This is a genomic window from Cyclobacterium qasimii M12-11B (genome assembly GCF_000427295.1).
Lineage (GTDB): Bacteria > Bacteroidota > Bacteroidia > Cytophagales > Cyclobacteriaceae > Cyclobacterium > Cyclobacterium qasimii.
On sequence record NZ_ATNM01000116.1, the window covers coordinates 1 to 57,671 of the forward strand.

Sequence of the window (57,671 nt, forward strand, 5' to 3'; positions counted from 1 at the left end):
ATCCTATAAATAGTAAGAACTGAATTATGAAAGGCGTTTTCATGATGGTTGTATTTTGAGTGGTTGTTTTGCTTTCAATCTATTGATACATAGTTGAATGAAGCTTACTAAATATAGCCCTAAATGCTGGATTTTCCTTTTTTTGGGAAAATAGGGCTGATTGTCCCCATTGTATCGCTTTATTTTTCAAAAAAAAATAGGTAAAAAATTATCAATTCCAGTTAATTAATAATTCCCTTTAGGTATAGTTTTTTTACTCTTTTCCAAAATGTTTTTGAGAAGGCTTTACTTTTCTGAGGAAAAAATCAAATAGGATTCGGCCAGGTACAATCAAATCACCATTACTGGAGACATTGAGATTGAAATAGATTATTTTTTGCACTTTACAATACAAATTGAAAATTTATTTATTGGTCAATTTTTTAGGTTTGAAACCTAATTCCTTGTCGCAGTATTTATTTTTAGAAACTTTTAAGGGTTAATGCAAAGTAGACCCTTTCTGGAGTTTGGGCAAAAACATGGATTTGATATGGATCAAATTTTCGCAATTCGGTTTCAAAATTTACCCAGGTAGACACATAAATTAGGAGTCAAGAGAAATAAGTGATGACAATTACCTTATTTTTGAACTAAAAAAGCGGGTATTGAAATCATTTTGATTTCAATACCCGCTATAATTCCTGAAATTATTTACTTCGTTATTCTACAATAGTTTGTAAAGGTGGAACATTTGCTTCAGCACCTTGATAGCCTTTATTCTGGTTGATTTTACCTTGTGTATTTGCCGTAATGACACTTTGTGGTATCGCCCAATAGATATTGTAAGATTGTATTTTTGGGGATTGGCCTCTCCACCAGGTGCCTTCCGGGGTTTGATAGATGTCATTGTAAGCCATCACTCGGTCATACCACCAGCTTTTAGTGCTTAAATTGTCCAAAGAATACCCATTTAGGTTATTGGAAGCCATAATATTGGAAACCCTAACCATTTCAGAGTGTCTGGTTTCTTCTGTATACAATTCTCTGGCACGCTCATCAAATATAAAATCTATGTTCACATCGGCAGCAGTGATAAGTGGAGCCATAGCTCTGGCTCTTACTATGTTTAAATCATTTGCAGCATCTGTGAACTGATTTTTCCAATAGTAGGCTTCAGCTCTTAGCAGGTGAATACCTGCAAGACGATAGACATATGCATCCCCATTGCCACCTCCCCAAGTACTTTCTTCTTGATTGGAAGCATTGTAAGTTAAATATTGAGGCCAAGAAAACCATCGTATTGTGGTATCACTAGTATTTGGCCATAATTGACGTATTGGTTCGTTAAGATTAGGTGAGCCGGGACGATTGTAACGTATTTCAGACATTTCTACCCAGTTGATGTCCGCTCTTCTTAAGTCGGGAGTATTATCCCAGGTATAATTATTGTCTTCCCATAAATTAAATTGATAAAAATTGGAAGCAGTAATTATTCCCTGACCTCTCATTAGTGTGTCCATTAAGTCAGAAGGGTAAACAATACCTCTGGTACCTGATTCATCAGGTACATCCCAGTAGTGTGGCATGAAATTACCTGCCAGACTCTGATTAATACGAGCACCATCCGGAGCTTCCCATCGATCTACCAATCCTAGGATTGTTTCAGTATTTTGAGAAAGGTTAATGTTTTCATGTCTATGGAGATCCCAGATTACATTTCTGAAGGAATCATCTGCCATGCTTCCAAAACGATCTTCCATCAACGCATAGGGTCCATTGATTACATCTGTTGCTGAAGCTATTGCTTTGTCAAATTCAGAATTTGCCAAATAAATTTTAGTCAATAGGTAATTCCCCGCCCCTTTGGTAGGGACCCTCGGAGCCGCCGTTTGGGGCATGTGGGCCACTGCCCATTCCATGTCTTCCTGAATTTTTTCTAAAATGGCCCATCTAGAATGGGTGTTAAAATCCAGCTTGGCACCAGTGAGTTCAACACCTATAAAAGGCACATCTCCATAAGAATGTACGAGCCTGTAGTACCAATACGCCCTGTGCCAATAGGCCTCTGCTAACAATCTGTTCCTTACAGATTCGTCCTCCCAGCTTACTTCATCTATTCTGGAAATTAATACGTTGGCATTTTTGAGAAAGCCATAGACTTGATTGAACATTATCCCATAGGGAACACGGTCTGATGATGTAGGTGTGTTGATACTAAAATCTGGCACATAGCCAGCAATTCCCAAATCACTTGGTGCAAATTCTGCTGTAGAATAGTTAAAAAAGCCGTAGTATTCGCTTTTCAAACTTCTCCGCATTGTGACCAAAAGGGATTCAAAACCTTCCTCATTCACATATACATTTTCTGGAGCGAAAAAGGAGAGCGGTTCAGGCTCCAGCCATTTTTCGTCACATGAAAACAACATCGAAAAAAAGGATATCATGAATATAAATCCGATGCTTTTATTGTAGGCAATATTTTCCATAGCTAGTCGCATTGATAGTAGAGGTTATAATGATACATTTAAACCAAGAGAAATAGTCCTTGGCATCGGTGTCATGTTAGATTCAGGATCCCAACCTGGCCACTTGTCAAAGCTGTACAGATTTCTAACAGCAGCAAATACCCTTAAGGAGTTAAACTGCAACCTTTCCATCATTGGAGCAGGTAAATTGTAGGATAGGGATAAATCTTGAATCCTTACGTAAGAGGCAGGTTTGTAAATGGACAAGCCTCCGCCATATGCTGAATGTATTGGCCTTAACCTGGCATACTCATTGTTTCTGTTCTCTGGTGTCCAATAGGGCATAGGACCTCCATCGTAATTCCTTCTGTCATGAGAAAGGGTTCCCTGTAGTGCTTGGTTAAAAGGGAGTATGTGCCCAAGGCTAGCTCTTATAAATATAGATGCCGTAAAAGCCTTGTAACTAAACTCATTTCTAAATCCTAGATTATAACGGGGACTTGTGTAGCCAATAAATTGCTTGTCTACCAAATCTGAATAGACGCCATCACTGTTTACATCTTCACCTTTAAAATCTCCGGGTGATAAGTTATATTCACTAGCAGCATCAGCTTCTTCCATCTGCCAAACACCCAAGACATTGTAATTCCAAACTACATCTACAGCCTGTCCTGGAAACCATCCATTGGAAAAATCGGGCAATTCACCAGACCGGCTTTCTCCCAACAAGGTGTAGTCACCAAGGTCTCCAAAAAGAGACTTTATTTTGTTTCTATTAAAGGAAAATACAAAATCGCTGGTCCAAAGAAAATCTGATTTAGTAATATTAACCGTTCTCATAGATAACTCAAGTCCTTTATTTTCTAATTCACCTAAGTTTGCAGTAATACTATTGAATCCAGTTATTTGAGGAAGTTGTCTGTTCATTAGTAAATCCACAGTGGTACCTATATAATAATCAGCACTGATATCCACCCTGTTTTCAAATAATCCAAAGTCCAATCCGAAATTTAGAGATTGGGTCTTTTCCCAGGTCAGGTTTGGATTGGCCAAAGTTGAATTTTGAACACCAACGACTACGTTGGATCCATCATAATCCAATACTGAACTTAGCTGAGCAAGTGCTGAATAAGCACCAATATCACGGTTCCCATTCAAACCATAAGAAAGTCGGAATTTCAATCGATTAACTAACCAGTTTTCATCATAAAACCCTTCGTCAGAAATCTTCCAGGCAAAAGCAGCTGCAGGAAAAGTAGCTCTAGGATATGCTTGTCCAAAAGCAGAATACCCATCTCTACGAACAGAGGCTGTCAGGAGGTATTTGTCTTTAAAGGTATAATTTATTCTACCCATTAAAGCATCACCTGTTTGTCTGAGATCGTTGTTGTACAAGGAGGGGTTGTTACCAAATTGTAAACCATGGTACCCTAAATTCGAATTTGGAGAAAAATTTTGGTTGGACTGTTCCTCTGTCCAGCTTCTATAGCTCTCTGAATTGTATAAAAAGGTGGCATTGATATCATGCTGTCCAATGGTTTTGTTCCATGTAAGAAGGTTGTCAAGTAACCATTCAGTTGTTTTACTGGAATACCTGGTAGCCCGACCACCCGGATAGGTTTGAGAACCTGTAATGGTTTCTTCACCCCAGAAATTTTGATCTGACGTAAAGGAATACCTAGGTTGGAAAGATATCTTATAATTAATGCCGAACGGGAGCTTAACATTTCCATAGATACTTGTAAAGAAAGAATTGACTTTTTTGTTCCTACTTTGTCCATAATAATTCATCATCGGGTTATAAGCAGATGGATCATCATGTGGCCTAAGATTGATCGAGCCGTCTTCATTAAAGGGTTCTCCAAAAGGGCTAGCGATGTACATTAAACCTAGATTTGCTGGCACTGAACTTTCATCTCTTTCACTGTATTGCGAGTTGGCTCCAAATGAAAGGTATTCGTTGATTTTAAAGTCAACATTTAGTCTGGACCTAATATTGGTATGACTGTCTCCAGTAATGATCCCATCACTGTCGGTATATCCTACTGACCAGTAGTATTTGATGTCCTCGGTACCACCACGGATACTAAGGTCATAAATTTGCTTTACACCTTGAGATATGGCCATGTCATAATAATCCACAGTATGCCCTGCTAGTGCATTTTTTTGCTCAGTAGGGTACATGTTTAAGCGCTGAAGGAATTCAGTGTACGGATCAGCGTTAGCGTTGCTATTGTAGTTCAACCAATCATTTACACTAACATTATCCGGCAAATTGTTAGGGTCAGTATAAAAGTTTTCAGGAATTGATGGGTTATTTATTGCCCCTTCTCTGAAATAATCTGCTCTGAACTGTAAGTATTGATCTGAATTAAGTGGCTTACGGTCTTTGGTAGGGCTTGACACTCCTACCTGTGCAGAGAAATTAATGGTGGGTTTACCGCTTATACCTTTTTTGGTAGTGATCAGAATTACGCCATTGGCAGCTCTGGCCCCATAAACGGCTGAGGAACTAGCATCTTTTAATACATCGATAGACTCTACGTCAGTAGGGCTTATTTCAGCAATACTTCCGTTATAAATTACTCCATCCAATACGATCATCGGAGAAGTGCCAGCACTTAGAGAGGTAGGACCACGAACTTCAAAACTACTTCCACCAGCTGCTGAGGGCCTTTGGTTGGCACTTAAACCAGCTATTGTTCCTGTGAGCATATCAGATATCTGGCTCATGGGTTGGTTTTTAAAGGTTTCAGCATCTATGCGGGAAACAGATCCTGTCAGGTCACTTTTCTTGGCCGTACCGTATCCTATTACGACTACTTCATCCAAATCAGCAGCATTGGCAACTAAGCCAATGTTAATCTCACTTCGATTCTCAAGTGGAACCTCTTGGGTAAGGTAACCTATAAACGAAAAGATCAATTGGGCATCTGAGTTAGGAATAGTCAAGCTAAACTGACCGTCAATATCACTTACGGTTCCCTGAGATGTTCCTTTGATAAGGATATTTACACCAGGTAGTGTTTCATTGGTGGAAGCATCTTTCACTACTCCTGATACAATTTGAGAGGCCTGAAAACCATGTCCCTGGAATGAAATAAGGGTGGTTATTAGGAACAAGAACAATAGACAAATTGGGGGATTTATACCCCGATATTTAAAAGGAGGAATCAAAAATAATGCCTTTGACAAGACATAATTATTTAAATAATATTGTTTTTTCATGAATAAAGAATGTAGTGGAATATTAAGATGATTTAGAAATGTAATTTATTGGTTATAATATATTTATGTAATTAATTGTAATAACATAAACCTATTCATTCAATTAAAATAGTTGAATTTAAAGTGAAATTATTTTGTAAATCAATTATTATATAGGGAATAATTTTAATGTTCACGTTACCTAAAGATTATTTAAATTTTGCGAATATTTAAAATTATATCAATTTTATATTGGTATATTAATAATAAGGGGGGTATATCAGTTATGAATGGTAATTACTCTCCTGTCACAGCTAGCTAATAAATAGCGCAGATCTGTTTATATGCGCCAAATAAGGGAATTGACCATTTAATAAAATAAATAGAAAGATTGAATTAGCCTTTAAAGGTTTATTGTTTTGTAATAAATAAAGAGGGGTTTGTTAGTAAGGAAAGAGCGGATTTGGCTTACTGTTTTTCAAATTTGCCTAAAATCCTATGACTTCGATTATTCATGGTTTATATTGTAATCTATTAATTCCAATTCGGTAAAAAGAGTTAATGACATACGCCTGAATCTGAAACTTCAATTAATCCCCAATTAGCTGACTAATTTATATGAAAAGAAGAAAAGCCATCAAATCAATCGCCTTAGGAACAGTAGGTTCATCTTTCGTTCTTACTGAAAATTGGGCTGGAACAAGGCCTATAATATCCTTTAAAAAGGGAAGTCCGCTTAAAAGCAATTGGCAAAATTGGCCTGACATGGCTTGGGTAGGTCCTGAATACTGGGGGAACCGACTTCAGGATTGGGAATTGAAAAATGGCAAAGCCGTTTGTAACCTAAGTGCTAAAAACAGAACCCTCCATAGCCTTACCCATCAATTTAGCCCGGCAGCTGATTCTTTTAAAAGTGAAGTAAAGGTAAGCTGGCTAAAGGAAGATAAAATTGGTGATTCAGCGTCGTATGTAGGGATAAGGTTAGGAGCCAGAGGGAAATTTGAAGATTACCGCTCTGCGGCAGTTTTTGGTAAAGGGCTGGATGCTGGTATCAATGGTGAGGGTTATTTATTCATTGGTGAGCAGGTGGGGACGGAGAAATTGCCCTTGGACAAAGAAATTAATCTAGTGGTGAAAGGAGAGAAAGGTGCTTTAACAATAGAAGCTTTTGTCCCTACAAGTAAGGAACTGCTAGGAGTTTTAAAGATTGAAAATTACAGCGGAAACCTTGGTGGGAATATTGCATTGGTTTCCCATTTTCCTGAAGAGGCACTTTTCGAAGCCTCCGTAGCTTTTTCGGATTGGGCTGTAACAGGGGAGAAGGTATTAGCAGCAGAAAACCAATCCTTTGGCCCCATCTGTTTTGCACATTATACCTTGCATGACGGCGTTTTGAAACTAGGTGCACAATTGGCCCCTATAGAGAAGATAGAAAAAAATACAATCAGTCTTCAGGTAAAGAAAGGCAATGAATGGACTACTTTACAAGAAGCCAAAATAGATGCTTTGGGCAGGGTAGCTCATTTTCGCATTGAGAATTGGTCCGAAGAAAGAGCAGTCCCTTACAGGGTAAAAGTGGATTTACCATTAAGAAATGGGGTCAAAAGTTTTCACTACGACGGCACAATCGCTGAGGAGCCAAAAGACAAAGACCAGGTAAAACTGGCGGTCTTTAGTTGCAATGCAGATTACGGGTTCCCTGACAATGAGGTAAGTTTAAATTCCTTGAAACATGCTCCTGATCTAGCTGTGTTTTTAGGTGATCAATTTTATGAAAGTACGGGTGGTTTTGGAATTCAAACTTCTCCATTGGAGAAATCAAGTCTTGACTACCTTCGCAAATGGTACATGTTTGGCTGGTCATATGGCGAAATTTTCAGACACATTCCTTCAGCCTTTATCCCGGATGACCATGATGTCTATCATGGGAATGTGTGGGGAGAAGCAGGGAAAGTTGCCCCAACGGATGAAGGATGGACCTATGTGGCCCAGGATCAGGGTGGCTATAAAATGCCAGCTGAATGGGTAAATATGGTGCAATTGACACAGACAGGCCACCTTCCGGATGCCTATGATCCAAGACCTGTAAAGCAGGGGATTGGCGTTTATTATACAGATTGGGTGTATGGAGGAATAAGTTTTGCCATACTTGAAGACAGAAAGTTTAAATCTGCACCAAAAAATGTATTGCCTGAAGAAGCTAAGGTTACCAATGGCTTTATTCAAAACCGGGAGTTTGATATCAAAGAATATTATGACATTGAGGCAAACCTGCTTGGAGAGCGGCAGCTGAAATTCTTAAATCAATGGTCAACAGACTGGAGCAAGGGGGCAGAAATGAAAGCAGTTTTGTCGCAGACAAATTTTTGTACGGTTGCCACCCTTCCTGAAGGAAGTATTATCGATAGTATCGTCCCCAAATTACCCATTCCTGAATTGGGTGAATATGTATCTGGTGATGCACCTACTTCCGATATGGACTCCAATGGATGGCCACAAAAAGGAAGAGATGAAGCGCTTAGAATAATAAGAAAAGCCTTTGCATTGCACATTGCCGGCGACCAACATTTGGCAACAGTCGTGCAATACGGTGTGGATGAATTTAAGGATGCTGGCTATGCTTTTGCTGGTCCGGCATTGAACAATCTATTCCCAAGACGTTGGTGGCCTACCTTACCTTCAGACCATAAACCTCTACCCGGTAAGCCAAAATATACGGGAGATTTTAATGATGGATTTGGCAATAAGGTGACCGTTCATGCGGTGGCTAATCCCCGTAAAACGGGGGTTAAACCAGCATTGGTTCATGACCGGGCAACGGGTTATGGAATAGTGACCTTTGATAAAAAAGGAAAGAAAATGACCATGGAATGTTGGCCAAGATATGTGGATCCAAAAGCCAATCCAAATGGACAGTATGAAGGTTGGCCTATAACGGTTTCCCAAAAGGAAAATTATGCAAGAAACGCTACAGGTACCCTTCCTCCTTTGGATTTGAGCAATTGTAATAAACCTATAGTCGCTGTGATTAATGAGCAATCAGGAGAATTGGTGTATTCTCTCAGAGTTAATGAAAAGATTTTCCGACCTGAAGTTTTCCAGGAGGGTAGCTACCTCGTAAAAATTACAGATGACAAAACAGGCAATTACATGGTTTATAACCATTTGACAACTTCTTCTGATCAATTGGCCTTGCTTAAGGTAGATCTAGAATCAACAAAAGCGTAAAACAGTTAGTTTTGAATGGGTAATACCCTGTTCAAGCCTATAAATATAGATTACCTCAAGCTTATCAATGTAAAATGAAAAAGAGTTTATTATTTTCAATACCTGTACTAATGTTCTTAGTGGCTGCCTGCCAACAAGAAAAACAGGAAGTGGTTCCGCCCAATATTATTTATATTCTAGCTGACGATTTAGGCTATGGAGATTTAGGTTGTTATGGGCAGGAAAAAATTGAAACACCACATATTGATGCTTTGGCAGCATCTGGGATGATGTTCACCCAGCATTATTCAGGAGCGCCAGTTTGTGCACCAGCAAGGGCGGTATTGCTCACGGGACAGCATTCAGGGCATTCTCAGGTAAGGGGCAATGATGAGTGGGCTAGTAGAGGTGATGTTTGGGATTATTATGCCATGTTAGCAGACTCTACCTTGGAAGGGCAAAGGCCTATTGCCACTGGTACGGTTACGATTGGATCCATGCTGCAGGGAGCTGGTTACACTACAGCAGTGGTTGGAAAATGGGGATTAGGCGCCCCACATACAGAAGGTGTTCCCAACCAACAAGGCTTTGATTATTTCTTTGGTTATAACTGTCAAAGGCAAGCCCACACCCTGTATCCTGTTCACCTTTGGGAAAATGACCACAGGGTTTACTTTAATAATGATACCATTGCTCCTAATAAAAAACTCGCCGAAGGAGCTGATCCTTATGAATTAGAAAGTTACAGTGACTATTTTCTTACCGATTATGCGCCTGAGGTAATGTTCGATAGGATTACCAATTTTGTGGACGAGCAAAGCAGCGAAAAGCCTTTTTTCTTGTATTGGGCAACACCTATTCCTCATGTGCCACTTCAGGCCCCTGAAAAATGGATAGATCATTATGTGGAGAAATTTGGAGATGAAGAGCCCTATTTGGGGGAACGCTCTTATTTTCCTTCCCGTAATCCAAGAGCGACTTATGCTGCCATGGTCAGTTATATGGACGAACAAGTTGGTGAGCTTGTTGCGCAATTAAAAAGGAAAGGCCTATACGAAAACACTTTGATCATTTTCACTTCCGACAATGGCCCTACTTTCAATGGAGGTACAGATTCCCCTTGGTTCAATAGTGGAGGAAAATTTAGAGAAGAAATGGGGTATGGCAAAGGCTTTCTTTACGAAGGCGGTATTCGGGTACCCATGATAGCCTCCTGGCCAGGCAAGATCAAACAGGGTTCAGTAAGTGACCATGCATCTGTTTTTTATGATGTAATGCCCACTTTGGCTGAAGTAGCCGGGAAATCATTAGAAACTGCCACAGATGGAACCAGCTTTTATCCTACACTATTAGGGCATGGACAAGCTCATCCTGAGTTTCTTTACTGGGAATTTCCTTCCTACGGCGGGCAGATTGCAGTTAGAATGGGAGACTGGAAAGCGTTAAAACTGGATGTTCAAAAGGGTGGGTCTTCCTGGTTATTGTTTGACTTGAAAAGTGATCCTTTGGAAATGCATGATGTGGCCGAGGAAAACCCAGAGGTATTAAAGAAGGTAAATGAAATTGTAGCAAGAGAACACACAACTTCACCCAATGAAAGGTGGAGGTTTGAAGAATTGGATGGGGTTTAATTTCAATAAGGCATTCACCATCTTTTTGAACTGATTATAATAGAAAACCATTATCGACTTTATTCTAACATTGTTGGAAGGGAGAGGTAATGGTTTTTTTTAGATTGAACCCGCTGTAAGTGAATAAAAACCCATATTCAAAGGTTTTTATTTATAGCTGCAGTAGATATGTTGGCAATCTGCTTGATAACCATTAAATTAGAAATGTAATTAATGTAAACCCGGTAGGATTGAAAAATACAGCTGTTTTTTCGTCAATATTTATGGTGCTGTTCATAGTCGGAATGGCTTTGAACAGTTGTTCCAACGAGAATGTCATAAGGGAAGCCTCAATTCCTGATCAGGTAAGTTATAATTTCCATATCAGGCCCATTTTATCTGACAATTGCTTTGCCTGCCATGGCCCCGACGCCAATAAAAGAGAAGCCGGACTAAGACTGGATACTGAAGCTGGTGCTTATGCTGCGTTGAAGGAAAACCCTGATCAACATGCCATTGTCCCGGGAAATCCCAATAAGTCTCAAGTGATAAAAAGGATTTTTTCAGAGGATGCCTCCGAGAAAATGCCTCCCCCGGAATCCAATTTGACAATTACCGATTATGAAAGGAATCTGATTAAGAAATGGGTTGACCAAGGAGGGGTTTACGAAAAACATTGGGCTTTTGAGCCTCCGACAAAGAAAACCATTCCAATACCAGACAGCGATGAATGGAGCCATAACCCGATTGATGGTTTTGTTTTTGCTAAAATGGAGGACAAAGGTTTGTCTCCTAGTCAAAAAGCTGAGGAGGGGTATCTTCTAAAGCGTTTGAGTTTGGACCTTACCGGTCTTCCGCCAACCTCTGAAGAAGTAATGCTATTTGGCTCAGGTGAAAAGTCCTGGGAGGAAATGATTGATCTTTATCTTGACAAACCAGCCTACGGTGAAAAACTAGCCCTGTTATGGTTGGATATTTCCAGGTATGCAGATTCTTTTGGCTACCAGAACGACAATATTCGAACCCAATGGCCTTACCGTGATTGGGTCATTCATGCTTTTAATCAGAATTTCCCGTATGATAAGTTTTTAACCTGGCAGTTTGCTGGTGACTTACTTCCTGATCCTAATAGGGAACAAATCCTGGCTACAGCTTTCAACAGAAACCACAAGGTTACTGAAGAGGAGGGAGTCATTCATGAAGAGTACAGGATGGAATATGTTTTGGACAAAACCAATACCTTTAGCAAGGTGATCCTTGGGATGACCATGGAATGTGCCCAATGTCATGACCACAAATACGACCCGATTTCTCAAAAAGATTATTACAACCTGTATGCATTTTTCAACAATACTCCTGAAAAAGGTTTTGAAGGGGGCGCAGGATCTGCTGTGCGGGCCAAGACACCACTTATGTGGATTGATACAGATGATACAGAAGGGATTTTAGACTTCGTTAACCACTCAGACACCAGTAAGGTGGCCGTTTCCATCATGCAGGATTTCCAAGACTCTATTCGTCCTACTTTTATTTTGGATAGAGGCTTGTATGATGCGCCAAAAGGGGAACCGCTTACCGCCAATACACCAGCTATTATCAAGCCTTTTTCTAGTGAACTACAAAAGAATAGGTTAGGCCTGGTGGAATGGGCATTTGCTGATGACCACCCCTTAACTTCAAGGGTTTTTGTCAATCTAATATGGCAGGAAATATTTGGAACAGGTTTGGTGCCTTCATCTGGGGACTTTGGCATGCAAGGAAAATTACCTACCCATCCAAAGCTTTTAGATTGGCTGGCGGTTGAGTTTAGGGAAAGCGGTTGGGACATCAAGAACCTTATAAAAATGATTGTAAGCTCTGCTACCTATCAGCAATCTTCTGCTGTTACCAAAGCTGGTTTAGCGCTTGATCCAGACAATACCTACCTTTCCCGTTACCCACGGTTAAGGTTGCATGCTGAGTTGATTAGGGACATGGTACTGTCTAGTAGTGGTTTGCTAATTTCTGAAATAGGAGGTCCAAGTGTGAAACCCTATCAGCCTGAAGGTTTGTGGGAAGCCTCCAGTTCGGGGAGGGGTGAGCTCAATATTTATCGACAGGATAAGGGAGACAAACTCTATAGAAGAGGGATTTATACTTTTATAAAACTCACTTTGCCTCCTCCTTCTTTATTGCTTTTTGATGGAAGCAACCGAGACATTTGTCAGGTAAACAGAAACAGAACCAATACGCCTTTACAGGCTTTGGCCATGCTCAATGACCCTTTGGTGCTTGAGGCGTCCAGGGTACTTGCGGAGAAATTAGTGGTTGAATATGGGGATGAGAAAGCAGCAATAGATGAAGCTTTCATTCGGATTCTTGGGCGTCTTCCTAAGGATGACGAAGAAAAGGTGTTGGAAGAATTTTATGCGGAGGAGTTGGAAAGGTTTAAAATGGAACCAGTCACTGCTACAAGTACATTGTTGGTTGGAGAATCCCCAACTTCCGAGAAAGAAGCCATCAGGACAGCGGCTTTAATGCAAGTCATTGTAGCCCTTTATAATTTGGAGGAAACCATCACTAAAACCTAATCCGTTCTATCCCCTAAAATCCTAAATCCAATCAGGTGCTTCAGGAGGAATTTTTACTAAATCCGTTTCCATTACCTGAAATGCAGAATAATCCGAATTAAACCCCTAATAACCCTGATTATTAATGATTTAATACCTAACTGATGAAACAAGAAGATAATCTTTAGAATAGGTTTCTTCTTGTTTTATTTTGAGGCTATATTCTATTTTTTAAATTGATTTAGCATATAATATTTTAATAATGAAGAAGGACGGTAATTCCTCGAGAAGGAAGTTTATACTGAATGCTGTGGCCATTGCCCTGGCTCAACCTCTTCTATTTAATTTACCTGGCTTTGCCAAAACAAATAGGAAGAAATATAGGCATGCATAGGTATAGCCGGGACGGGTGGACATGATCTTGCCAGGTTTATTGTGCATGCCTGAAACCGTGATTTTAGGCACTGTAGCCATTCGGGAACCAGGCACTCATTTGGAATGGGATGCTGAAAAAATGCGTTTTAAAAATGCTGTACTTGTCCAGAAAGTACAGGAAGGGCTGGAAAGTATTAAACCCAATTTTATTGATATTCACCCTTAATTCATATTTCTGATATAGCATAATATAGTCCAAATATCAGTTTTCTAGTAAAAGCAATCTTAAGATAAGTAGTAAACATGCTATTTCGGGCTTGCTTTATTTGTTCGGCCTATTTGGTAATTAATTTGGCTATTTTCTAATTCGGGTTACAGGCAATATCACTTTATGTATTTTTCTATTCAGGGTGGGCACAGGCCTATCAAATACCTGATTTTTCCCCCTGTTTTATTTCAGCAGCTCATCTTTAAGCTCTTTTTGTAAGGATATTTAAAGAATTATGAAATTCTTATGTTTAATATAATTTTAGTTATACTACCACCCATCTTAATTGGTATAGGTTTAACACATTAAAAATCTTTTTTTACAACAAATAAATATTTATGTTGTGTTATTATTCAATTTAATATTTGAATAGAATAGGTTGTGGCGAAAGGATTTATAGATGAACTACTGATCAAATTTCAATCATCCCGGCAGAATAAAATGAATAAATCTTTTATCTGATCGACAATTTTGTACTTGTCACTTGTGGAAAAAATTGAATCAATCGATTTCCTTTTAGGTGAAATTCGACAAGATTGATTGGTGAATTAAAAGTGATTTTATCTCGTAATCTATCGCTTTTTAAAGCAATTTATTCTTAATATCAACAATTTAATAAACCCAAATAATTATGAATAAACCTATACTTTACCTTTTTCACAAGGTATCGAAAACGCTCTTCCTCGGAAGTATTCTACAGTGTTTGATTTGGATGCCTATATTGGCAGAAGGAAACAGAAAAGTCACAATTCCTGATTTGGCCCTTGAGGCAATTACGCTCCCTTCATTTAAAGGAATAGAATTACAACAAGTTTCGGGAACTGTTACAGATAATAATGGCGACCCTGTCCCTGGTGCAACCGTGGTAATAGAAGGATCAACCAACGGAACAGTTTCAGATATTGATGGTAAATTTAGCCTTGAGGTACCTGATGGAGCCGTACTTTTGATTTCTTTTATTGGTTATGAGACCCAAAGGATCACCCCAGGAAATCAAAGTAATCTTTCCATTATTTTAATAGAGGATGCTACCTCATTGGATGAAGTGGTTGTCGTGGGTTATGGTGTTCAACAGAAAGTTAACCTCACTGGAGCCATTTCCACAGTTGATTTTGATGATGAATTGTCTAATCGCCCATTAACCAATGCTTCACAAGCCTTAGGAGGTACAGCTTCAGGTGTTTGGGTAAGTCAAAATTCAGGTAAACCAGGCAGTGATGGTGCACAGATTAGAGTACGAGGATGGGGGACACTAAACAATTCCAACCCCCTAATTATTATTGATGGGGTAGAGGGTTCCTTTAGCCAGCTGAATCCCAATGATATTGAAAACATCTCTGTATTGAAAGATGCTGCAAGTGCTGCCATATATGGATCAAAAGCTGCCAATGGAGTGGTTTTGGTAACCACAAGAATGGGGAAAAAGAATGAAGCGATGCAAGTGAATGTAAATTCCTATTTCGGGATTCAATCACTTGGTCGAAGGTATGATGTGATCAACAACAGTGCTGAACACATGGAACTAACCAATACGGCTTTGTTGAATGAGGGGTCTACGCCACTTTTTTCAGAAACCCTTATTTCCGAATTCAGAAATGGAACTGATCCCTACAAATACCCGAACACGGATTGGTTTAAGGTGTTGTTTAATACAGCCAATATTCAGGAACACAATGTTTCCATAAGAGGTGGTTCGGAACAGTCTTCCTCCTTCATTTCCTTCAATTACCTCAATCAGGAAGGAATGGTGCCAAACACAAGTTCAGAAAGGTATGGACTAAGGGCAAATATTTCTTCCAATGTCAAAGATTGGTTGACTGTAAGTGGGAGGTTTAATTATATCCGTAAGGACTCGGATGAGCCATATGCAGATGTGACTTATGGCTCTTTAGGTAGGGTTTTTGAAATGCTTGGAGGTTCTGCACCTTATATAGCTCCTTATACACGGGATGGGCGGTTTGGTTCTGTTCAAGCGATTAGTGAAGATGGCAACCTTCTGTTTGACAATAGAAATGCACTTATTGACGCCGCCAATGGGTTGACAAATACGGAAGAGAATATTTTAACAATGAATTTAAGTGCAGACATTAAATTAACCGATTACCTATCCTTTAAAACCACCGTTTCTTCTAACGGGAATTGGAACTTGATAGACCGGTATAATACCAGTGTTTTTGGGTACACGGATACAGGGATTGAAACCACCACAAGGAATTACAACAGAGAAGGCTTAGAAATCAATAGAACACAAATTTCAAGCATGCAGAACAACCTCTTCTCCACAATAAATTTCAAGAAAGATTACAATGAAATACATAGTATTTCGGCCATTGGAGGATTACAACTAGAGACCTTCAAGGTTCAAAACATGTTTTCCAGAAGATCTGCCCCTCCTAAAGAAGGGCTAACTCAGGTGGATGCAGGGACGTCAGGAATCCAAGGCGAAGGCAACATGAATGGGTTTCGCATTTTCTCTTATTTTGGAAGGGCAAATTACACCTTGATGAGCAAATATTTGTTTGAAGCCAATGTCAGGGCGGATGCTTCCTCAAGGTTTAACAAAGCCAATCGTTGGGGCGTTTTTCCAGGCTTCTCGGCAGGTTGGCGTTTGTCGGAAGAAGATTTTATCAAAAATGTTTCAGCGATATCTAACCTGAAAATCAGAGCTTCCTGGGGTCAGTTAGGAAACCAGAATATTTCGGGATATTGGCCTTATTTAACCGTCATCGGTCAAAATAACAACCTTAGTTACAGTTATAATGGTAGTTTTTCTCCTGGAGCAGCAGTAACTGCTTTGGTGGATCAGAACATTACCTGGGAAACGTCTTCCTCGCTCGATTTAGGTTTAGAGCTAGGGGTGTTAGACGACAGGATTACTCTGGAAGCTGACTATTTTCAAAAAACCACAAAGGATATTTTGGTGCAGTTACCTATTCCTTCAGTAATGGGTGGAATATCCTCCCCATACGAGAACGTAGGTGAAATGATCAATAATGGAGTTGAATTTATACTTAATTACAATAACCTGAAATTTGACAAGGATCAATTGGGCTTCAATATGGGGCTGAACATGACCTATATCCATAATGAAGTCACCAAATTCAGAGGAGGAGATTCTCCCGATCAATTGTACCTGCTGAGGGAAGGGTATTCCTTTAGAACCTTGTATGGTTATAATGCCATAGGCATTTATCAATCGGATGATGAAGCAAAGGAACACATGCACTCCAATCCATTTACACCAACTGCTGGAAATTTAAAATTTGAAGATTTAAATAACGATGGAAGGTTGAATTTTGAGGATAAAATGGGACTGGGAAATACGCTTCCGAAGTATACTTTCGGAATATCGTCGGGTTTTAAATACAAAGGTTTTGACTTAAATCTCTTGTTTCAGGGAATATTGGGTGTAAACATGTATACCCAAAACAATTTTACTGACCTGGACTGGGAAAACAGGATGATATCTACTCGGTGGAGAGATGCCTGGTCACCTGACAATCCAGATGCAGCAAACCCAAGTTTAAAGTTTAACAATCCATGGGATGGATCCCAATCTTCTTATTGGGTAAATGAAGTGGATTTCATAAAATTAAAAAATGTTCAGTTGGGTTATTCTTTCCCTACCTCTGTTGCAGAAAAATTGGGCTTGCAGAAAATTTACCTTTATGTAAATGGGCAAAATGTTTTTTCAATTGCTAGCAATGGCTATGAAGGATACGATCCGGAAAGAAATACTTTCGATGCTGGTTACCAGTTGTATCCTACCCCTAGAATTTTTTCAGCAGGTATCAATTTAAATTTCTAAGCACATGAAGACCAATAAATATATTCTATACCTACTATCAATGGTGTTGTTGTTTCCACTGTCAAGTTGTAATGACGATTTCCTTGAGTTTTATCCTGAAGATAAGATCACTTCTGCCAACTTTCCCCAAAATGAGGAAGACATAGAGTTGCTACTCAATGGGGTTTATGCGCTATTGCGCGAAAACTCAATTTACAATGAAGGCCTTTTTGGCTTTGGTGTGCTGGATGGAGCTACTCCAAATGCTTTCAACTGGGGCAATACCCCCATTGCCAGAGCTGGAAGTGGACAATTAAACTCCAGTGATGGAAGCATAGTGAATTTCAGATGGACAAGGTCCTACGGGATTATTTTCAGGGCCAATTATCTCTTACAAGCTTTGGATCAGATAGATCTGACTGAGGGAGAAAAAGCCATTTACCGGGCTGAGGCGAGATTCCTTAGGGGGCTGGCTTATTCAATACTTGCAGAAGGTTTTGGAGGTGTCCCTATAATATTAGATGCCATTTCCACTGAAGAGGCAAGGTCTATTTCCAGAGCAAGTCAGGAAGAAACCTGGAATCAGGTGATGGCTGATTATAATATGGCGATTGACAACCTTCAGGAAGAAGCGCCCGAATTAGGAAGGGCAACAAAAGGTGCTGCTTTGGCCATGAAAATGAGGGCTTTATTGTACCAAGGGGAATATGAGCAGGTACTGTCAGTAATTGATGAAATTGACGCACTAAATAAATACAATCTTTTCCCGAGTTATGAAGGTTTGTTTAAGCTTGAAAATGAAAACAATGCGGAGGTGATTTTTGATGTGCAATACATTTCAGGGGAGAACTCCCAAGGCTCATTGCATGACCAATACTGTGGAACAGGAACAGGAAGCTGGACCAGGGGAAGCAGGTATGTACCTACCGATGATTTGGTAAACGCTTATGAAACCGTTGATGGTGCTGAAATCGATCCAAATAACCCTTACGAAAATCGGGACCCCAGACTTGAGTTTACTGTGGTAGTGCCAGGGGCCTATATATTGGGATACAGGTTCCCTAATTATACCTATCCTGGAGGAGCATTCAATCACCCTGGAAATAGGTTAAAGCACTTGAGCGCGAGAAAATACCGTATAGAACCGGAAGCAGATTTACCTCCTTCCGGCCAATCTGGTCTGAACAATATCATCATCAGGTATGCGGATGTGCTTTTGTCAAAAGCAGAGGCGATCATAGAAACCAATGGAGATATAGATGAGGCCATTAACCTTATCAATAGAATTCGTACGGAAAGGGAAGATGTAAAGATTACCTCTTTGCCTATGGGGCTTTCTCAAGGGGAAGCACGAGCCAAATTACGGCATGAAAGAAGGATTGAGTTCGCCTTAGAAGGATTGTATTGGGCAGATATAAAAAGGTGGGAAATTGGTGAGGATATTTATCCAATAGAAGTAAAAGACCACAATGGGGACGTGATAGAAACCAAATTCCCGAATGGATACCTCGATTTTTACCGTTTGCTTCCTATCCCTGATAGTGAAATATCTTTGAATGGAAATTTAACGCAAAACCCAGGTTGGTAAATTGAGTCTTTCCACCAGACCATGAGACCTTAAACTTCATGGTCTGGCGGAAAATAAAAACTTGAACAGAAAGTTAACAACAAGTAAATGGATGTTATAAAAAGTGCTGCCTGGATATTTGTACTCACGGTAATTTTAAGCAGTTGCAGTACCTCAGGTACCAAAGAAGAAGCGCCACCTAATTTTATAATCATTTTGGCTGATGATTTGGGCTATGGAGGTCTAGCTTCCTATGGTGATACCAGCCTTCGTACACCAAACATTGACTACTTGGCAGCAGAAGGCATTCGATTTACCGATTTTCATTCCAATGCGCCGGTCTGTTCTCCTACTCGGGCAGCATTGTTAACTGGAAATTACCAGCAAAGGTCAGGTATGGAAGGCGTTATTTACGTACGTGGAGAAACCCGAGAGGTAGGCCTTGACAGCAGCCAGGTATCGATAGCAAAGCTATTGAAAACTGCAGGCTATGCTACTGGAATCATGGGTAAATGGCACCTGGGTTATCAACCGGAATTTAATCCTGTTCATCATGGCTTCGATACTTTTTATGGGTATTTGAGCGGCAATGTAGATTATCATTCTCATTATGACAACGCTGGTATTTATGACTGGTGGCATAACTTAGATTCAATATATGAAGAGGGCTATGCAACTGATTTGATAAGTGCACATGCAGTAGATTTTATTGCTGAAAATAAGGAAAAACCTTTCTTTTTGTATGTTTCTCATGAAGCGCCACATGTACCTTTTCAAGGGAGAAATGACCCTGCCTATAGATTTCCTGGAGAGAAATTTAGCTACCATGGACCTGTGGAGGATACCCTAAAAGTATACAATGAAATGGTGGAAGTGATGGATGAAGGAGTTGGAGAAATTTTAAAAGCTTTACGGGAAAATGGTCTCGAGGAGAATACCTTGATTTTGTTTATTTCAGACAATGGGGCAGAGATCTTTGGAAACAATGGTAAGCTGAGTGGCCATAAAGGAAACCTATTGGAAGGAGGACATCGCGTTCCGGGTATTGCCTATTGGAAAGGAAAAATAATGCCAAGGGAATCCTCTGCCACTGTCCTTAGTATGGATGTATTGCCGACACTGCTTGCAATGAGCCAGGGTTCTTATCCAGAAAATTTGCAATTTGATGGGGTTGATTTGTCGAAGCACCTCTTGCAGAACGAATTGATTCAAGACAGAAGGCTATTCTGGAGGTACAGAAACCAAAAAGTAGCCCGACATAAGGAATGGAAGTTATTGCTATCGGACAAGGACACCCTGTTGGTAAATCTAGATAAGGATGCATTGGAATTACATGACCTGTCTGGAGAAAGACCAGAAATTGTAAAAGATCTTCTAGAAAAACTGGATGCCTGGGAAAAAGGGGTAGGGCCTGTAAAAGCCATGAAAACGATATAAGGAATTAATTGGACCAATTGAAAAATGCACATGATTTTACGAAAATATATAGGCTTACTAATGATTGTTCTCCTTCCCTTTGGAGGAGTATTAGCCCAAAACAAGCAATTGCCAAATATAGTCCTGCTTTTAGCAGATGATCTGGGGTACCGTGACCTGAGTTGCTATGGAAGTACGCAGGTAAATACACCAAATCTGGACAAATTGGCGGCCAAAGGCATGCGGTTTACAGACTTTTATGCAGGATCTGCGGTTTGTTCGCCCTCAAGGGCCGCTTTAATGACCGGCCGGTCTTCAGTTAGGGCAGGGATTTACAGCTGGATTCATACTTCGCATAAAATGCATTTGGCAAAAACAGAATTTACCACGGCTGAATTATTGAAACAGGCAGGTTATGCCACGGCCCATATTGGCAAATGGCATTTAGGTTATGACCTTGAAGAGGGTTCAGGACCGGGTCCAAATCCAGGAGACCAGGGTTTTGACCATTGGATAGCTACAGGAAATAACGCCATCCCTTCCCATCATAATCCAGACAACTTTGTACGCAATGGACTGGCCTTAGGTGAGGTAGAAGGTTATTCATCGCATATTTTGGCGGATGAAGCCATAGGCTGGCTTGATAGGAGACCAAAGAACCAGCCCTTTTTTATTAACCTGTGGTTTCATGAACCACACCAGAAAGTAGCAGCACCTGAAGCATTATTAAACAAACATAGGAACACGGATTTGCCAGCTTATTATGGGGCTATTGAAAATATGGATGCCGCAATAGGTAAGGTTCTGGCTGCTTTAGAAAGCCAAGGACTTACCAAGGAAACTCTAATTGTATTTATGTCTGACAATGGAAGCTACAGGGGGAACAATGGCAGTAACGGTGAGTTGACCCAAGGCAAAACCACCCTTTGGGAAGGTGGTATCCGGGTTCCTGGGATTTTTAGCTGGCCAGGAGTGATAGCTGAGGGCTCCATTGAAAACAGGCCAGCCGGAGTGGTTGATATTTTTCCAACAATAAAAGCAATAGTTGAGGAAAAAACTGATCCCAAAATCGTAATAGATGGTTCCAGTTTATTGCCAATTTTTACTGCTCAAGAATTTGAACGTGAAAAACCATTGTACTGGTTTTATCCGCCATCCCGGCCCGTTGCCGCTATTAGGAAAGACCAGTGGAATTTGATTGCTGACCCGGAATTGGCTATCCCTAGAGGGAATATGTTTAAAGAAGAATACATAGGGCTGATCAAGGAGACAAAATTGCAAAACTTCCGGTTGTTTAATCTGCGAAATGACCCAAAACAAACAAAGGATGTTTCTGCTGAAAATCCTGAAGTGTTTGAAAACATGAAAAGAGAAATGATCCAATTGCACGAGGAAATTGTAGCAGAGGCCATCGATTGGAGGGATTTTTCCTGGGAAAATAATTAAAACACGAATTCAATTAGACTGACAATGAAACTATTTAACTGGAGAAATTTATGCTTAATATTCCTTTTTCTAATAAGTGCAATAGCGCATGCACAAACCAAGGATAAATCTGAGAAACCCAATATTCTGATCATCTTTACAGATGATCAGGGATACCATGATGTGTCCTATTATGGAACAAAAGATATCCAAACTCCTCATATAGACGCCATCCGAAAGGACGGTATGCAGCTGGATTATTTCTACGCCAACTCTCCTGTTTGTGCACCCACCAGGGCTTCATTGATGTCAGGCCGATATCCTGATCACGTTGGTGTCCCCGGCTTGGTAAGGTCAAACCCCGCAAACAACTGGGGTTATTTGAATCCCAAAACAATTCTATTGCCTGCAATGCTTAAAAAAGGGGGATACCATACCGCTCACATTGGGAAATGGAACCTTGGTCTAGAACATCCTAACCTTCCCAATGACCATGGATTCGATTACTTTCATGGTTGGTTGGAAGACATGATGGACGATTACCTCACCCATAGAAGACATGGGAAAAACTACATGCGTTTGAACGAGGAAATCATAGATCCAGCAGGTCATGCTACAGATCTTTTTACTGAATGGTCAGTGAATTATATTAAAGACAGGGGGGAAAAAGAAGACCCATTTTTCTTGTATTTAGCCTACAATGCTCCTCACTTTCCAGTTCAACCTCCAAAGGAATGGCTTGATAAGGTGAATAAAAGAGAGCCTGGTTTACCTGAGAAACGTGCCAATTTGATTGCGTTCATTGAGCACCTGGATGATGGCATAGGGCAGGTGATAAGTGCACTTAAAGAATCTGGGCAATATGAAAACACACTTATCATTTTCACCAGTGACAATGGTGGACACCTACCTGATATGGCCAATAATGGTCCATTGCGTGATGGGAAGCAAAGCATGTATGAAGGGGGATTGAGAGTGCCCACGGCGATATCATGGCCTGCCAGAATTAAAGCAGGAAGCAGCTCAGACCAGGTAAACCTATCCATGGATATATTACCTACCCTCACCGAAATTGCGGGTGTTTCTGTAGAACATAAAATCAATGGAAGAAGCTTTTTGCCTACACTTCTAGGCGAAACCATGGAAGAGGATGCCCGACCTTTGTATTTTGTCCGTAGAGAAGGTGGAAGCAGATATGGAGGAAAGGCCTATCATGCACTTAGGTTGGGGGATTGGAAATTACTGCAAAATAGCCCTTTTCAACCCATGGAACTGTATAACTTAAAAGAAGACCCGTCAGAAAAAGACAATATTATCGCAGAAAATCAGGAAGTTTTTCAAAAATTAAATGCTTATTTAATGTCTCATATTCAGGAAGGGGGCAGAGTACCTTGGCAGCAACCTGAATAGCATTATAAATTTTAATACATCTCAGAAAAGATAAAAATATGAAACTGTTAAATCCCAAAATAGTCTTAGGCTTAATAATCAGTTGCTTAATGAGCTCAATTTCGCTATCTGAGGCCAGGCAAAAAAACGATCAGCCAAACATTATTGTGATATTTGCAGATGATTTGGGCTATGGAGACTTAGGGGTTTTTGGTCACCCATCGATTAAAACCCCTAATCTGGACAGGATGGCTTTTGAAGGGCAAAAGTGGACCAATTTTTATGTAGCCGCTCCAGTTTGTACCCCTAGTAGAGCCGGGATTCTTACTGGCAGATTGCCAATTCGGTCTGGAATGAGCAGTGACAAAAGAAGAGTGCTTTTCCCTGATTCTAATGGAGGACTACCTCAATCTGAAATTACCATTGCCAAAGCATTAAAAGGAAATGGTTACCAAACGGCAGCCATAGGAAAGTGGCATTTGGGGCATAAATCCCCCTTCTTGCCTACAGACCATGGTTTTGACAGTTATTTTGGGATTCCTTATTCCAATGATATGGATAAGGTGGAGAAAACAGATCATTTTACGCTGACTGAGAATGAGAGGTATCAAGGGTACAATGTACCGCTAATGAGAGATGAGGAAATAGTAGAACGCCCAACAGATCAGCGTACTTTAACAAAGAGATATACAGAGGAAGCTGTGGCCAAAATCAAAGATTTTAAAAAGGACCCATTTTTCATTTATTTGGCACATAATCTGCCACACATTCCATTGTTTAGGTCTGCAGCATTTAAAGATCAGTCTTTAGGAGGTATTTATGGGGATGTTATAGAGGAAATTGATTGGTCGGTTGGCCAAATTCTAGCCACCCTGAAAGAAGAAGGTATTGCCGACAATACCTTGGTGGTTTTTACTTCTGACAATGGGCCATGGCATATTTTTAAAACCCATGGGGGTTCGGCTGGATTACTTAGAGGAGCCAAAGGAGGAACTTTTGAAGGTGGAATGAGAGAGCCAACTGTGTTTTGGTGGCCAGCACAAATCAAACCAGGTGTGGTCATGGATATGGCAACAACCATGGATTTATTGCCAACTTTTTGTGCTATTTCAGGAACAGATTTACCTGATGATAGGGTGTATGATGGTTTTGATATTTCAGGCCTTCTTAAAGGTTCAGGCAAAAGTGAGCGAGAGACTGTTTTTTATTACCGTGGTCAAAGGGTATTTGCTGTGAGAAAAGGGGATTATAAGGCCCATTTTATCACCCAACTTGAATATGGGAATCCAACCGCACACCCAGTGACCCTTCCTGCCGTAACTGTAGAGAATGAAGCTACTGTTTTGGAAACACCTCTATTGTACAATGTAAATGTTGATCCAGGAGAGCGATTCAACATTGCTGAAGACCATCCGGAGGTTATTGCTGAAATTAGAAAGGTACTGGCTGAACACCAGGCTGGAATTGTTCCTGTGGAAAATCAGCTGGAAAAGTATTGATAATAGGAGCTTGTCATTGATATAAACCTAAAAATAAATGAGAATTTACAATGCCTTTTGTTTTCTCTTCATTGCACTCATCACAAATCCGGTGTATGCGAGCCTGCAGCAAACAAAGAAAGACCAGCCCAATGTTATCCTAATAATTACTGATGACCAAGGTTACGGTGATTTTGGATTTACGGGTAACCCGCATGTTAAAACACCTGTGATAGATAATCTGGCACAGGAAAGTGTTAGGTTAAATAATTTTTACGTTTCCCCAGTATGTGCACCTACCAGGTCCAGTTTAATGACAGGCAGGTATTCCTTGCGAACAGGTGTAAGGGACACCTATAATGGTGGTGCTACCATGGCTACCGAAGAAATTACCTTGGCTGAAATGCTTAAGGATGCGGGTTATGAAACCGGAGCATTTGGGAAATGGCATTTGGGAGACAATTATCCATTCCGTCCAGGGGATCAGGGTTTTGATGAATCGTTGATTCACCTTGCAGGAGGGATGGGGCAGCCTGGAGACTTCACGACTTATTTTCAGAAAGACCGCAGTTATTTTGACCCTACGCTTTGGTACAATGGCAAACAGAAGTCATTTCTAGGGTATTGTTCAGATATCTTTACCAATGAGGCCATTCGCTTTGTTGAAAGTCAAAGTCCGGATAAGCCATTTTTCATGTATTTGGCTTTCAATGCGCCTCATACCCCATTACAGGTGCCTGATGAATATTATCAAAAATACAAGGACATTGATCCTTCTTCAGGCTTTGGAGGCAATGGAATGCCAATGCCTGAAATGAGCGAAAAAGACAAGGAAGATGCGAGGAAAGTCTACGCGATGGTTTCCAATATTGATGACAATATTGGGAAACTTATGCAAAAGTTAGATGATTTAAACATCTCCGAGAATACCATTGTCATTTTCATGACAGACAATGGACCACAGCAGTTCAGGTATGTTGCTGGCATGAGAGGCAAGAAGGGGAATGTTTACCGTGGAGGAGTGCGGGTTCCATTTCTTATCAAATATCCAAAGGGCCTAAAACCAAATCAAGAGGTAAATGCTACTCTGGCGCATATTGATGTATTGCCAACTTTGGCGGAGTTATGCCAGGCAAAAGTGCCAACTGATAGGGAAATAGATGGACTAAGTTTTGCTGGATTATTAGAAGAGAAAGATGAAAATGAAGCGGCATTTGAAGAAAGGCCTTTGTTTTTTACTGGACCAGAAAGTTGCCGGAATTGTATGAGAACATCGCCATTCAAAAAGGCCCGTATAAATTGGTAGGGAATACAGGCTATGATGCAGTACCAAAAGACTTCGAGTTGTTCCATTTGGGAAATGATCCCTATGAATTGGACAATATCGTTGCAAACCATCCGGAAAAGGCGAATGAACTAAAAAGATCCATGGATCAACTGGTAGATGAGTTAACCGGATCTCCAAACCTGATGGAAGACCATATGCCAATAATAGGAACGAAGCATGAGAACCCACTAATATTGAATCGCAATGACGCATCGGGACAAAGAGGCATCTGGACACAAGAAGAGATTTATGGGTATTGGAATGTTGAAATACTTGAAGGGAATTACAATATCAGGTATAAATTTATTGAACCGCTGAAAAAAGCAGGCAAGGTAATGTTGGAAACCAAAGCACAAATTATCCAATCCCAAATGAAGCAAATGCCAACAGATGTGATTGACTTGAAAAATGTTCATTTGAAGCATTACAAAGGCAGTGTAACCCCTCATTTTATGAGTGGAGGTAAAAGCATTTTCCCTTTATGGGTAGAATTTGAGCGGATTGATTAAAAAAGTAACGGATTTGCTTTAATCCCGAAATATGTAATAGTCATTCTATTGCATATTCTATCTAACTCATATAATTATAGGTTTTAATTAACCCCTTAATATGATTTTAAGGCATAAGTTATTGATTACCCTTATCCCTTCCTGTTCATTTTTGGCTTGATCCAAAAACGAACCAAAAAGATCAAGGCTGTATGTAAATCTTAACGTAAAATGAATACTCAATGGCTAAACAAAAAAAACTCCGCCGGAATGGCGTCAAACAGTTTTTTTGTTCTTAACGCCATTGAGCCTCCATTTTACTAATTTCCATAAGGCCGGAATAAAAAATGGCATAAATCCAAGTTAGTAGCCCTACGTCACTTTTTGGCAAGGTCTTAGAATTCCATCTAACTCTTTAAAGACTTAGGGTAGTCCTAGTAAAATTGGGTCATCGAGCCAATTTATTAGCCTTGAAGGGGCGAAATATAACAGCCACGGGTATATAGCTCCTGGTTCAATAAATGCACATTAAATGATTTTGGTGGTATAGTTGCCTTTTTTCTGCAACAATACTGACAAAATCTTTTTCCTTAAATCAAAAAAGGTCAGCATTTTAACGCTGACCTTTTTTGTATTTTATTTTATGTATTTCTAAGCATTGGCACTTTGAGGAGCCCAATGGGAACAAAGCATCCCTGGCGCAGCCTTTTGAGGATTGGCACAATCATCTGTTTCATACCTTAAGCAAGAGTCACAGTTTCTGTTGTCTTTTAATGCTGCTTTCATTTCGAAGGTATCACATGTGTAGCTGTTATTGACTTTAACGCCATGGACTTTGCATACACCACTGGAATCTAAATTTTCACAGTTATTACAGTTACTCGCTAATCTGATAGACATAATTCTTTTGGTTTAAGATTCAATATAAAATTAGGGTCAAGGCCGATTAGAAGCAATATAAATAACTGTAAATCAAGTATTTGTATTTAGATTGTTTAAAAATAGATTGCTAAATTGTTGATTTTCAGTTAGGCCAGAATAGCTTTTTAGGTATTAGCCTTGCCAATTAAGAAGGTTTAATGAATGACCTCAATTTACAATAATTCATCCCTTAGTTGAGAGATGCGTTTAATAATTACCCCTATGAAAAATTTCACAATGGTTTTTTAATGGCATAAGGGGCTTTTGTTCCTTCCTAAAAAAATCTATTCATCATTAATAATTCCTTGATCTGATGATTTTTAAATAATATTTTATTAATATTATTTTAACAAATAAAATTATGAGTTTGTTACTTTTACACAAAGGTTATTCGATTGTTTTTTTGGAATACTACTGTAAGGTTTTATTTTCTTTTAAAAAACAGAATTTGAGGCGATTTAAGGGCGAATATTTTAATTCAGCGCTTTTGTTGTTGAAAAAATGGAGATAATTTCTTTTCCAGAGACTTTAATTGGGCGCTTGAAAGTGAGAACCCGTTAAAATTTTCTTTGTCTCTGAGGATAGAAAATAGTTCTATTAGTGGATTACCAGTAAACATATAAAACTGTAATATAAAACTGATTATATCTTAAAATGAAATGCATTTGATTATGAATCTTAACATATAAGTGCAGTTTATTTCTTTTTATTCAATGCTTAATCCATACCCTATGAAAAAAACTATTCCAAAAAGGAATAGCCACCAAGGTCTTTGGCTGGTTGTTCAACTATTTGTATTTATGTTATTGGTACAGCCACTGCTGGCTTTACCTACGGTTCCGGAAAATTTCCGGATGGCAGCTATCAAAGGATCTGTTGTGGATGAAACCGGAGAGCCTTTACCAGGTGCCACCATCACCATTGAAGGGACCTCACAGGGGACTGTTTCAGATATTGATGGAAATTTCACCATTGAAGTACCTGAAAATGGTGCTTTAGTTGTTTCCTTTATTGGTTACCAAACCCAAGTCGTTTCCATTGGAAATGAAAGTGTCCTAAATATCCAAATGATTCAGGAAGAGTCTTCTTTGAATGAAGTATTGGTGGTGGGTTATGGTACCCAAGAAAAACGGGATGTTACGGGAGCTGTTTCTTCAATAAAAGGAGATAACCTCCAGAATCTTCCTGTATCGGGTGCTGCACAGGCGCTTCAAGGGAGAGCTGCGGGTGTTAACGTGGTAAGAAACGGTGGGGCTCCTGGAAATCAGGGATCCATTAGAATTAGAGGTACGGGAACCCTCAATAATGCTGATCCATTAATTATTATTGATGGTGTGCCTGGAGGAAGTTTAAATGATGTAAACCCTAATAATATTGAATCGGTAGAAATATTGAAAGACGCATCTGCCTCTGCCATTTATGGAACCAGAGCGGCAAATGGCGTGGTAATCGTAACCACTAAAAGAGGAGATTTTAACCAACCGTTAAAGGTGGAGTTGAATGGTTACCTTGGCGTCTCCAATGCCATTAAGACAATAGACGTGTTAGATGCCCCAACATTAGCTACCCTCAAAAGAGAAAGGTATACCAATGATGGACTGGCTATCAATTCAATTTGGGAAGATCCAAGCTATCAAACACAAATGACGAACTGGCAGGAAGAGCTTTTGGGACAAGGAACTACTCAGAACGTGGACCTTACACTTAGCGGAGGGAATAACAATTCCTCTTTTATGATTGCCGGTGGATATTTTAAAGAAGAAGGGATGATTACCAATTCTGACTTCAGACGTTTAAGTTTTAGGATTAATTCAGACCATAAGTTAAGTGATAAATTTAAAATTGGCCAGAATTTACAGCTTGTATCCATTAATCAAAGGAGCCCAAATACACTTTCTGCACAAACAGGAGTGTTATGGAGTGCCATCCGTTTTCACCCAGGTCTGCCGGTAATGTACCCTGATGGTTCTTACAGTTCCTCTCAGGTTTCAGGAGAATTCGGAGATATTAACAATCCAATTTTTACCCAGGATACTCAGGACAATAACAGTACAACGCATAAAATCTTAGGAAATTTAAATGCAGAATATGAAGTACTGGAAGGACTGAAATTTCGTGTAAATTTTGGTTTGGATGGATACATTAGTGATGGTTATAATTTCAATATTATTGTGAACGATCAGATTCGGACCTCATCGATGAATTCCTTGTCAAGAAGCTACAATGAATATTATTCTGTTTTGGCTGAATACTTCCTTTCTTATGACAAAGTTTTCAATGAACTTCATAAGGTCAATTTTGTAGGTGGTTATACCACTCAGACTTTCAATTCAGATTATTTTAGTGCCAGTAAGCGTGATTTTTTGGATGAGTCTTTTGATCAAAGGTTCCTGAGTGTGGGACAAACCTTGAATGGTATTGACGGTGGAAAATCTTACGATGCTTTGGCTTCCTATTTTGGTAGGGCCACTTACAATTATGATGAACGCTATTTGGTAACAGCCACTTTTAGAAGTGATGGATCCTCTAAATTTGCTCCAGGAAATCGCTGGGGATATTTCCCTGCATTTTCTCTTGGATGGAGAATCTCAGAGGAGGACTTCTTTCAAAATGTTGGCTTTATTTCCAATATGAAACTTACGGGAGGTTGGGGAAGTCTTGGAAATCAAAATGTGAATGGTTTACAATACCTGGCACTCATTAGTTCAGGAAGAAGGTATTCATTTGGCGGCAATCAAACGGTGGGAGCGGCTCAGACAAGGGTGCCAAATCTTGGGATTACCTGGGAAACAGCCCAAATGACAAATATAGGATTGGATTTAGGCTTTTTAGACAATCGTTTGCTAGCCAATTTCAATTACTTTATAAAGGACACCAAAGACATGCTTATAGCTCCTCCCACCATTGGATCCATAGGTACTGCACAGATACCCAACCAAAATCTTGGTGAATTAAGAAATAAGGGACTTGAAGTAGAGGTTTTATTTAGAGAAAGCCAAGGGAAACTTACCTATACGGTGAGTGGAAATGCTTCCTTTATCCAAAATGAAGTCACCAAATTGGTAGATGGTAATTTTATAGGTTCAAGGTTATATGGCAGGTCCAGTCAGGAATTGTCTAGAACCTATCAGGGGGCGCCCATTGCCAGCTTTTATGGATGGAGAGCAGATGGTTTGTACCAAACTGCAGAAGAAATTCAAAACGATTCCAACATTGCCAATGATCCAAGAAAGACATCAGGTTTAATTCAGCCCGGAGATGTTAAATTTCTGGATTTAAACGATGATGGTTTAATAGATGAGGAAGATAGAGAAATCATAGGTAATCCACATCCAAAGGTTGTCTACGGCTTAAACACTCAATTGGGATATGGGAATTTTGATTTTAGCCTGTTCTTTTTGGGGAATGCGGGATTTGACATTTACAATGCCGATAGAATGCAAGGCATAGATCCCACTTATCCATTTAACATGTATGCGGAAACCATCAACCGATGGAATGGTGAAGGGACGAGCAATGAAATCCCAAGAATGACTACTAAAAGAGATAACCTTAACCATAGAACTTCTGACTTGTTTTTGGAAAAGGGAGATTTCCTAAGACTTAAAAATGTAGTATTGGGTTACACTTTACCTGCAGCTCTTACCAGCAGATTGGGTGTTTCAAAAGCAAGGTTTTACGTGACCGGACAAAATGTATTTGTCCTTACGGGTTATTCGGGAATGGATCCTGAACTTGGATATACAGACGGGAACCTACAGTTAAATGTAGATTATGCACAATATCCTCAATCCAGAAGCTGGACCATTGGTACAACAATAACTTTCTAATTAAGCGTATGAAAAATTCAATTCAACTTCTTTTGTTGTTAGTAATAATTACTGCAGCATGTGATGATAATATACTGGAGACTACTCCTTATGGACAATCCACCTCTTCGCAATTTTGGAGAAATGGGGAAGATGCAGTTGCAGCAGCAAATGCCATGTATGAGCCGCTTACCGTAGAAGATTTTTACGGGCATGCGGAACATACCTTTGATATCCCCTCTGATGATCAATTCAGAGCAGGAGATCATGCCGAAGACCAGGCCATTGAGTCTTTTACTTTTGATGCGGGCAACCCACAATTGTTCTATAGCTGGAGGCACAAATATGAGGTGATTTCAAGGGCCAATGCTGTTTTGATCAATGTACCTGATATCACAATGGACCAAACCCTCAAGGATAGAACTTTGGGTGAGGCCTATTTTCTTAGAGGTTTTATGTACTGGAGATTTGCAGTTATCTATGGTGCTGTACCTTTAATACTTGAAGAGGATGTCTTGGCGAGTAATTACAACAAAGCCAGGGCCTCTTTGGAAGAAACCTACGCACAGATTGAGTCGGACCTTTTGAAGGCGGCTGAACTTCTTCCGGTTTCCCATGGTGCAGATGATTTGGGAAGGCCACATAAAGGTGCGGCCAATGGACTTTTGGCCAAGATGTACCTTTACAAAGAAGAATTTGATAAAACAATTACTTATGGTCAAATGGTTTTAGACGGCCCTTACCCCTTGGCGGATAATTTTCAAGATAATTTTCAGGTTGAAACGCAAAATAATCCTGAAGTATTGTTTTCTATTCAAAGCCTACAAGGCTGGCGGGACAATACCCATATTATATATACTACGCCAAGATCTTGGGGCGGGTGGGACTTCCATGAACCGGTTCAGGACCTGATAGAGGAATTTGAAGAAGGTGATCCAAGACTTGATTACACCGTTTACAAGCCAGGGGATATGGTGGACCTTGGTGGAGACAATGGCATCACGGAATATACCGCAGATCTTTCTTCTACAGGCTATCATTTCAGAAAATACTCCTCATGGAACCCTACAGGAGGACTGAATATGAGTCATAACAATCCAATAATACGGACAGCAGATGTTTTACTATTGGTGGCTGAAGCCAAAGTTAGGTCAGGTCAAAATGGAGATGCTGAAATCAATGAAGTACGTCAGAGAGCTGGTAGAAGCCTTTTGTCCAATGCAACAATGGAAGAAATTATTCATGAGCGAAGAGTAGAACTGGCAGGAGAAAACCAAAGACATCAAGATCTTATCCGTTGGGACAAAGCCAATTTGGTAGACATTGTGGCTTTGTATAAAAAAGATTTAGGTCCATTGAAGCCGCCAAGAAATTTTGTACGGCCAAAACACTATCTTTTTGCAATTCCTCAAAGAGAAATTGACTTAAGTAATGGTGTGTTGACTCAAAATCCTGAATATTAATGTTAAAATCAAGATTGATCTTTGGATTTATTCTTTGTTTATTTTTTTCCTGTAAATCAGGAAACGAGCAAAAAATCATTGGTGAATGGAAATTAGATTCTGCCTATTACCATTACAACCAATTTGATTTTTCTAGTGAGGGATGGCATCAAGAAGAAATCTATAAGTTTTTACCCTCTGGTGAGGCAATCACCAGTGCGGTAAACGCTTCAGTAAGTAATAAATATTCAATTAAAGACAATCGCCTCAATTATTTTGACGCGAATGGTGGGCTGGTTAATGTCTATGAAATCTTATCGATTAATGCTGAAAATATGGTGTTAAGAATGGAGAAAAAGCCTCTTTTTAAAGGGGCAAACCAAAATCGTTTTGAAATCAGGTACTTTTCCAAGGTAAATTAAACCCAGATTATGTCTTTTGCATTATCCAGGTTTAGCCGATTTTATATGGATGGCTATCCAGACATTTCTCATGAATTATTTTCACCAGGTAAAGCATGGCTAATGCTCTTTTAAAATTATAAATGGTGCTCCTTAATTGGAGTGCCATTTATATCATAATAGACTACTTTTTCAAGATCCTTCTCAGGGAAAATAAGATTGGAATGTTGACTAAGGTAGCCTGAACCATTGTAAAATTCCTTTACTCTTGATTTGCCATTCTTAAAATGCATTTTGGCATAGACCGCTCCAGTAACATCTGGGAGAGGGGCACTTCCAAACGGGTAGCCAGGGATTTTCACCCATTGAGCGGGTTGATTGTTCTTAGCCACCAAATACATTAACTCCTTTTCTGAGCCAATGTAAATGGGTACAATGCCTCTTACATCCCCACTCAGCCAAGGCAGGTCCTTCTTTATGTGAATTTTTTCATCAGCGGAATATTCCAACCTTAATCCGTAAGACGCATCATAATGCCCTGTGATGACCTCAGATGAGTGAAAATTGCCTACCAATAAAATTTCCATTAAACCATTTCCATCAAAATCGCCTGTTTCAATCCCAAAAACCGGTGACAGCTGCGCCAAATTTGGTAAAGGAATTCTTTCAAAGCCTTTCTCCCCTTTATTAATCAATAGGATAGAAGAAAACGTTGATGCTTCAAAGGAATTTTTTGTGCTATCAAGAAATGCCTGTCCCAGAAGTGAAGGGAGGGTGGCCTCAGCATAACTTCGGAAACTGGAAAATTTCTTTTTTAACTGTGGAATTTGTTGGAATAAATCATCACGGGGATGCACCGGATACCTTTTGCCATCTTCTACATAAGAAATAATAGATTCCATATATCCATTGTTGTCAATATCTCCCCAATGGATCTGTAGCGGGTTTTCAGTAGTTGTTTTATACCTGCTGTTCAATCCAAGATTGCCAACAATATAATCGGTTAGCCCATCCTGGTTGATGTCCGCGCCTGTGATACTGTTCCACCATCCTGAGCTTCCTTCTAAACCCGGTAGCTCTTTCTTTAAAACCAATTGCCCTTGCTGATTTTCAAATAGTGTAATTTCCATCCATTCCCCTACAACAATCAAATCCATCCAGTTGTCCTGATTGTAGTCAGTCCAAATGGCTGAGGTAACCATACCAATGTGTTGCAAACCGGGAACTATCGAATTGGATACTTCAGTAAAAACACCCTTGTCGTTTATTAGAAATTGGGAGGTTCCGGGCAATGGATAGCTATTTGGAGTCAATCGTCCCCCTACAAACAGGTCCATGTCACCGTCTTTATCAAAATCCGCAGCTGTCACAATAGATCCACTCGCAAAAATCTTGGGCAAAGCATTGGATGCTAGATCATATTTTCCCTGACCGTTATTTAAGAAAAGTCTGTCTTTGTAATGTAATGACCCTTCTTCAAATTCATTGCCTCCTGATACTATATATAGGTCCAAATCTCCATCGGAATCTGAATCAAAAAACAGGGACCCCATGTCCTCATATTGTTCATTTTCACCCGGTAGGGAAAGGCTGTCAAATCCTTTATTTTCCCTTTGGGAATACAAGATTCCAGACTGGCCAAAGGCCCCTCCAATATAGAAATCTTCCAACTTATCTCCATTAACGTCGGCTACTGCGAGGCCTGGCCCCAATTGCGAATGCTTATGTGGCAATAAAGGTTGCAGGTTGAAATCAGCATAATACTGCTCTTTATGCGTGAAGAGGGGAAGGGGATTACTTAGGGGCTTGACTGTTCCAGCAAATGAATCACTGGCTTTGTTTTTTTCGCTTTTATAGGAGTTGTTTTGGTAAGTTAAGTTGAGTACCTGGTTGGAAGGAATAGCCAATAATTTATCTTGTTGACCATCCGGCCATTGGATCAAAAGTGAGTCGATTGTAAGGTTTTGACCCAAACCGAAATGAATGGTTTCACTAACAGAAGACTGGTAGCCTCTTGTGAGGAAGTGCTCATAGTACTGAGTTTGTCCCTTGGCATATAACTTTATTTTGGTGCCTAAAGCCTGCAGGTTACCTTCTTTGCCTGTAAGTTTGATTTTTAAGAAGTTGTTTTCAACGTTCTTTTGACCATTGTTTTTGTAAACGGTGGCTTTACTGTAGGTATTATTGATCACAAGATCCAGCTGCCCATCATTGTTTAGATCTGAATAGACCATGCCACTCGAGTATCCTGGCAGATCAAAACCCCAGTCTATAGACACATCTTTAAAAGTGAGGTCTTGATTGTTTTGAAACATAAAATTCGAAAGGTGGGCACCCTTCAGTTCTTTTAGTTTTTCAAATTTCTCCCTGCTATTAAGTTGGTGAAAGTTTGATCTGTAATCCACAAAATCTCTATTCGTAATGTCTCGGGGATATCCATTGGTAATGAATAAATCTTTCCAACCATCATTGTCCCAATCTCCCCATAATGGTGCCCAACTCCAATCTGTTGCTGCCATGCCTGCCAAGAAACTGATTTCAGAGAATTGTGGCAGGGAATCATGGTTTAAACCACGATTAAGCTGTAGCGTGTTCCGCATGTATTGTGGATCGTAGCCACTTTTTATTTCAGAAGTAAAACGGTCATGTCCCGTTTTTCCAAACATCAGTTTTTGCCGGTGATTTTTATGCGGCAGCATATCTACTTCTATAATATCCAACTTTGCATCATTGTTAAAATCGGCAATATCATTTCCCATGGCAGAATAACTGGTGTGTTGGAATACTTTCTCTGCCACATTTATAAAGGTGCCATCCTGTTGATTCAGGTATAAAATATCATTGGACAAGTAATCATTGCTTACAAATATGTCCGGCCAATTGTCTCCATTTATGTCCGCAATAGCCAAGCCCAAACCATAACCCTCAATGGTAATTCCACTTAAATCTGAAACGTCAGTAAATGTTTGGTCGCCGTTGTTTTTGTAAAGCTTGTCGGTATTCAGCATTTCCCCGTTGATTCTTTTAGGGCGGATGATATTGGGGCCGGTCTCGTCTGTCATGTTATTCATCAGATACATGTCCAGGTCCCCATCCCTATCGTAATCAAAAAAGGCAGCTTGGGTACTAAATCCTGTGTCATCCAGACCGAAATCGGCTGCTTTTTCTTCGAATTTAAAGTCACCTAAATTGATGTACAATTCATTCTTTCTTTTTATAGCACCGTAAGGTCCTGAAAAACAAAGGTAAATATCCCTTAATCCGTCTTGATTAATGTCAACTATAGATACACCTGTGGCCCATTTTCCAACTGTAGAAATACCTGAATTTTCCGTTTTATTGTCAAATGAAAAATCTCCTTTATTGGCATAAATTTCACAATTCCCCATATTGGAGGTGAACACGAGATCATCCAGTCCATCGTTGTCTAAATCCACAGCAGCTACACCGGCCCCATTGTAAAAATATTCATAGGTCAGAATATTAAAAAACTCGTCCTCTATAAGTGTGTTTTCAAACTCAATTCCCGTTTGTGATGAGGGTAAAAGGAAGAACCCTTTGTTTTCCTGGCAGGAAATAAAAAGCAAAAAAACAATAGCCAAATATTTGGTTTTATAAGAAATGGGGACTTTTTCATTCAAATTAATATTTGCTCAATGCCTCTTAATTGCCAGCAATATAGCGTTTTTGAGTGGTCTAAATATTGACTATCTAGGTTTTATTTGGGCATTTATTCATCGAAATATAAGGTACAATATTTGTGGCTATTAATGCATAGCGGTATATTTGAACTTTAACCACCTTAAAACCATAATTAAACATGAAATATTTAAAATTAAACTTACTTTCAGCAGCCTTTGTTTGTGGCGGTTTGCTTTCAGGATGTAGTAGTCCGACAGAAACAGCTACAGATGACCCTTACTTTACGGCAGATGAAGACCAGGGTGGATTGACTCTAGGTGATGGATTTCAGTCTTATGTAATTGCTGAGGACCTGGGAAGAGCAAGGCATTTGGCTGTTAGGGAAAACGGCGACATTTATGTAAACCTCAGAGAAGCAAATGATCAGGGTGGAATTGCTGCACTCAGAGATACTGATGGAGATGGTAGGGCAGATGAGATTGAGTATTTCAGTGACTTTGGAGGTACAGGAATGGCTTTCTATGATGGCAATCTTTATGCGTCCAATGACAGTACTATATTCAGGTATTCCTTTGTTGGAGACAATTTATTACCTGAAAATGCCGAGGCTCCAGACACCATTGTTTCTGGTTTGCCTGTACAAACTGCTCATGCAGCCAAATCCTTCACTTTTGATGACAAAGGATACCTCTATGTGAATGTTGGTGCTCCCTCTAACGCTTGTCAGGAACAAGACAGGACGAGGGACTCACCCGCCATGGATCCATGTCCACTTCTAGAAAGACATGGTGGCGTTTGGCGTTTTGACGCTTCAAAAGTCGGCCAAACGCAATTGGAAGACGGACATAGATTTTCTACAGGCATACGAAACGCTGTTGCATTACAATTCAATCCACTTGATGGACATGTGTATGCAGTTCAACATGGTAGAGACATGCTGAATGGATTATTTCCAGACATGTATACCGTCGAAGAAAGTGTTGAACAGCCAGCAGAGGAAATGTTTAGACTTAGCGATGGTGCTGATTTTGGTTGGCCATATTGCTATTTTGATGCAGCGCAAAATAAGCGTGTGACCTCCCCTGAATACGGTGGAGACAAACAAAGTACCGACAGGTGTGAAGGAACTGAAGGGCCAATTGCTACTTTTCCTGCACATATGGCTCCTAATGACCTGTTGTTTTATACAGGGGATCAATTTCCTGAAAGCTATAAAGGTGCAGCATTAATTGCTTTTCATGGATCATGGAACAGGGCTCCTTTGGGACAAAAAGGATACTTTGTGGCCATTCAACCTTTTGAAAACGGAGATCCTGCAGGTGAATATCAAAACCTGGCCGAAGGCTTTGCAGGTGTAGAAACTATAGAAGCACCAAGCGATGCCAAACACAGACCAACAGGCCTGGCAATGGCACCTGATGGTACTGTAATTGTGTCAGACTCTGTAACAGGCAAAATCTGGCGAGTATATTACAAAGAAGACAAAACCATGGCTTTAAAATAGGTTGCTGTCTAATTTGAAGAAAAAATTCAAAAAGGGGAAGTGTTTCCAAACACTTCCCCTTTTTTAATACCGTTCTCTTTAAAATTTACCAATCCGTCATTGCGAACCTTTTTTTTGGGCTTTTAAGGGAGGGAAAAGGTGTGGCAATCTCACTTTGCTAGTTTTCGGGTTTTATTGTCTGGCTTATGGATTTTTTATCCACTTCTTAAATCTATAAATTGGCCCAAGATTAGAATTGGGATTAACAACGGTTAAAATGACTATTAAATTTTATGCCCCGCTTTGGGGAAATACCCTGCCTTTTGAGAATTTTTGTGCAAATGTCAGTGAAGCGGGATACAACGGAGTGGAAATGGACCTCCCCTTGGAATATAAGCAAAGGGATGATTTGTTGGCGATTCTTAAAGACCATGGCCTGGAGTTAATTGGTCAGTATTTTCAATCTTTTGAGACCAATCCAAAAGCCAATTTAGATTCGTATGAAAGGTACCTTAACCATTTAATAGCTGCAGCACCAGTCCTAATCAATTGTCAAACAGGAAAGGATTATTTCGATTTCGAAGAAAATTTGCCTCTTTTCCAATTGGCCGATAGGCTTTCTAAAGAATCAGGCATCCCCATAACGCATGAAACACATCGTGGAAAGTGCTTGTACTCAGCACCTGTTGCCAAAAAGTATTTTGAAAACCTGCCTGAGTTACGCATCTGTTTGGATATTTCTCATTGGTGCAATGTACACGAGTCCTTACTAAAGGACCAGGAGGAGGTTGTTGACCTGGCCATTTCCAGAACAGACCATATCCACAGCAGGGTAGGGCATGCAGAAGGGCCACAGGTAAATGATCCACGTGCTCCCGAATGGGAAGAAGCCTTGTCTGCCCATCTTAAATGGTGGGATAAGGTTGTGCAATTACACAAGGCCAACAACAGGGATTTAACCATCAATACAGAGTTTGGTCCTTTTCCCTATATGCCAACACTTCCGTTTTCCGAAATGCCAATTGCCAACCAATGGGATATCAATGTTTATATGATGAATTTACTTAAAGACAGGTATAATAAATAACGGTTCTTTTACTTTATTCCAAGCACTAAAACCCATTCCTATTTAGTATCGGTAGATATTATTTTTTGTAATTAACAGTATTGGATGTAATTTCAAGGCTAGATAGCCAAGTGGGTCGGCCAGTTCAGTAAAAAAACTGAGATACAGAGGAATTCGAGTAGCTGGAATTGCACCCATTCCCGAGATTAAAGTGGCAGTGAAGAACTGATTTTATGATCTTTTTAGCAGATGCCTTAAACCCCAATAACCTAGATTTAATTTGAAAACCTATTAGTTAAATTGCATAACTTAGAAATGAAAAACACTGATACTGTTGCCACGTATTTTTTTCAACGGCCGAAAACAAGAAATTTTATCGGTACACTTACCATAATACTATTGATGTTATCGGCCTGCGGTGAAGCCGAAAAGGAAAACTTGATAACTTCAGTAAATTTTGAAGAACAAAGTTTTGCTCCATTTGTGGAGCCATCCTTTCCTTATATCTCAACTTCCTTTGATGGTAGGGACTTGGGAGCCGGTTTTCCTGAAGACAACATTTCTGGTCGCGTTTTGGCCATTAAATTGGGCAATGATGCTTATGCCTGTTTCGATACAGACATGTTGCGTTGGTCAGTGGCCTGGACCGGAGACTTTATGCCAATGGTAACCATGGCTCAGGTATCCTATGCTGATTTTCACAATAAAGGAAACCAAATCCCAAAAATAGGAGGAGATCCTAAATTGGCTACGGGAGCCTACCCAGGTTGGTCCATTGGACAGCTGTCGGCAAAAGATCCAAGAAAAGCCTCACCTCACCCTGACAGCCCAGCGTGGGGCGCCATACCTGCTGAAATAGGTAGATACGAAGGTATTTACCCAGTAGAAGACAAAGTCATACTTTCTTATACAGTAGGGAATACCCTTGTTTATGAATTACCAGGAAGCCTTCTTCATGAAGGACTTAAGGTTTTTGTCAGAAGATTTGCCATGGCAGCTTCTGACAAAAAAACTTTCCTAATGGCAGCTGAGATCACTGACATCAGCAATGTAGAATTGGCCGACAATCAGGTTTTGGTTTATCATGGGGATAAAGTGACCGCTATGGGACTTGCCAATGGCAGTGAAGGCGTTACACTTTCCGTTGAAGACAATAGGTATTTGGTAGTGGAAGTTGCAGCGCATGCTACAACAGTAGATTTTGAATTATTGCTTTGGAATGGGGAAGCTTCAGAAAAAAATAAATTTGCAGGGGTTTTAACCAATGAGTTGTCTACGCTTCCTGATTTTGAAAAAGGAAGCAAGCCTTATTGGGAAGAAGAAGTACTGACCAAGGGCCAAATTTCACCTGATACGGCAGCTTTTGTAACAGACCGATTGACATTGCCGGTGCCAAATCCTTGGAAACGGAATGTTAGAATGGTGGATGTTAGTTTTCTTAGCGATTCTGAGGCCGCTATGGTCACCTTTGAAGGGGATGTATGGAAAATAGCAGGGATAAATAAGGAATTGGATCGCCTGGTATGGACCAGAGTTGCTTCCGGGCTTTATGAGCCACAAAGTATAGAAGTGGTAAATGGTGAAATCTATGTTTATGGTAAGGATGGAATCACCCGACTACATGACCTGAATGGTGATGGCGTGGCTGATTTTTATGAAAATTTCTCCAATATGATGGCACAATCTATCGAAACCCGTGAATGGGCCAGCGATATGGTGGCTGATCCAAAAGGAGGGTTTTATGTGGCCAAATTTGGTGCCTTGGATATGGGACCTGAAGCCTCTTCGCCCAAAGCCCTTATGGGTTTTAGATCAGCATCAAATGATGATGGATCTATATTAAAAGTTTCAGCAGATGGACGAAGTATTAGTCAGTTTGCGACTGGATTTAGAGGGCCTTACCTTGGGATCCATCCTGAAAAAGGTTGGTTAACAGGTTCTGATCAGCAAGGGCATTATATGCCTTCTACCCCTATTATGTTGATTAGAAAAGGAGACTATTTTGGAGTTCCTGCCACTGCTCATAGAAAACCAATTCCTGAAACTACACCTCCAATTACCTGGATTCCTCACGGAGCAGACCGTTCAGGAGTAGGTCAAATTTGGGTTAATTCGGATAAGATGGGGCCACTCAATGATCAAATGCTTCATTTGTCTTATGGCAGACCAGGATTGTTCTTGGTGAAAGTGGACAGTAGTTCCTCCATCGTACAAGGAGGGGCTTCCGTGATTCCTGGTATTTATCCGGCACCTACCATGAAGGGTACAGTCAACCCTGAAGATGGTTTGGTTTATTTCGCAGGATTCTCCCTATGGGGACACAATTCTGAAGCTTTAAGCGCTTTTCTCCGATTGAGGTATACGGGTAAAGAAAGTTTATTGCCTGTAGATTATAAAGTTCGTGATGGCGGGATTCTATTAAGGTTTGGTCAGGAATTGGATCAGGCGACAGCCAGCGATTTAGCAAACTATCAAGTCAAAAGATGGAACTACCTGCGAACAGAGAAATATGGCTCAGGTCACTATCAATTGAATGGTGAAGTAGGTGAGGAGAACATGCCAGTATTGGCTGCCCACTTGTCAGCCGACAAGAAAGCTGTTTTTCTAGTAGTTCCTAACATTGCCATTGTAATGCAAATGGAAGTAGCCTTTGACCTTAAAACAGTATCTGGCACCTCTTGGTCTGATAAGGTTTGGATGACCGTAAATGCGGTTAACGAGGCCAATCTTCAGGCAGAAGGATTTGAAAATCTTAATCCTGCAGAATTGATCGAAAATTTTGATCCCACATTATTGGCAGGCAAAGAAGAAGGACAAGCGGATGCGATCAAAGGAAAAGAAATATTCCTGAAATACGGATGTATTGCCTGTCATGCGATTGACGACAATGTAGCTGGAAAAATTGGTCCAAGTGTAAAAGGACTGTATGGCGCCAAAAGAGAATTTAAAGATGGTACTACTGCCACTGCAGACGATGCCTATATCAAAGAGTCTATTGTTGATCCAGGTGCGAAGGTAGTAAAAGGCAGAGAAGGAGAGATGCCTTCCTTCCTTGGATTGCTTTCCGATCAGGACATAGAATCCGTTATTTTGTATTTTAAGACATTGAAATAAAATTGGAGCTGTTTAGTCAAACGGATTACGATAATTAAGCGAAATTTTTAAACATTCCCTAATGCAAAAAAGCGCACATAATTAGTTATGTGCGCTTTTTTTTATGTCTTGATTTGGGAGATTGTAGTTTTGGTAGCTGGGCTTATTGAGGCTAGTGGGGGAGAAAAACTACCAATAGAAATCCCTAATAAACGTACTCAAAGTTCCTTAATCTACAGGGAAACTTTTGAGCAGTTTAGGTCAGGTAGTTTATTTACATATAGTTAATCTATATAGGTAGCATTCACCATTCAATTCTAAAACAATGAATGTTTATTCATACATTTTTGGGTTAGATTTTTAATTAATTATTTCGGTGAAATGAATTCACATAGTTAGAGCCTGAGGAACTTTCCTTTTTGATAGGGAGGGCTCAAATTTATATGAGCCCTCTCCATTTTTTTATTGACTATAAAATTTTAATTTTTTATACAATGAAAATCTAGACCAATCAATTCATAGTCACCTCATCTATCCAAACCTTGTATTGATTTTGAAGGTTTTGGACTAGATCAGGATATTGCTTGACTTTGTTTTCGGATTCTCCAGGGTCAGTTGAAATGTTATACAGGTATAATTTATCAGGAGTTTTTTCTGATTCGGAAAGATGATTGCCTACAGGATTGTGAATCAGTTTCCAATCCCCCTCTCTAACTGCCCACTGGGGATCATTACCACCTAAACATTGCCAGAAAAAAGTATCATGAGGGGAAGGAGCGGTAGGGGAACGTATTATTTCAACCATGCTTTTTCCATCAATTTTATGATCTCCCTTGGGTATATTACACAATTCCAACAGGGTTGGGAACCAGTCCACATTGACTGAAAGTTGCTCCCTAACCTCATTTTGAGGAATTTTTCCAGGCCAACTAATTATGGCTGGAATCCGGATTCCCCCTTCAAAAAGACTGAATTTTGCTCCTCTGTATACTCCTGCATATCCACCACCAAAGAAAGTCCTTTCTTCCTCAGAATGACCATGATCAGACTGAAATACAATGATGGTGTTTTCCTCCAATCCTAATTCTACTAGTTTTTCCATTACCAGACCTATCTTTTCATCCATAGTAGAAATCAAGGCTGCATATTCCTTGCGGGGAGAAGGTAAATCATTGTAATAATTCCTCCATTTTTCTTGGCCTTGTAGAGGGTAATGTGGAATATTTAAAGCCCAGTAAAGGAAAAATGGATCCGATTGATTAGACTCTAAAAAGCCTTCAATTTCTTCTACCATTCTATCTGGGAAATAACTGCCATCTTCCCAAACTTCCTCTCCATTCCTCCAAAGGTCATGTCTGTTTGGACCATGCCAATAAAAGTAATGCGAGTAATTGTCTATACAACCTCCCATGTGCCCATAAGAATAATCAAATCCCTGTTGGTTGGGCATACTTGAAGGATTATAACCGACATGCCATTTACCAATATGTCCTGTTTTATAACCTGCTGATTGGAAAGTTTCCGCGATTGTAATTTGACTTCCAGACATTTCCGATTTGCCACCATTGTCCGAGGAGGCATTGGTGACAAGTCCAGCCCTTTGTGGGTACCTACCTGATAATAGCGATGCGCGGGAAGGAGAACAAACAGGGGCTGCGGTATAAAATTGAGTGAAACGAACCCCCTTTTTGGCTAAATTATCCATATTTGGGGTATAAAGATCTTTGGCACCATAAATATTTAGATCCAAAGTACCTTGATCATCCGTGTATATGATAATTACATTTGGCTTTTTATTCACTTGCAGGTCTTTACTCTGAGATGGATGAATTGAGCATAAAAATATACCCAATAAAAACGGAACAGCTCTATATATGAACATAGCTTGTAAGATTACTGTGATACATTTAATTATAACCAGGGTTTTGAGTTAGTTCAGGATTTTCCTGAATCTGTACAAAAGGGATTGGCCACAAATAATCCCGGTCTTTATTGAAGGTTCTATTGGTAATGACATTTCCTTCATAGTTATAGATAGGGCCATTGTTTACAACTTCTGCCGTTTTTCCATCTTCTAATATCTGAATAATAGAGTCCTTCAAATGCGAGTTCAATTCTTCTTTCTAAACGAATTAAATCCCTCATTTCCTCCTTAGACAGGCTATTTTGTATGGCAGGCATATTGACACTGGATCTTGCCCTTAGCATATTCAATGCTTCATAAACCGAAGGGTCTGGACCCACGGCCTCATTTTGTGCCTCTGCATAAGTTAATAGTACTTCTGCATATCGGATCACAATGGGATTCAATTCAGTATTGGGAGGGACAATATTTGAAACATCATCTGAAAACGAAGTAAACTTTTTCATACCAAACCCTGTATTCACCACATCTGATAATTCGGTTATTTTGCCATTAAAAGGGTATCCTATACAGGCAATTGATTGGTGCAATCGGGGATCCCTGTTTTCATAAGGTGATAAGGGGTCAAATAATGGAGATTCTTCCTTACTTAAACCATCTTTCATTAAATAGGCATCTACCAAGTCTTTTAACGGGGCAGGTGTATTAAGAATATAAATGGATTGGTCATAATTATTAGTAAATCTAGGAGCCAGAAATTCTACATTAAAAATAACCTCTTCATTGTTTTCATTATCTAGCATAAACAACTCCCTATAATTAGGGAACAAGGTATAGGCATTAAGGTCAATCACTTTTTTTGCTGTAGCAGCTGCTTCGGACCAATCTTCTTCATACAATAGAAGTCTCGCTTTTAGTGAAAGTGCAGCACCTTTTGTTGCCCGCCCGGTATCTCTGTCTTCATAAGTTTCAGGAAGGGCCTCGCTGGATTCATCAAGATCCTTTAGAATCTGAGCCAGGACCATTGCCTTCGGGGACCTGGGTAGGTCAGAATGCAAGGCAGCATCAGGCGTTTCTAAAATCAAGGGTACATCACCAAAGTAATTGACTAAATGAAAATAGTACAATGCTCTTAGGAATTTAGCCTCTCCAATCATTCTTGTCTTTAAATTTCCATCCATGGTTACCCCATCGATGTTATCCAAGAATGTATTGGTCCTACCAATTCCTGCATAAGATGCATCCCATTTTCCTGCCAATGCAGGATCAGTGGTTAATTGTACGCCTCTAGCCAATGGTCCCAATCCACCATTTTCATTGTATCCCCAAGCATTGGGAGTAACCATATCGGTTTCATAAAGAGCTCCGAACATACTGCGTAAAACCTGATAACATCCTGTAAGTCCCGCACTGGCATGTTCCTCTGTTACCCAAAAGGTCTCTACGCTGTATTGATCTGTAGGGTCTATTTCCAAAATATCCTCATTACATGAAATAATGGTCCAAATTAAACAAGGCAAAAGGAATTTATATAATATAGAATTCTTTTTCATTTTATTACTTTTTAGAAAGTGACGTTTAAACCAGCTGTATACATCTTTACTGTAGGGTATTCATAGAAATTCACCCCATTGATGTTTTTTTCAGGATCGAAATCCTTCATCTTGCTGAAAGTCAAAAGGTTTTGTCCATTCAGGTAAATTTTCAAGTTAGATATGCCGTACTTACTGGTGAAAACTTCAGGAATATTATACCCAATTTGAATGTTTTTCATTCGCAAATAGGAAGCATCTCTTAACCAAAAGTCAGACGGTCTGAAATTCTCATTGACACTACTTTCATATGTTGTTAAAATTGGAAGTCTGGCATCCCTGTTTTCAGGAGTCCAGGCATCAGTTGTCCATTCTTTGGTGACAGCAGTACCAAACCAAAAGGGTTGGGCAGCAATTAAGGAAGCATATGTGTTGATGTTTGCTACCCCTTGAAAAAAGGCGCTTAACTCAAAGGCTCTATAAGCCAAATTAAGAGAAAATTGGTAGGTAAATTCAGGTATCACTCCTCCTGATATTACCCTATCGTCCTCTGTAATAAAACCATCTCCATTCGTATCCTGGTATTTAAGGTATCCAGGTTTCGTGTCAGCAGTTTGAAAAGGACTACTGTCAATCTCCTCCTGATCTTGGAATATACCAATAGCATGAATAAGGTTGTATGAATCTATTGGATGCCCCTCCGTGATAATATTTCTTCCATTAAAAATGGTTTGTCCTCTTAGGTCAATTACCTCGTTGATGATTCGTGTAACACTTCCATTAATTTGGTAATTAAAATCATTAAAATTGTTTCTATAATTTAATCCCAATTCGATACCTGAATTGTCCACGGTACCAATGTTCTGAATTGGGCCGTTTAGATTTCCTACTTGTGAGGGCAGATTTACAGCCCTTAATATATCAGTCGTCCTTTTTTTGAATACATCTATTTCCAATCCTAACCTGTTTTCAAAAAAACCTGCATCAACTCCTACATTTGAAATGGTTGTAGTTTCCCAAGTGATGTTAGGATCATTATAGGAAGTCACGGCAGCACCTGCAGAAATATTTGTACCGAAGGCATAATCCTGACCCAGGTTAATCAGGTTTAGGTAGCGGAATAAACCTATTCTTTCATTCCCCAGTTTACCCCACGAAGCCCTTAACTTCAAATCACTTATCCAGGATACATTTTCTAGAAAATTTTCACGATCCAATCTCCATCCCGCAGAAAATGAAGGAAATAAGCCCCACCTCTTATCCTTGGCAAATCTTGAAGAGCCGTCATATCTGAAGTTGGCTTCAAATAAATATTTCTCCTTAAAATTGTATCCTAATCTTCCAAAATATGAATTCAATCTGGAACTGGCAGAGGTACTCGAAACAGCTGGATTACTTGATCCTGCATTTAATTCAAACAAATCATTTCCTAGGTACCCTTCATTTTGTCCCCAAAAAGTATTGTTAGAGAATGATTCTGAACTGATACCAATTAAGGAATTAATATGATGAGTTTTATTGAAATCATGTGACCAATTTAATGTATTGAAAACAGTGGTATTTATGTTGCCACCATAAGTTTTTCTCGTGCTTCGGTTTTGTTGGGATACTGACCTGGCATCGCCGTTAAAAGGAACTCTTGTTGCTGCCTCGGTTTTATTCTGGTAAATAAAAATATCCGGCACAAAGATGGTATTTAAGTCGTCTGACTTATTGATCCCAACATTCACTTTATACTTAATGTCAAAGGGCAATTCATATTCTGCAAAAAGGTTAATAAGATACCTTTGTTGAGTGGTTTGATTTTCACCTTCTGTTGCCAATACTATTGGGTGCCTAAATATATTGTGTCCTGTGGACCTTACAAAAGTATTGGCGTATCTACCATCTTCCAGATAGGTAGGATGAAATGCCTGAGCTTTTAAAATTGAACCCATTAAATTTTCAACACCAGCTACAGGTTCATCGATATCCCTATAAATGGCGTTTACATTGGTTCCTATTTTCAATCTTTTGGAAATTTGAGCGGTAGAATTAAAAGCCATAGAATACCTATTTGAACCGGAACCCATCATTACTCCCTTTTGGTCTAAATACCCTAAGGATAAGGAATAAGTCAAGTTTTCAGAACCTCCTGAAAACTGCAAATTATGTTCCTGGATAGATGCTGCACTAAACATGATGTCAAACCAGTCATTGTTAGGGTAGGTATATGGATCTACAGTCATTCCCTCCCTGTATTCATCAATCATGGTTTGAGGATAATCAACAATTAACCTTCCACCATTGATCATAGCTTGGTTTCTGAGTTCCATAAATCGCACTGGATCTTTAATGACATCCGGCAAATAATTCACTTTCTGAAACCCTGCATAAACATTGTATTTAACTTGAAACGTATCTTTGGAACCTGACTTGGTAGTCACTAAAATAACTCCGTTAGCAGCCCTTGAACCATAGATTGCTGCAGAAGCTGCATCTTTTAGGACAGATATACTTTCAATATCATTGGGGTTTACTTCTGAAAGTGGAAATTCTATACCATTAACCAATACCAATGCTTCGTTATTGTTTAAAGTACCCTGGCCCCGAATTCTAATTGTTGCGCCATCCCTACCTGGTTGTCCTCCAGCTTGGTTGACATAAACACCTTGAACTCCTTGAAGTAATTGAGAAGAATTGGTAACTGGAGCATTCTCCATTTGTTCCATATCCACAGTGGATATAGCCCCGGTTACATTGACACGCTTTTGAGTTCCAAATCCAATAACCACCACTTCATCCAAAGAAGACATGTCTTCAGCGAGTGTAATATTGATAATACTCTGGTCACCTACAGCTTTTCTTTGCGATTCAAATCCAATAAATGAAAAAACAAGCGTGGTGCCTTCAGGAACCGAAACGGAATATTTACCATCTAGATCAGTGGCGGTGCCAATAGAGGTTCCTGGTACTGATACTGTTACTCCAGGAATAGGCAGCCCCTTGCTATCTACGACAGTGCCACTTACAGTAACATCCACCATGATTTCAGGTGAAGGCTCTTTTGTTTTAGCCAGGCGGACACTTATTTTGTCATCCACTTGTTTGAAGTTCAGTTTATGTATAGTGGCTAAATCCACTAAGATCTTTTCAAGGGATTGACCATCAGCTTTAACGTTTACGCCACTGATTTTTTCGAATACCCTTTTATCATAAACAAAAGAAAACTCGGTTTTTGATTTTATTTCAGTGAAGACTTCTGTTAATGACGCTTCTTGAAGGTTGATGCTAAGGAAAACTTCTTTCATATCCAAAGACCCCTGTGCCTTGATAGGCGCAGCGTATATGAGGTTAAGAAACAAGAGTTGCAAAACAATTCCGTATAGGTAGTATTTACCAATCATACATAGGGCATGTAGTGTTTTTTTCATAAATTTGGGTGTTTTATTGTTAATTAATTATTTCAGTGAAACGAAGGCAAATAGTTGGAGCCTGAGAAACTTTCCTATCTGCCGGACAAGGCTCCTGCCTGCAAGGGCCTTGTCCATTTTTTAGATCGTATGTTACATGCTTTATTAGTTAAATTTTATGGTAACTTTTTTCTGTTCTATCTCATATTCAAAGCCATAAGCATAGCCCAAGCTTTCTAAAACACTGCTTAAATATTTGTCTTTATACTCACCAGAAATAAGTATTGTGGAAGATGGTGTGCCTTTGAATTCTATTTCCACCCCATACCAGCGCTCAAGGGTAACCTTGAATTCTGAAAATGAAACATCTGTAAACTTTAGTATTCCATCCTTCCAAAGGAAGGCAATTTGCCTATCGAAGTTCCTTTTAATCATTGGGCCATGCCCTTCCATGATTACCTCTTCCCCAGGCTGAAGCACCAAGGATTCACTTTCTAATTTTTCTTTGAAAACCTTCACCTGACCGGTTGCCAACTGTACATTTACTTTGTTTTTGTCAAAAGAATTAATATTGAATGAAGTTCCCAAGGCTGTGGTAACGAGATCGCCGCTAAACACTCTGAAGGGCAATAAACTATCTTTAGCTACCTCAAAAAATGATTCGCCTTTTAAAAATACATCCCTGTCGGATTTCCCAAAATCTATACTAAACCGGATATCACTTTCAGCATTCAAAATTACAGTGGATCCATCTGGTAAATGTATTTTGGATTTTTGTCCTTTGGGATTTGATTTGGTGATCCATTTATCTCCTTCCTGAAGCATAGCACTGTTGTCTATCTCTTTTTCCGTTGAGTTTTTTAATTGTAAAAACCCTACAACAGATACTATTAATAAAAAAGCAATGACCGCTGCTTTTGCGCCATATCGATAAATAGCGTAATACTTTATGTTATTTTGTTTTGGGTGTAGCGGTATGGTCTTTTTATTGATCCTAAGTTGTATTTTTTGGTGCAAAACCCGCTCTTTTTCTGCATTCCAATCATTTCCTGGTAAATCCAGTTCCAAAAGAACAGCTCTGGCCTCATTAAGAACTTCAAGCTTTTCTGGATTTCCCACTAGCCACTTGTTCCAAGACAAGCCACTTTCTGGATCATTTCTCAACACCCAATTGCGGAAGGAGGGATCATCAATAAAATCATCTATGGCGTTGAAATCTTTCATTTTGGATCTTTAACAACAGAGAGCGATTTATAGGTGAAATCTCATCTCTTGATCCAAAAAATTATTAAATATTACATAAAAAATAAATATTCATCTCTCAATTTCAATAAGAATAATTTTAAGGGTATATTATTGAAAAAATAAAAATAGTAGTCCGCTAAATTTTGTTGATGTTCGGGTGAATGATAGAATGTTTTTTAGCTTTTTTAAGCCTTTAAATATCAAGTTGTATACCGAGGGAACTTGAACATCCATCATTTTGGAGATTTCATCATAGGAAAGTTCTTGGATATATCTCAAGTAGATGGCTTCTTTTTGCCTAAGGGGTATTTGACCCAAGGCTTGGCTGATTTTATTGCTAGATTCCAGAATAATTTGATTCTCATCAAGAATTTCTAAAAAGGATGCTTCCCATTTAAATTTGGAATGCACTTCTTCTAATGATTCGTTTTTGTAAGCGCATTTAATTTTTTTAATTAGCTCCCTGCGAAAACAAGCAAATAAATAAAATTTGATGGAATTTTTAACGTTAATATTTTTTTTCAAATCCCAAATATGAACAAAGAGGTCTTGGATAACATCCTCAATTAAGTTAGTATCCTGGGTAAATTTGTGTCCATATTTATATAGGTCTTTAGAAAATGTGCTGTAAATATAGGAAAATGCCTGTTGGTTACCGGATTTCACCAGACCCCATATTTCAACTTCCGAAAGCGATGAAAAATCCATTTTACAAAGTGTTATTTTGGGTTAGATGCCAGCCAAATTAATAACTGCCAAACTATATTACTTAAAAATAATTATTGAGCAAAGATATTTTATGTATATGGTGCAATTGACATGAATAATTAAACTATAACTACTTAAATTTAAAATCATATTGGTAAATTAAATGGATTTCTATGAAAAATATGGAGTTACATATAGTTCACTTGGAAAAAACACCTAATAAGTTAGTATTTAACAGGGTGAGGAGGTATATTCCTGCATAAATTATTTTCTTAGAAGAAAAAACCTTCCAAATCTCTATTTTTAAAATAAGCTATTTTCATTTTAAAAATAGAAGCGTCTGGACTCAATATCCATTGGCGGTTAAATTATTTCTAAATTTAAACCACAGTGATTATGTTGCTTACAACAAGTCCTCATCACCAGCCAATCAGTAATTACAGTGGTTTGAAAAAAGTCCATTCTTCGAAGCGTCCTCAAACTATTTTTTTCTATCAACGCTTTACATTAGCACATTTTGTAAAAGATCCTCGCTATCTAAAGCACTGGCTAAGGCTATTAGGAGGCTTGTTTTTACTGATAACTAGCAACTGCCAACAAAAAGTCCAAGTTGAAAAACAGGAGGGAGGTTTGGCCTTGGTTTCGGTAGACCTCTCCGAATCCAGATCCGGTAAACTGTCTGAATTTTTTGAGCCAGAAATCAACTATATATGGCTGGAAGATAAATTGGATGAAGCTCAACTTAATGCCAGCTTACATCAAATCCTCTTTTATGGAGATAAAATTTATACCCTTGATATTTACGGATGTAAGTGCATTTCAATTTTCAATATGGAAGGGGAGTACTTGGGAAAGATTGCTGCTTATGGTGAAGGTCCCGGTGAATACCTTGATCTTGATGCTTTGGCAGTTGTAAATGAGGAACTGGTCTTATTAGGAGTTTATCCCAGCAAAATCATGTGGTTTAGCCTGGAAGGTGAGTTTCTACGTGAAACGATCTTGAAAGATCACTTCGGCCCCGGTGTGTTTTCTGAATTCGACAACCGGTATTACCAGTACAATATTCCAAAAGCCTCAGGAGAATTTTTTATTAAAAGCTTGAATGAAAATTTGCAGGATACTATTAATTTTTTGCCATTCTATTCCGAAAGGCTCGAAAGTATGATGTCCGGGAGGAATTATTTTCAAAAAAGCAAACAACATCTTTATTTTGGGATGACTTTTCTCGATACAATTTTTCAATTTAAAAATCAACAATTGGTCCCCAAGTTTGTATTCGATTTTGGGAATTATGGTCAAGACTTGGAAGAATTAAAAGGCTTGGAAATTAGAGAGAGACTTAAACTTATTAATAACCGTGCAAAACTATACTTCCTAGGTCGATACCATGTTTCCGAAAAACAGTTTTACACAATCCTCAGTTACGAAAAAAAAGTTTACAACCTCTTTTATGACCGGGAGAAATCACAATCCCATGCGATTGAAGGCAATCTAAAAAATGATATCGATGAAGGGAATGATCTAAAGTCAATAGGCTATGGTTTTGAACCGGGGAAAGTGGGGACAAGAATAGCTGGTAAAGACCTTTATCAGGCATTGGTAGAAAAGAAAAAGCAAATGGGCCAAGCTGATTTTGAGAAGTGGGCTAAGAGTAAAGGTAAAAACTTTGCGAAAACAGCCTTGGTAGGAAAAGATTCCGAAAACCCGGTGCTTATTGTTTATACGCTAAAGTGATACTACTTTAATTGATAGGGTATGCCACTATTGGTAAAGTGCACCCGTAAGAATGATGAGAATAGAGAACCCTGGAAGGTTGAAATTTATTTTCCCACAGGCTTAGGCCCGTGGGAAAATAATAATATGAGAGCAAAGTCACTACCAGCTTCCGCCTGCACCGCCTCCGCCAAAGCCACCGCCACCGAAGCCGCCGAAACCGCCTCCGCCACCACCGCCGAATCCTCCTCCTCCAGAGGAGAAATCTCCGTATTTGCCTCCTCTGCTACCTCCGAGCATATTGGCAAGCAGTAAGGTGGTGAAGATACCTACTCCGCCACGTTTACCACCCATGTGGTTGTTGTTGTCGTTTCGATTTCTGACTAGGGTGAGAATCACAAAGCCTACAATCATTACCAAAAACAAGGGTAAACCTCCTCCTGGTTTGTTTGCGGCGCCCATGTCTTCAGCTTTGTACTCGCCTGAAGCAAGCTTAAAAATCATGTCTGTGGCCTGATCTAAGCCTGTATAGTAGTTTTCCGTTCGGAAGCTTGGCACGATCAACTGATCGACAATTCGTTTCGCCAATGCATCTGGAATCGCTCCTTCCATGCCATAGCCTGTGGCGATAAAAACCTTACGGTCTTTCATCGCTGCCAATATAAGAACGCCATTGTCCTTGTCTTTTTTACCTATTCCCCATTTGTCTCCCAATTGAAAAGCATAATCACTGATATCATACGGCCCAATGGAACTGATCAAAACGATGCTGACCTGGGAAGAAGTGCTGTCGTTATAAGCCACAAGCTTGCTTTCCAGCTGTTGGACTTCATTGTTTGAAAGGGTCTTGGAAAAATCATTCACAAGGCGAGGCGGATTAGGTTTTTCAGGAAAATCTCCCTGAGCCCAGCTCGTAAATGAAAATGCTAGTAATAGAAACGAAAAGAAAAGGTTTTTTTTAATCATAATGTCTTATTCAAAGGAAATTTCATCAGGGAGTTCGTTGATGTCTCCTTCTTTGTCGTAAGGGAAATGTTGTTGAAGCTGCTTTCCGGACATTTCTATGCCTTTTTCTAAGTCCTTCAGTGAATGCACTTGTTTTAAAATGAACGAGCATTTCTTCTTTGATATTTTCCCAATAGTTTTCGGGAACCACCTTGTTTATGCCTGCATCTCCAAGAATGGCAAACTTATGATCCACCACTGCAAGATAGAAAAGCACCGCATTTCGCTGGGCGGTTTTGTGCATCTTGAGTTTCTCAAATACTTCAGCAGCCCTGTCAAGGACATCTCCTTTACAGCTGTTTTCGATGTGAACCTGAATTTCTCCAGAAGTTTCCATTTCTGCATTCCTTATGGCATCTGTTATAATGGCACGGTCTGCTTTACTAAATAATTTTTCGGCCATAATAAGGGTATTTAAAATTCTACCGTTGGTGCATTTTCAGATCCTGCAGAAGCTTCAAAATAGCCTTTACGCTCAAACCCATACCATCCAGCAAATATATTGTTTGGGAAAATCCTAAGATTTGAATTGTAGCCCTGTACGGATTGGTTGAAATTTCTTCTCGCTACCGCAATCCTGTTTTCCGTTCCTTCCAGTTGCGCCTGCAGTTCCAGGAAGTTTTGATTGGCTTTCAGGTCAGGATACCTTTCTACGGCTACAAGTAGCCTGCTAAGTGATCCACTCAATTGATCCTGTGCACCTTGGAATTTGGCGATGTTTTCGGGTGTAAGGTCATCTGCCTGCAAGGTGATGGAAGTCGCTTTAGCGCGCGCTTCGATTACACCGGTTAGCGTTTCTTGTTCAAAGTCAGCGTATCCCTTTACCGTATTCACCAAATTGGGAATCAGGTCAGCTCTTCGTTGGTATTGGGTTTCTACTTCAGCCCACTGACCGTTGATGGTTTCTTCGGTTTGCACAAAAGTGTTGTACACGCCTACCGCTTTGGAGTAAACAATGAACCCGATCACTGCGATGATGGCTATAGGAATTAATATTTTTTTCATGGTAAGGATATTTATAAAAACAATGAAGTTATATGACGTAATTTTTGGCTTGAGGTTTCCCAGAATGGGTGATTTTTCAAGAAAATCAATACAAAAGAAGCAGATTTAGGCAATTAAGACAAGCTTTTGCATTGAGAACGCAAGAGGATTTCCAAGCCAAGCTGCACTCAACCCTTTAGACAAGCTCAGTCCATCGGCTTATCCCGTAAAAACGAGCTGTGTCGGACTTCCTTCCTCTATTTCTAGTTGTAAATATCAAAGTTACCACATTAAAATTAGAAAACAGCCAAAGCCAAAATAAGCAGTTTTTGTAGGGTAGAAGCGAATTAAAGGAAAAGGCTATGCTTTAAGTGGTTAGGGAATGCTTTGTCGCAATGGCGGATTGCGTTTGCATTGTCGTGTTTTCATGGCATGGTGGATGGCGTTTACATCGTTGCACTTTCGCGCAGTGACATTCACTTGTCATTGCGAAGGGGAGGATTACTTATTTAGGTTTAATAATGTGTAATATCCCGAAGCAATCCCATGACCAGAAGAGATTGCTTCGTCATACCTCCTCGCAATAACGTATAGGGCTTATTTGAATATTTCCGCCAACTGCTTTCAATACTTTTATTATTGTCGAAAATTGTGGTTTTGCTCCTGCCGACAAGGCTTTGTACAAACTAGGTCTACTCATTCCTGTTTCTTCCGCAATTTTGCTCATTCCAATCGCTTTTGCAATATGTCCGAGGGCTACAATCACATCGTCAAAATCACCTTCATCCAATACGGAATTTAAATATTCGGCAATCATTTCGTTGCTGTCCAAATAGTCTGCTATATCAAATTTTGTAGTTTCCATTTTTAAATTGTCCCAAATGTTTTTGGCCTTCTCGATGTCTTTTTGTTGGGTTGATTTGTCTCCGCCAATCAGCAGAATTATTATCTTTCCATCCGTTTCCTTGAAATAAATTTTGTACCCCTTTGCGTAATTTATTTTCATTTCATTAATACTATTTCCCACACAGGTTTACAGTCTCCAAAATGGTCGTCATTTTCAAGTTTTTGGATTCTGAACAGAATTTTCGCTTTAGCCCTTAAATCCTTTAATCTCTTCAACCACTTGTCAAATTATATCGATTTTTCAATAAAATATATTTAATCGATGTATTCACTTGGATACAAATTTACTTGAATTTTTTAGAATACAAAAATCCTTCGTTGGCTTCTGGTCTATGTCAAAAGGAACCATAATGCTCTGGTTATGTTTCAGGTAGAAGTTAATAAAATAATATGAGCAGTGTCTTCGACAGGCTCAGACACCGGAGTCGAAGACATCGAAATCGAGACATTTTTTCGTTTATGGGATCAGTTCGCAAAACGAAAATCAATATAGGTTGCTGAGCGGAGTCGAAGCAAGCGGAGCCGAAGACTTAGCAATTTTCTATAATTGGCCATTCTTCCATGACCGTTTGATAAAAAGGTGTAATTGCAAATTACAGCTAGAGGGGTAGAAAAGTCGAAAATTCTCGTTAGCTGAACGAAAACCAATTTTGGGTGGCTGAGCCAGTCGAAGCCTGCCAATTAAAATATGTGTCTAATCATAAATCCCCCTTGATCCCCCTTTGAAGAAAAGGGGGAGTTCGAGTTTTACGATTTATGAAAGCGAACTTGATTTTTCATTTCCTCAGCCCATTACAATAATACAAAATCATTATAAAATTCTCGTTTCCGCAACTCCCCCCTTAATCAAGTGAGCGCAGTGCCTGTAACTATAAGAATTAAACCTTATAATACTCCACCGACTTCCCATCAAATCCGGAAACACGGCTTATCAGTTCCTGGCGTTTTTTCTCGTCGAAGGCTTTGAATCTTTTAGCGAAATCAATCTTTTCAGTCAGCATGTCGGCATGGTCTGCACCAGTTACCAATACACTGATGGGAAGGGACCAGGAGAAATAGATGGCTTCTTCAACTGTCAATACATTCGGGACGATGCGTGGTTTGTCGCCACTGTTGAAATGGGTGGTACCTCCAAAAAAGCCACCATTGGCCAGGGTTTTCATGGCACAGGGAGCCATTCCTTTTTCCATTAGTTTTGGCATCACATTGGTAATAAAACTTTTGTAATTCGGGTCAAAGGCATTGATGGGCATTTGGCAGGCTTCCAGTTCATCCGTACTTTCCAACATCCTCAGGTGGGCATTGTAATCCGAATGGCCCGAGAATCCTATATGCTTTACTTTCCCACTTTCCTTAGCCTTCAAGACATAATCCAGGACCCCATTTTTTAACCTGCTGTCCACGTCTCCGGGGCTGGTGACTGCATGAATCAGCCAAAGATCGATATAGTCTGTTTTCATCCGGCTAAGGGTGCCTTCCAGGTGCTCCTGAGCAGTTTTTCCATCTCTTGCCGTTGACTTGCTTTGGATAAAAGCCAGGTCTCTGTATTTGGGCGTAAGAAATTGACCATACCTTCTTTCCCCAGTTCCGCCACCATAGGACTCGGCATTGTCGAAGAACCGAATGCCTCCTTCCAATGCACGTTCTATGGTCTTTTGGGCTTCGCTTTCTTTCATTCTGGCGATATGTGCACCACCAAGCCCCAGCATGGTTACGGATAAGTCAGATTTTCCAAATTTTCGCTTGGGAAGCAAGTCGCCCAGCCTGTCCCGCATATAGGGACTCGGAATGGCTTTTCCTTCTGCATTTATACTGCTTAGGGGCAACATCATTCCCGCCGTTAATCCGGCCAATGATTTTAAAAATGTCCTTCTTTGGTTATTTTGCTTGTTATTTTCCATGATTGTTTGGGTTAAAATTTAAGGTGG

The 57,671-nt window shown here is 39.6% G+C and carries 32 protein-coding genes and 2 pseudogenes (1 of these 34 running past the window's edge); 19 read left to right on the plus strand and 15 right to left on the minus strand.

Going from position 1 to position 57,671, the window contains the following annotated elements; all coding sequences use genetic code 11:
* Window positions 1-698 precede the first annotated feature (698 nt).
* The gene (locus ADICYQ_RS13945; protein ID WP_020891538.1) at window positions 699-2,477 is read right to left on the minus strand and encodes a RagB/SusD family nutrient uptake outer membrane protein; all 1,779 of its coding nucleotides are present in this window, start codon (window positions 2,475-2,477) and stop codon (window positions 699-701) included.
* 12 nt (window positions 2,478-2,489) lie between these two features.
* Complete coding sequence (locus tag ADICYQ_RS13950; RefSeq protein ID WP_020891539.1) at window positions 2,490-5,639, minus strand: SusC/RagA family TonB-linked outer membrane protein; 3,150 nt, start codon at window positions 5,637-5,639, stop codon at window positions 2,490-2,492.
* A gap of 630 nt (window positions 5,640-6,269) precedes the next feature.
* Here ADICYQ_RS13950 and ADICYQ_RS13955 point away from each other — a divergent pair.
* The 12 genes from ADICYQ_RS13955 (at window position 6,270) to ADICYQ_RS27735 (ending at window position 26,558) form a co-directional block, all read left to right on the plus strand.
* On the plus strand, window positions 6,270-8,879 hold the full coding sequence (locus ADICYQ_RS13955; RefSeq protein WP_020891540.1) for an alkaline phosphatase D family protein: 2,610 nt from the start codon (window positions 6,270-6,272) through the stop codon (window positions 8,877-8,879).
* Between the two features lie 74 nt (window positions 8,880-8,953).
* Window positions 8,954-10,489, plus strand: a complete 1,536-nt coding sequence (locus ADICYQ_RS13960; protein WP_040416328.1) for an arylsulfatase — start codon at window positions 8,954-8,956, stop codon at window positions 10,487-10,489.
* Window positions 10,490-10,752: 263 nt separating this feature from the next.
* Complete coding sequence (locus tag ADICYQ_RS13965) at window positions 10,753-13,038, plus strand: PSD1 and planctomycete cytochrome C domain-containing protein (protein WP_040416330.1); 2,286 nt, start codon at window positions 10,753-10,755, stop codon at window positions 13,036-13,038.
* Window positions 13,039-13,426: 388 nt separating this feature from the next.
* A complete protein-coding gene (locus ADICYQ_RS27155; protein ID WP_146946824.1) occupies window positions 13,427-13,618 on the plus strand; it encodes a hypothetical protein in 192 nt (63 codons plus the stop codon).
* Window positions 13,619-14,291: 673 nt separating this feature from the next.
* Complete coding sequence (locus ADICYQ_RS13970; RefSeq protein ID WP_040416331.1) at window positions 14,292-17,468, plus strand: SusC/RagA family TonB-linked outer membrane protein; 3,177 nt, start codon at window positions 14,292-14,294, stop codon at window positions 17,466-17,468.
* Between the two features lie 4 nt (window positions 17,469-17,472).
* Window positions 17,473-19,035, plus strand: coding sequence for a RagB/SusD family nutrient uptake outer membrane protein (locus ADICYQ_RS13975; RefSeq protein WP_040416332.1), 1,563 nt, complete (start codon window positions 17,473-17,475; stop codon window positions 19,033-19,035).
* Window positions 19,036-19,122: 87 nt separating this feature from the next.
* The gene (locus ADICYQ_RS13980; protein ID WP_020891547.1) at window positions 19,123-20,451 is read left to right on the plus strand and encodes a sulfatase-like hydrolase/transferase; all 1,329 of its coding nucleotides are present in this window, start codon (window positions 19,123-19,125) and stop codon (window positions 20,449-20,451) included.
* A gap of 30 nt (window positions 20,452-20,481) precedes the next feature.
* Window positions 20,482-21,876 (plus strand): sulfatase, encoded by a 1,395-nt coding sequence (locus ADICYQ_RS13985; RefSeq protein ID WP_020891548.1) that lies wholly within the window; start codon window positions 20,482-20,484, stop codon window positions 21,874-21,876.
* 24 nt (window positions 21,877-21,900) lie between these two features.
* Window positions 21,901-23,265 carry a sulfatase family protein gene (locus ADICYQ_RS13990; protein ID WP_020891549.1) on the plus strand — a complete coding sequence of 455 codons (1,365 nt, stop codon included), beginning with the start codon at window positions 21,901-21,903 and terminating at the stop codon, window positions 23,263-23,265.
* A gap of 89 nt (window positions 23,266-23,354) precedes the next feature.
* A complete protein-coding gene (locus tag ADICYQ_RS13995; protein ID WP_020891550.1) occupies window positions 23,355-24,743 on the plus strand; it encodes a sulfatase family protein in 1,389 nt (462 codons plus the stop codon).
* A 37-nt stretch (window positions 24,744-24,780) separates the two neighbouring features.
* Complete coding sequence (locus ADICYQ_RS14000; RefSeq protein ID WP_020891551.1) at window positions 24,781-26,028, plus strand: arylsulfatase; 1,248 nt, start codon at window positions 24,781-24,783, stop codon at window positions 26,026-26,028.
* A complete protein-coding gene (locus tag ADICYQ_RS27735; RefSeq protein WP_020891552.1) occupies window positions 25,983-26,558 on the plus strand; it encodes a hypothetical protein in 576 nt (191 codons plus the stop codon). Before ADICYQ_RS14000 ends, ADICYQ_RS27735 begins: the two co-directional genes overlap by 46 nt.
* A 630-nt stretch (window positions 26,559-27,188) precedes the next feature.
* On the opposite strand, the gene ADICYQ_RS14005 is transcribed toward ADICYQ_RS27735, so the two are convergent.
* Window positions 27,189-27,437, minus strand: coding sequence for a hypothetical protein (locus tag ADICYQ_RS14005; RefSeq protein WP_040416335.1), 249 nt, complete (start codon window positions 27,435-27,437; stop codon window positions 27,189-27,191).
* A gap of 752 nt (window positions 27,438-28,189) precedes the next feature.
* On the opposite strand from ADICYQ_RS14005, the gene ADICYQ_RS14010 reads away from it, so the two are divergent.
* Genes ADICYQ_RS14010 through ADICYQ_RS14020 form a run of 3 tightly spaced genes read left to right on the plus strand, consistent with a single transcriptional unit; the run spans window position 28,190 to window position 33,131 of the window.
* The gene (locus ADICYQ_RS14010; protein WP_040416363.1) at window positions 28,190-31,288 is read left to right on the plus strand and encodes a SusC/RagA family TonB-linked outer membrane protein; all 3,099 of its coding nucleotides are present in this window, start codon (window positions 28,190-28,192) and stop codon (window positions 31,286-31,288) included.
* An 8-nt stretch (window positions 31,289-31,296) separates the two neighbouring features.
* On the plus strand, window positions 31,297-32,730 hold the full coding sequence (locus tag ADICYQ_RS14015; protein WP_040416336.1) for a RagB/SusD family nutrient uptake outer membrane protein: 1,434 nt from the start codon (window positions 31,297-31,299) through the stop codon (window positions 32,728-32,730).
* Window positions 32,730-33,131, plus strand: coding sequence for a hypothetical protein (locus ADICYQ_RS14020; RefSeq protein WP_020891558.1), 402 nt, complete (start codon window positions 32,730-32,732; stop codon window positions 33,129-33,131). Before ADICYQ_RS14015 ends, ADICYQ_RS14020 begins: the two co-directional genes overlap by 1 nt.
* A 116-nt stretch (window positions 33,132-33,247) precedes the next feature.
* On the opposite strand, the gene ADICYQ_RS14025 is transcribed toward ADICYQ_RS14020, so the two are convergent.
* The gene (locus ADICYQ_RS14025; protein ID WP_020891559.1) at window positions 33,248-36,712 is read right to left on the minus strand and encodes a VCBS repeat-containing protein; all 3,465 of its coding nucleotides are present in this window, start codon (window positions 36,710-36,712) and stop codon (window positions 33,248-33,250) included.
* A gap of 218 nt (window positions 36,713-36,930) precedes the next feature.
* On the opposite strand from ADICYQ_RS14025, the gene ADICYQ_RS14030 reads away from it, so the two are divergent.
* From ADICYQ_RS14030 to ADICYQ_RS28685, 3 genes are all read left to right on the plus strand, one after another.
* A complete protein-coding gene (locus tag ADICYQ_RS14030; RefSeq protein WP_020891560.1) occupies window positions 36,931-38,256 on the plus strand; it encodes a PQQ-dependent sugar dehydrogenase in 1,326 nt (441 codons plus the stop codon).
* Between the two features lie 256 nt (window positions 38,257-38,512).
* Window positions 38,513-39,322 carry a sugar phosphate isomerase/epimerase family protein gene (locus ADICYQ_RS14035; RefSeq protein ID WP_020891561.1) on the plus strand — a complete coding sequence of 270 codons (810 nt, stop codon included), beginning with the start codon at window positions 38,513-38,515 and terminating at the stop codon, window positions 39,320-39,322.
* A gap of 294 nt (window positions 39,323-39,616) precedes the next feature.
* The gene (locus ADICYQ_RS28685; protein ID WP_020891562.1) at window positions 39,617-42,415 is read left to right on the plus strand and encodes a DUF6797 domain-containing protein; all 2,799 of its coding nucleotides are present in this window, start codon (window positions 39,617-39,619) and stop codon (window positions 42,413-42,415) included.
* A gap of 490 nt (window positions 42,416-42,905) precedes the next feature.
* On the opposite strand, the gene ADICYQ_RS14045 is transcribed toward ADICYQ_RS28685, so the two are convergent.
* From ADICYQ_RS14045 to ADICYQ_RS14065, 5 genes and pseudogenes are all read right to left on the minus strand, one after another.
* Entirely contained in the window at window positions 42,906-44,276 is a 1,371-nt protein-coding gene (locus ADICYQ_RS14045; RefSeq protein WP_081652360.1) for a sulfatase-like hydrolase/transferase, read from the minus strand.
* A gap of 25 nt (window positions 44,277-44,301) precedes the next feature.
* Window positions 44,302-45,811, minus strand: a pseudogene (locus ADICYQ_RS14050) (RagB/SusD family nutrient uptake outer membrane protein).
* A gap of 11 nt (window positions 45,812-45,822) precedes the next feature.
* Window positions 45,823-49,203 carry a SusC/RagA family TonB-linked outer membrane protein gene (locus ADICYQ_RS14055; RefSeq protein WP_020891565.1) on the minus strand — a complete coding sequence of 1,127 codons (3,381 nt, stop codon included), beginning with the start codon at window positions 49,201-49,203 and terminating at the stop codon, window positions 45,823-45,825.
* A gap of 144 nt (window positions 49,204-49,347) precedes the next feature.
* Window positions 49,348-50,406: a FecR family protein gene (locus tag ADICYQ_RS14060; protein WP_020891566.1), complete on the minus strand. Its 1,059-nt coding sequence runs from the start codon at window positions 50,404-50,406 to the stop codon at window positions 49,348-49,350.
* A 129-nt stretch (window positions 50,407-50,535) separates the two neighbouring features.
* The gene (locus tag ADICYQ_RS14065; RefSeq protein WP_020891567.1) at window positions 50,536-51,135 is read right to left on the minus strand and encodes an RNA polymerase sigma factor; all 600 of its coding nucleotides are present in this window, start codon (window positions 51,133-51,135) and stop codon (window positions 50,536-50,538) included.
* 396 nt (window positions 51,136-51,531) lie between these two features.
* Here ADICYQ_RS14065 and ADICYQ_RS14070 point away from each other — a divergent pair, with 396 nt between their 5' ends.
* On the plus strand, window positions 51,532-52,869 hold the full coding sequence (locus tag ADICYQ_RS14070; RefSeq protein ID WP_081652361.1) for a DUF4934 domain-containing protein: 1,338 nt from the start codon (window positions 51,532-51,534) through the stop codon (window positions 52,867-52,869).
* Window positions 52,870-53,010: 141 nt separating this feature from the next.
* Here the strand turns inward: ADICYQ_RS14070 and ADICYQ_RS14075 are convergent, their stop codons facing one another.
* The 6 genes and pseudogenes from ADICYQ_RS14075 to ADICYQ_RS14105 all read right to left on the minus strand — a co-directional run.
* Window positions 53,011-53,814: a TPM domain-containing protein gene (locus ADICYQ_RS14075; RefSeq protein WP_020891569.1), complete on the minus strand. Its 804-nt coding sequence runs from the start codon at window positions 53,812-53,814 to the stop codon at window positions 53,011-53,013.
* Between the two features lie 6 nt (window positions 53,815-53,820).
* Window positions 53,821-54,256, minus strand: a pseudogene (locus ADICYQ_RS14080) (TPM domain-containing protein).
* Between the two features lie 11 nt (window positions 54,257-54,267).
* Entirely contained in the window at window positions 54,268-54,858 is a 591-nt protein-coding gene (locus ADICYQ_RS14085; RefSeq protein WP_020891571.1) for a LemA family protein, read from the minus strand.
* 547 nt (window positions 54,859-55,405) lie between these two features.
* Window positions 55,406-55,843, minus strand: a complete 438-nt coding sequence (locus ADICYQ_RS14090) for an addiction module antidote protein (protein ID WP_020891572.1) — start codon at window positions 55,841-55,843, stop codon at window positions 55,406-55,408.
* Window positions 55,844-56,621: 778 nt separating this feature from the next.
* Window positions 56,622-57,644 (minus strand): aldo/keto reductase, encoded by a 1,023-nt coding sequence (locus ADICYQ_RS14100; RefSeq protein ID WP_020891574.1) that lies wholly within the window; start codon window positions 57,642-57,644, stop codon window positions 56,622-56,624.
* Between the two features lie 11 nt (window positions 57,645-57,655).
* Window positions 57,656-57,671, minus strand: partial view of a TonB-dependent receptor gene (locus ADICYQ_RS14105; RefSeq protein ID WP_040416338.1) — the end only. 1,832 nt of this gene lie beyond the right edge of the window; 16 of the gene's 1,848 nt are visible here — the last part of the coding sequence; its start codon lies beyond the right edge, outside the window; the stop codon is at window positions 57,656-57,658.

Bases quoted from the DNA above. Each gene is read 5' to 3' on its own strand.
- ADICYQ_RS14055 (WP_020891565.1), bottom strand. From the start codon at position 49,203: ATGAAAAAAACACTACATGCCCTATGTATGATTGGTAAATACTACCTA.
- ADICYQ_RS14070 (WP_081652361.1), top strand. From the start codon at position 51,532: ATGTTGCTTACAACAAGTCCTCATCACCAGCCAATCAGTAATTACAGT.
- ADICYQ_RS14090 (WP_020891572.1), bottom strand. From the start codon at position 55,843: ATGAAAATAAATTACGCAAAGGGGTACAAAATTTATTTCAAGGAAACG.
- ADICYQ_RS14045 (WP_081652360.1), bottom strand. From the start codon at position 44,276: ATGTTCATATATAGAGCTGTTCCGTTTTTATTGGGTATATTTTTATGC.
- ADICYQ_RS13990 (WP_020891549.1), top strand. From the start codon at position 21,901: ATGAAACTATTTAACTGGAGAAATTTATGCTTAATATTCCTTTTTCTA.
- ADICYQ_RS13965 (WP_040416330.1), top strand. From the start codon at position 10,753: ATGGTGCTGTTCATAGTCGGAATGGCTTTGAACAGTTGTTCCAACGAG.
- ADICYQ_RS13985 (WP_020891548.1), top strand. From the start codon at position 20,482: ATGATTTTACGAAAATATATAGGCTTACTAATGATTGTTCTCCTTCCC.
- ADICYQ_RS14100 (WP_020891574.1), bottom strand. From the start codon at position 57,644: ATGGAAAATAACAAGCAAAATAACCAAAGAAGGACATTTTTAAAATCA.
- ADICYQ_RS14065 (WP_020891567.1), bottom strand. From the start codon at position 51,135: ATGGATTTTTCATCGCTTTCGGAAGTTGAAATATGGGGTCTGGTGAAA.
- ADICYQ_RS14030 (WP_020891560.1), top strand. From the start codon at position 36,931: ATGAAATATTTAAAATTAAACTTACTTTCAGCAGCCTTTGTTTGTGGC.
- ADICYQ_RS13945 (WP_020891538.1), bottom strand. From the start codon at position 2,477: ATGCGACTAGCTATGGAAAATATTGCCTACAATAAAAGCATCGGATTT.
- ADICYQ_RS13960 (WP_040416328.1), top strand. From the start codon at position 8,954: ATGAAAAAGAGTTTATTATTTTCAATACCTGTACTAATGTTCTTAGTG.
- ADICYQ_RS14010 (WP_040416363.1), top strand. From the start codon at position 28,190: ATGAAAAAAACTATTCCAAAAAGGAATAGCCACCAAGGTCTTTGGCTG.
- ADICYQ_RS13955 (WP_020891540.1), top strand. From the start codon at position 6,270: ATGAAAAGAAGAAAAGCCATCAAATCAATCGCCTTAGGAACAGTAGGT.
- ADICYQ_RS14005 (WP_040416335.1), bottom strand. From the start codon at position 27,437: ATGTCTATCAGATTAGCGAGTAACTGTAATAACTGTGAAAATTTAGAT.
- ADICYQ_RS14015 (WP_040416336.1), top strand. From the start codon at position 31,297: ATGAAAAATTCAATTCAACTTCTTTTGTTGTTAGTAATAATTACTGCA.
- ADICYQ_RS28685 (WP_020891562.1), top strand. From the start codon at position 39,617: ATGAAAAACACTGATACTGTTGCCACGTATTTTTTTCAACGGCCGAAA.
- ADICYQ_RS13975 (WP_040416332.1), top strand. From the start codon at position 17,473: ATGAAGACCAATAAATATATTCTATACCTACTATCAATGGTGTTGTTG.
- ADICYQ_RS14000 (WP_020891551.1), top strand. From the start codon at position 24,781: ATGAGAATTTACAATGCCTTTTGTTTTCTCTTCATTGCACTCATCACA.
- ADICYQ_RS13980 (WP_020891547.1), top strand. From the start codon at position 19,123: ATGGATGTTATAAAAAGTGCTGCCTGGATATTTGTACTCACGGTAATT.
- ADICYQ_RS13995 (WP_020891550.1), top strand. From the start codon at position 23,355: ATGAGCTCAATTTCGCTATCTGAGGCCAGGCAAAAAAACGATCAGCCA.
- ADICYQ_RS14060 (WP_020891566.1), bottom strand. From the start codon at position 50,406: ATGAAAGATTTCAACGCCATAGATGATTTTATTGATGATCCCTCCTTC.
- ADICYQ_RS14035 (WP_020891561.1), top strand. From the start codon at position 38,513: ATGACTATTAAATTTTATGCCCCGCTTTGGGGAAATACCCTGCCTTTT.
- ADICYQ_RS14075 (WP_020891569.1), bottom strand. From the start codon at position 53,814: ATGATTAAAAAAAACCTTTTCTTTTCGTTTCTATTACTAGCATTTTCA.
- ADICYQ_RS14085 (WP_020891571.1), bottom strand. From the start codon at position 54,858: ATGAAAAAAATATTAATTCCTATAGCCATCATCGCAGTGATCGGGTTC.
- ADICYQ_RS14020 (WP_020891558.1), top strand. From the start codon at position 32,730: ATGTTAAAATCAAGATTGATCTTTGGATTTATTCTTTGTTTATTTTTT.
- ADICYQ_RS13970 (WP_040416331.1), top strand. From the start codon at position 14,292: ATGAATAAACCTATACTTTACCTTTTTCACAAGGTATCGAAAACGCTC.